Source organism: Promicromonospora sp. NPDC050880 (genome assembly GCF_044456525.1).
Taxonomy (GTDB): domain Bacteria; phylum Actinomycetota; class Actinomycetes; order Actinomycetales; family Cellulomonadaceae; genus Promicromonospora.
Genome location: NZ_JBITFV010000008.1, coordinates 75,746 through 132,765 on the forward strand (window position 1 = coordinate 75,746; position 57,020 = coordinate 132,765).

General features: G+C 73.1%; 48 protein-coding genes and 1 pseudogene (1 of these 49 cut by a window edge). 37 read left to right on the forward strand and 12 right to left on the reverse strand.

The features are described 5' to 3' along the window. Positions 1–234 precede the first annotated feature (234 nt). The 4 genes from ACIBBF_RS14975 to ACIBBF_RS14990 all read left to right on the forward strand — a co-directional run bounded on the left by ACIBBF_RS14975 (position 235) and on the right by ACIBBF_RS14990 (position 6,415). Positions 235–1,179, forward strand: a complete 945-nt coding sequence (locus ACIBBF_RS14975) for a TetR/AcrR family transcriptional regulator (RefSeq protein WP_397414578.1) — start codon at positions 235–237, stop codon at positions 1,177–1,179. Further along, positions 1,179–2,939: an ABC transporter ATP-binding protein gene (locus ACIBBF_RS14980; protein WP_397414580.1), complete on the forward strand. Its 1,761-nt coding sequence runs from the start codon at positions 1,179–1,181 to the stop codon at positions 2,937–2,939. The genes ACIBBF_RS14975 and ACIBBF_RS14980 overlap by 1 nt, the downstream gene beginning before the upstream one ends. Positions 2,940–3,006: 67 nt before the next feature. Next, entirely contained in the window at positions 3,007–5,037 is a 2,031-nt protein-coding gene (locus ACIBBF_RS14985) for an ABC transporter ATP-binding protein (protein ID WP_397414582.1), read from the forward strand. Between the two features lie 100 nt (positions 5,038–5,137). Further along, positions 5,138–6,415: an endo-1,4-beta-xylanase gene (locus tag ACIBBF_RS14990; RefSeq protein ID WP_397414584.1), complete on the forward strand. Its 1,278-nt coding sequence runs from the start codon at positions 5,138–5,140 to the stop codon at positions 6,413–6,415. A 90-nt stretch (positions 6,416–6,505) separates the two neighbouring features. On the opposite strand, the gene ACIBBF_RS14995 is transcribed toward ACIBBF_RS14990, so the two are convergent. After that, a complete protein-coding gene (locus tag ACIBBF_RS14995) occupies positions 6,506–7,273 on the reverse strand; it encodes an SDR family oxidoreductase (protein ID WP_397414586.1) in 768 nt (255 codons plus the stop codon). 101 nt (positions 7,274–7,374) lie between these two features. Between ACIBBF_RS14995 and ACIBBF_RS15000 the strand changes: the two genes are divergently transcribed. The 3 genes from ACIBBF_RS15000 to ACIBBF_RS15010 all read left to right on the forward strand — a co-directional run bounded on the left by ACIBBF_RS15000 (position 7,375) and on the right by ACIBBF_RS15010 (position 9,462). Next, positions 7,375–8,208, forward strand: coding sequence for a helix-turn-helix transcriptional regulator (locus tag ACIBBF_RS15000; protein ID WP_397414588.1), 834 nt, complete (start codon positions 7,375–7,377; stop codon positions 8,206–8,208). Positions 8,209–8,467: 259 nt separating this feature from the next. Continuing rightward, entirely contained in the window at positions 8,468–9,034 is a 567-nt protein-coding gene (locus ACIBBF_RS15005; RefSeq protein WP_397414591.1) for a hypothetical protein, read from the forward strand. Positions 9,035–9,066: 32 nt separating this feature from the next. Continuing rightward, positions 9,067–9,462 carry a YchJ family protein gene (locus ACIBBF_RS15010; RefSeq protein ID WP_397414593.1) on the forward strand — a complete coding sequence of 132 codons (396 nt, stop codon included), beginning with the start codon at positions 9,067–9,069 and terminating at the stop codon, positions 9,460–9,462. A gap of 6 nt (positions 9,463–9,468) precedes the next feature. On the opposite strand, the gene ACIBBF_RS15015 is transcribed toward ACIBBF_RS15010, so the two are convergent. After that, on the reverse strand, positions 9,469–10,080 hold the full coding sequence (locus tag ACIBBF_RS15015; RefSeq protein ID WP_397414595.1) for a DNA-binding response regulator: 612 nt from the start codon (positions 10,078–10,080) through the stop codon (positions 9,469–9,471). Beyond that, positions 10,077–11,246 (reverse strand): sensor histidine kinase, encoded by a 1,170-nt coding sequence (locus tag ACIBBF_RS15020; protein ID WP_397414597.1) that lies wholly within the window; start codon positions 11,244–11,246, stop codon positions 10,077–10,079. Before ACIBBF_RS15020 ends, ACIBBF_RS15015 begins: the two co-directional genes overlap by 4 nt. Positions 11,247–11,310: 64 nt before the next feature. Here ACIBBF_RS15020 and ACIBBF_RS15025 point away from each other — a divergent pair, with 64 nt between their 5' ends. Both ACIBBF_RS15025 and ACIBBF_RS15030 read left to right on the forward strand, forming a co-directional pair. Then, positions 11,311–12,369 (forward strand): hypothetical protein, encoded by a 1,059-nt coding sequence (locus ACIBBF_RS15025; protein WP_397414599.1) that lies wholly within the window; start codon positions 11,311–11,313, stop codon positions 12,367–12,369. 101 nt (positions 12,370–12,470) lie between these two features. Beyond that, entirely contained in the window at positions 12,471–15,359 is a 2,889-nt protein-coding gene (locus tag ACIBBF_RS15030) for a hypothetical protein (RefSeq protein ID WP_397414601.1), read from the forward strand. 110 nt (positions 15,360–15,469) lie between these two features. Here the strand turns inward: ACIBBF_RS15030 and ACIBBF_RS15035 are convergent, their stop codons facing one another. Continuing rightward, positions 15,470–16,099: a sigma-70 family RNA polymerase sigma factor gene (locus tag ACIBBF_RS15035; RefSeq protein ID WP_397414603.1), complete on the reverse strand. Its 630-nt coding sequence runs from the start codon at positions 16,097–16,099 to the stop codon at positions 15,470–15,472. A 270-nt stretch (positions 16,100–16,369) separates the two neighbouring features. Between ACIBBF_RS15035 and ACIBBF_RS15040 the strand changes: the two genes are divergently transcribed. Then, the gene (locus ACIBBF_RS15040; RefSeq protein ID WP_397414605.1) at positions 16,370–17,194 is read left to right on the forward strand and encodes a TrmH family RNA methyltransferase; all 825 of its coding nucleotides are present in this window, start codon (positions 16,370–16,372) and stop codon (positions 17,192–17,194) included. A gap of 18 nt (positions 17,195–17,212) precedes the next feature. On the opposite strand, the gene ACIBBF_RS15045 is transcribed toward ACIBBF_RS15040, so the two are convergent. Continuing rightward, positions 17,213–18,193 (reverse strand): siderophore-interacting protein, encoded by a 981-nt coding sequence (locus ACIBBF_RS15045; protein ID WP_397414607.1) that lies wholly within the window; start codon positions 18,191–18,193, stop codon positions 17,213–17,215. Positions 18,194–18,467: 274 nt separating this feature from the next. On the opposite strand from ACIBBF_RS15045, the gene ACIBBF_RS15050 reads away from it, so the two are divergent. Next, on the forward strand, positions 18,468–19,289 hold the full coding sequence (locus ACIBBF_RS15050; RefSeq protein WP_397414609.1) for an MHYT domain-containing protein: 822 nt from the start codon (positions 18,468–18,470) through the stop codon (positions 19,287–19,289). A gap of 85 nt (positions 19,290–19,374) precedes the next feature. Here the strand turns inward: ACIBBF_RS15050 and ACIBBF_RS15055 are convergent, their stop codons facing one another. The 3 genes from ACIBBF_RS15055 to ACIBBF_RS15065 form a co-directional block, all read right to left on the reverse strand. Further along, entirely contained in the window at positions 19,375–19,953 is a 579-nt protein-coding gene (locus ACIBBF_RS15055) for a YbaK/EbsC family protein (RefSeq protein WP_397414611.1), read from the reverse strand. Beyond that, a complete protein-coding gene (locus ACIBBF_RS15060; RefSeq protein ID WP_397414613.1) occupies positions 19,950–20,486 on the reverse strand; it encodes a YbhB/YbcL family Raf kinase inhibitor-like protein in 537 nt (178 codons plus the stop codon). Before ACIBBF_RS15060 ends, ACIBBF_RS15055 begins: the two co-directional genes overlap by 4 nt. A 76-nt stretch (positions 20,487–20,562) precedes the next feature. Then, positions 20,563–21,201 carry a QsdR family transcriptional regulator gene (locus tag ACIBBF_RS15065; protein ID WP_397414616.1) on the reverse strand — a complete coding sequence of 213 codons (639 nt, stop codon included), beginning with the start codon at positions 21,199–21,201 and terminating at the stop codon, positions 20,563–20,565. A 150-nt stretch (positions 21,202–21,351) separates the two neighbouring features. Between ACIBBF_RS15065 and ACIBBF_RS15070 the strand changes: the two genes are divergently transcribed. The 7 genes from ACIBBF_RS15070 (at position 21,352) to ACIBBF_RS15100 (ending at position 28,765) form a co-directional block, all read left to right on the forward strand. Beyond that, positions 21,352–22,140, forward strand: a complete 789-nt coding sequence (locus ACIBBF_RS15070) for an SDR family oxidoreductase (RefSeq protein WP_397414618.1) — start codon at positions 21,352–21,354, stop codon at positions 22,138–22,140. A 41-nt stretch (positions 22,141–22,181) separates the two neighbouring features. Next, positions 22,182–22,793: a TetR/AcrR family transcriptional regulator gene (locus ACIBBF_RS15075; protein WP_397414620.1), complete on the forward strand. Its 612-nt coding sequence runs from the start codon at positions 22,182–22,184 to the stop codon at positions 22,791–22,793. A 3-nt stretch (positions 22,794–22,796) separates the two neighbouring features. Continuing rightward, a complete protein-coding gene (locus ACIBBF_RS15080) occupies positions 22,797–23,837 on the forward strand; it encodes an NADPH:quinone oxidoreductase family protein (RefSeq protein WP_397414622.1) in 1,041 nt (346 codons plus the stop codon). After that, the gene (locus tag ACIBBF_RS15085; RefSeq protein ID WP_397414625.1) at positions 23,834–24,592 is read left to right on the forward strand and encodes a glucose 1-dehydrogenase; all 759 of its coding nucleotides are present in this window, start codon (positions 23,834–23,836) and stop codon (positions 24,590–24,592) included. The genes ACIBBF_RS15080 and ACIBBF_RS15085 overlap by 4 nt, the downstream gene beginning before the upstream one ends. Positions 24,593–24,640: 48 nt before the next feature. After that, entirely contained in the window at positions 24,641–25,756 is a 1,116-nt protein-coding gene (locus ACIBBF_RS15090) for a phosphotransferase family protein (protein ID WP_397414627.1), read from the forward strand. Beyond that, positions 25,756–27,012, forward strand: a complete 1,257-nt coding sequence (locus ACIBBF_RS15095; RefSeq protein ID WP_397414629.1) for an acyl-CoA dehydrogenase family protein — start codon at positions 25,756–25,758, stop codon at positions 27,010–27,012. Before ACIBBF_RS15090 ends, ACIBBF_RS15095 begins: the two co-directional genes overlap by 1 nt. 100 nt (positions 27,013–27,112) lie before the next feature. Then, positions 27,113–28,765 carry an AMP-binding protein gene (locus ACIBBF_RS15100; protein WP_397414632.1) on the forward strand — a complete coding sequence of 551 codons (1,653 nt, stop codon included), beginning with the start codon at positions 27,113–27,115 and terminating at the stop codon, positions 28,763–28,765. Between the two features lie 123 nt (positions 28,766–28,888). On the opposite strand, the gene ACIBBF_RS15105 is transcribed toward ACIBBF_RS15100, so the two are convergent. Then, positions 28,889–29,308, reverse strand: a complete 420-nt coding sequence (locus ACIBBF_RS15105; RefSeq protein WP_397414634.1) for an acyl-CoA thioesterase — start codon at positions 29,306–29,308, stop codon at positions 28,889–28,891. Positions 29,309–29,427: 119 nt separating this feature from the next. On the opposite strand from ACIBBF_RS15105, the gene ACIBBF_RS15110 reads away from it, so the two are divergent. From ACIBBF_RS15110 to ACIBBF_RS15175, 14 genes and pseudogenes are all read left to right on the forward strand, one after another. Further along, positions 29,428–30,627 (forward strand): acyl-CoA dehydrogenase family protein, encoded by a 1,200-nt coding sequence (locus ACIBBF_RS15110; RefSeq protein WP_397414637.1) that lies wholly within the window; start codon positions 29,428–29,430, stop codon positions 30,625–30,627. A 43-nt stretch (positions 30,628–30,670) separates the two neighbouring features. After that, a complete protein-coding gene (locus ACIBBF_RS15115) occupies positions 30,671–31,894 on the forward strand; it encodes an acetyl-CoA C-acetyltransferase (protein WP_397414639.1) in 1,224 nt (407 codons plus the stop codon). Then, positions 31,894–32,991, forward strand: a complete 1,098-nt coding sequence (locus ACIBBF_RS15120; protein WP_397414641.1) for an alcohol dehydrogenase catalytic domain-containing protein — start codon at positions 31,894–31,896, stop codon at positions 32,989–32,991. Before ACIBBF_RS15115 ends, ACIBBF_RS15120 begins: the two co-directional genes overlap by 1 nt. Positions 32,992–33,049: 58 nt before the next feature. Continuing rightward, positions 33,050–33,799 carry a 3-oxoacyl-ACP reductase FabG gene (fabG, locus tag ACIBBF_RS15125; protein ID WP_397414643.1) on the forward strand — a complete coding sequence of 250 codons (750 nt, stop codon included), beginning with the start codon at positions 33,050–33,052 and terminating at the stop codon, positions 33,797–33,799. Continuing rightward, positions 33,796–34,308, forward strand: a complete 513-nt coding sequence (locus tag ACIBBF_RS15130; protein WP_397414645.1) for a MaoC family dehydratase — start codon at positions 33,796–33,798, stop codon at positions 34,306–34,308. The genes fabG and ACIBBF_RS15130 overlap by 4 nt, the downstream gene beginning before the upstream one ends. Positions 34,309–34,524: 216 nt before the next feature. Beyond that, complete coding sequence (locus ACIBBF_RS15135) at positions 34,525–35,592, forward strand: hypothetical protein (RefSeq protein ID WP_397414647.1); 1,068 nt, start codon at positions 34,525–34,527, stop codon at positions 35,590–35,592. Continuing rightward, positions 35,589–37,244 (forward strand): DNA polymerase Y family protein, encoded by a 1,656-nt coding sequence (locus ACIBBF_RS15140; RefSeq protein ID WP_397414650.1) that lies wholly within the window; start codon positions 35,589–35,591, stop codon positions 37,242–37,244. The genes ACIBBF_RS15135 and ACIBBF_RS15140 overlap by 4 nt, the downstream gene beginning before the upstream one ends. Beyond that, positions 37,237–40,929 (forward strand): PHP domain-containing protein, encoded by a 3,693-nt coding sequence (locus ACIBBF_RS15145; protein WP_397414653.1) that lies wholly within the window; start codon positions 37,237–37,239, stop codon positions 40,927–40,929. Before ACIBBF_RS15140 ends, ACIBBF_RS15145 begins: the two co-directional genes overlap by 8 nt. 131 nt (positions 40,930–41,060) lie before the next feature. Continuing rightward, positions 41,061–41,189: a hypothetical protein gene (locus ACIBBF_RS15150; RefSeq protein WP_397414655.1), complete on the forward strand. Its 129-nt coding sequence runs from the start codon at positions 41,061–41,063 to the stop codon at positions 41,187–41,189. A gap of 160 nt (positions 41,190–41,349) precedes the next feature. Continuing rightward, a pseudogene (locus ACIBBF_RS15155) lies at positions 41,350–41,658 on the forward strand (SDR family oxidoreductase); the annotation flags it as partial. Positions 41,659–41,878: 220 nt separating this feature from the next. Continuing rightward, entirely contained in the window at positions 41,879–42,124 is a 246-nt protein-coding gene (locus ACIBBF_RS15160) for a hypothetical protein (RefSeq protein ID WP_397414658.1), read from the forward strand. After that, entirely contained in the window at positions 42,124–43,254 is a 1,131-nt protein-coding gene (locus ACIBBF_RS15165) for a sensor histidine kinase (protein ID WP_397414661.1), read from the forward strand. Before ACIBBF_RS15160 ends, ACIBBF_RS15165 begins: the two co-directional genes overlap by 1 nt. Beyond that, the gene (locus ACIBBF_RS15170) at positions 43,247–43,864 is read left to right on the forward strand and encodes a response regulator (RefSeq protein WP_397414663.1); all 618 of its coding nucleotides are present in this window, start codon (positions 43,247–43,249) and stop codon (positions 43,862–43,864) included. The genes ACIBBF_RS15165 and ACIBBF_RS15170 overlap by 8 nt, the downstream gene beginning before the upstream one ends. Before the next feature lie 200 nt (positions 43,865–44,064). Beyond that, positions 44,065–45,036, forward strand: a complete 972-nt coding sequence (locus ACIBBF_RS15175; protein WP_397414665.1) for a lysostaphin resistance A-like protein — start codon at positions 44,065–44,067, stop codon at positions 45,034–45,036. A 464-nt stretch (positions 45,037–45,500) separates the two neighbouring features. On the opposite strand, the gene ACIBBF_RS15180 is transcribed toward ACIBBF_RS15175, so the two are convergent. After that, the gene (locus ACIBBF_RS15180; RefSeq protein ID WP_397414667.1) at positions 45,501–46,625 is read right to left on the reverse strand and encodes a PucR family transcriptional regulator; all 1,125 of its coding nucleotides are present in this window, start codon (positions 46,623–46,625) and stop codon (positions 45,501–45,503) included. Positions 46,626–46,809: 184 nt separating this feature from the next. Between ACIBBF_RS15180 and ACIBBF_RS15185 the strand changes: the two genes are divergently transcribed. The 4 genes from ACIBBF_RS15185 (at position 46,810) to ACIBBF_RS15200 (ending at position 53,080) form a co-directional block, all read left to right on the forward strand. Next, on the forward strand, positions 46,810–48,117 hold the full coding sequence (locus ACIBBF_RS15185) for a cytosine permease (protein ID WP_397414669.1): 1,308 nt from the start codon (positions 46,810–46,812) through the stop codon (positions 48,115–48,117). After that, the gene (locus tag ACIBBF_RS15190; protein WP_397414672.1) at positions 48,114–49,649 is read left to right on the forward strand and encodes an amidohydrolase family protein; all 1,536 of its coding nucleotides are present in this window, start codon (positions 48,114–48,116) and stop codon (positions 49,647–49,649) included. Before ACIBBF_RS15185 ends, ACIBBF_RS15190 begins: the two co-directional genes overlap by 4 nt. 248 nt (positions 49,650–49,897) lie before the next feature. Continuing rightward, positions 49,898–51,490 (forward strand): molybdopterin-dependent oxidoreductase, encoded by a 1,593-nt coding sequence (locus ACIBBF_RS15195; RefSeq protein ID WP_397414674.1) that lies wholly within the window; start codon positions 49,898–49,900, stop codon positions 51,488–51,490. Positions 51,491–51,682: 192 nt separating this feature from the next. Beyond that, complete coding sequence (locus ACIBBF_RS15200; protein WP_397414676.1) at positions 51,683–53,080, forward strand: threonine/serine exporter ThrE family protein; 1,398 nt, start codon at positions 51,683–51,685, stop codon at positions 53,078–53,080. Between the two features lie 69 nt (positions 53,081–53,149). On the opposite strand, the gene ACIBBF_RS15205 is transcribed toward ACIBBF_RS15200, so the two are convergent. Together ACIBBF_RS15205 and ACIBBF_RS15210 are read right to left on the reverse strand one after the other, a co-directional pair. Next, on the reverse strand, positions 53,150–55,663 hold the full coding sequence (locus ACIBBF_RS15205; protein WP_397414678.1) for a protein kinase: 2,514 nt from the start codon (positions 55,661–55,663) through the stop codon (positions 53,150–53,152). Positions 55,664–56,001: 338 nt separating this feature from the next. Then, a complete protein-coding gene (locus tag ACIBBF_RS15210) occupies positions 56,002–56,466 on the reverse strand; it encodes an HtaA domain-containing protein (RefSeq protein WP_397414680.1) in 465 nt (154 codons plus the stop codon). A 158-nt stretch (positions 56,467–56,624) separates the two neighbouring features. On the opposite strand from ACIBBF_RS15210, the gene ACIBBF_RS15215 reads away from it, so the two are divergent. After that, positions 56,625–57,020, forward strand: the 5' end (the start) of a protein-coding gene (locus ACIBBF_RS15215; RefSeq protein ID WP_397414682.1) for a glycerophosphodiester phosphodiesterase family protein. The gene runs 714 nt beyond the window's last position; the window shows 396 of its 1,110 coding nt (coding positions 1–396); its start codon is at positions 56,625–56,627; the stop codon falls past the right edge of the window.

Sequence of the window (57,020 nt, forward strand, 5' to 3'; positions counted from 1 at the left end):
GCGCGGCCCCCCCCCCCCCGGGGGGGGGCGGCGCCCCCCCCCCCCCCGCGGGGGGGGGGGGGCCGCCGGGGCCCCAACCCCCACGACCTCGCAGTCGTTTCCAGAGCCCCTGGTGCCACGTGCCGCAGGGGCTCTCGGCGTGTCTGATCTGCTCAGAGCCGAACCAGTTGCGGAGTGAGTGCTCACTCATTTACTGTTCCTGCTATGCAGAACGCGCGCCCTCGGGCATCCCGCATGTCTCCCGACGACCGCAAGGCGGCCATCGTCGACGCGGTGCTGCCGCTGGTCGCCGAGCGGGGGCACGACGTCACCTCCCGCGAGCTGGCGCAGGCTGCCGGGGTCGCGGAGGGCACGCTGTTCCGGGCGTTCGGCGACAAGACGGCGCTGGTGGGTGCCGTCGCGATCGAGGGCCTGTCCCGGGCGGGCAAGCCCGAGGAGACTCTCGCCGAGCTCACCGGCATCGATCTGGGGCTACCCCTCGAGCGGCGCCTGGAGCTCGTCATCGAGCTCGGCCGCCATCGCGTGGCGGAGGTGCTGCGGTGGATGTCCGTCCTGCGCAGCATGGCACCGACGCCCGGGGCGCCGCCGGGCCCGCCGGGGCCCCCGGCCGGTGCGGCGGTGACGCCGGGTGTACCGGGCTCGACGGACGGCCCGCCGTTCATCCCGGGCGCGGTGCCGGGCCGGCCGCTCGCCCCCGGCGTGCCGGGCTCGGACGACGGGCCGCCGATCGTGCCGGGTCCGCCGCCGGGTCGGCCTGTGCCGCCGGGCTCTCCGCCCGACCGGCCCGGCGCGCCGGGGCCGCCGTACACGGGTGCCGGCACCGCCGCCGACCAGCACGAGCGGATGCTCAGCTACCGCAAGACGCTGCTGGAACAGCGCACCCGGCAGCGGGCGGCTACCGTCGAGGGCATCACCGCCGTCCTCGCCCCGGACGCGCACCGCCTGCGGGTCCCCGTCGAGGTGGCGGTCTCGCTGATCGAGTCGGCCATCGCCGGCGCACACCTGCGGATCGACCACCTGCAGCCGGCGGTGCCGGCCGACGTCCTGGCCGACGCCCTCGTCAACGGGCTCGCCGGCCCCGCGAAAAAGTCTGGCCCGCGCTCCGTGGACGGTGCAGCCTCCACTGCGGGACCGGATGCACCAGGTTCTCCAACCCCCAGCCCTGAAGGGAACTCTTGATGCTAGTCACGCTCGCCCGGAGATATCTGGGCCCGTACCGCTGGGCGGTGGTCGCGGTGCTCGTGCTGCAGCTGGTGCAGACGCTCGCGGCCCTGTACCTGCCCAGCCTCAACGCGGACATCATCGACCAGGGTGTCGTGCTCGGCGACATCGGCCACATCTGGAGCACCGGCGGCTGGATGCTGCTGGTGTCGCTGGGCCAGGTGGCCGCCTCGGTGGTCGCCGTCTACTTTGGTGCGCAGGTGGCCACGGCGTTCGGTCGTGACCTGCGGCGCGACCTGTTCCACACCGTGCAGACCTACTCCGCGCGGGAGATGGCCAAGTTCGGTGCGCCCACGCTCATCACGCGCGGCACCAACGACGTGCAGCAGGTGCAGATGACGGTGCTCATGACGTTCACCATCATGGTGATGGCGCCGATCATGCTGGTGGGCGGCGTGATCCTGGCGCTGTCCGAGGACGTCACGATGTCGGGGCTCCTGCTGGTCATCGTGCCGGTTCTGGCGGCCACGGCCGGCGTCATCGTGTGGCGCATGGTGCCGCACTTCCGCCGCATGCAGAAGCGCATCGACGCCATCAACAGCGTGCTGCGCGAGCAGATCACCGGCCTGCGGGTGGTGCGTGCGTTCGTGCGCGAGCGCCGCGAGACCGAGCGGTTCGGCGTGGTGAACGAGGAGCTGTTCGACACCTCGCTGCGCGCGGGCCGGCTCATGGCGCTGACGTTCCCGGTGGTCATGCTCATCATGAACATGTCCTCGGTGGCGGTGCTGTGGTTCGGTGCGCACGAGATCGAGGCCGGGGGCATGCAGATCGGCTCCCTGACGGCGTTCCTCAGCTACCTCATGTACATCCTCATGGCCGTGATGATGTCCACGATGATCTTCATGATGATCCCGCGCGCCGCCGTCGCGGCGGACCGGATCGGGGAGGTGCTGGAGACCAGCTCGTCCGTGGTCGACCCGGACGCCCCCGTCGCGCTCTTCCCCACGGAGGACGACGACGCCCTGCCCGCCCCGCGCGGTCAGGTCACCTTCGAGAACGTCGAGTTCCGGTACCCGGGCGCCGAGGAGCCGGTGCTGCACGACCTGTCCTTCACCGCGGAGCCGGGCCGGACCACGGCGATCATCGGTTCGACGGGGTCCGGCAAGTCGACCCTGCTGAACCTGGTACCGCGCCTGTTCGACGCGACGGACGGCGCCGTGCGGGTCGACGGCATCGACGTGCGCGACGTGACCCAGCGCGACCTGGGCTCGCTCATGGGGCTGGTGCCGCAGAAGGCGTTCCTGTTCAGCGGCACGGTGGCGGACAACCTGCGGTACGGCAAGCCGGACGCCACCGAGGAGGAGATGTGGGCCGCGCTGGAGGTGGCGCAGGCGCGCGACTTCATCGAGGCCCTGCCGGACGGGCTGGAGTCGGTCGTGGCGCAGGGCGGTGCCACCTTCTCAGGCGGGCAGCGGCAGCGCCTCGCCATCGCGCGGGCGGTGATCCGCCAGCCGCGGATCTATCTGTTCGACGACAGCTTCTCCGCGCTCGACTACGCGACCGACGCCCGGCTGCGCGCCGCGCTGCGGCCGCAGACCCGCGAGGCGACGGTGATCGTCGTCGCGCAGCGCGTGGCGACCATCCGGGACGCCGAGCAGATCCTGGTGCTCGACCACGGCCGCATCGTCGGCCGGGGCACGCACGCGGAGCTGCTGGCCGAGAACGAGACGTACCAGGAGATCGTGACGTCCCAGATGAGCTTGGAGGAGGCCGCATGATCAACGATGGCGAAGCCCTGATCGTGCGGGCCGACCGGGTGTCTTGCAAGGTAGAGGAGGAGGCGGCGTGAGCGCGGAAGAGAAGCCGCAGGGCGGCACCACCACGGCCGCTCCGGCGGCACCCGGGCGTGGTCCCGCCGGCGGGCGCGGCCCGGGTGGCGGCGGCCCGATGGGCATGGGGATGGGCATGCCCGTCCAGAAGCCGATGAACTTCAAGGGGTCGCTGCGCCGGTTCGCCGGGGCGCTGCGCCCGGAGCGCCTGAACATCGTGGTGCTCATGATCCTGGGTATCGGGTCGGTGGCGCTGACCGTGCTGGGGCCCAAGCTGCTGGGTAACGCGACGAACGTGATCTTCGCGGGTGTCGTGGGGGCGCAGCTTCCCGCGAACCAGACGGTCGAGCAGGCGGAGGCCGGGCTGCGCGCCGCGGGCCAGGACCAGATGGCCGACCTGCTCACGGGCGTGGTCGGCGTCGTCCCTGGCCAGGGCATCGACTTCACCCTCTTGATGCAGACGCTCGGCTGGGTCGTCGCCGCCTACCTCGGGGCCTTCCTGTTCGGCTGGCTCCAGGCCCGGATCACCACCGGCGTCGTGCAGCGGACCATGCGGACGCTGCGTGACCAGGTCGAGGCCAAGCTGCACCGCATCCCGCTGTCCTACGTGGACAAGCAGCAGCGCGGCGAGATCCTGTCGCGCGTCACCAACGACATCGACAACGTGGCGCAGACGACCACGCAGACGCTCGCGCAGCTCGTGACCGCCGTGCTGACGGTGATCGGCGTGCTGTTCATGATGTTCTGGATCTCGCCGATCCTCGCCCTGGTCGCGCTGGTGACGGTGCCGCTGTCGGTGATCCTGACGGCGCAGATCGCCAAGCGCAGCCAGCCGCAGTTCGTGGAGCAGTGGGCGGCCACCGGGCGGCTGAACGCGCACATCGAGGAGTCGTTCACGGGTCACGCGCTGGTGAAGGTGTACGGGCACCAGGAGAGCACCGCCGAGGCGTTCGCCAAGGAGAACGGTGCGCTGTACACCTCCAGCTTCAAGGCGCAGTTCATCTCGGGCACCATCCAGCCCGCGATGGGGTTCCTCGCGAACCTGAACTACGTGATCGTGGCGGTCATCGGTGGCCTGCGGGTCGCGTCGGGCACCCTGTCGCTGGGTGACGTGCAGGCGTTCATCCAGTACTCGCGCCAGTTCACGCAGCCGCTCACGCAGGTGGCCTCGATGATGAACCTGCTCCAGTCCGGCGTGGCCTCGGCGGAGCGGGTGTTCGACCTGCTGGACGCGCCGGAGCAGTCGGCGGACCCGGCCGAGTCGCAGAAGGTCGAGCCGGTGCGCGGCCGGGTCGCGTTCGAGGACGTCCAGTTCTCGTACACGCCCGACCAGCCGCTCATCACCGGGCTCAACCTGGTGGCCGAGCCGGGGCAGACCATCGCCATCGTCGGCCCCACGGGCGCCGGCAAGACGACGCTGGTCAACCTGCTCATGCGGTTCTACGAGGTGGACGGGGGCCGCATCACGCTCGACGGCGTCGACACGCGCGACATGTCGCGCGACGACCTGCGCTCGTCGATCGGGATGGTGCTCCAGGACACCTGGCTGTTCAAGGGCACCATCGAGGAGAACCTCCGGTACGGCGTGCCCGACGGCGCCTCGGTCGACGAGGACAAGTTCCTCGCCGCCACGCAGGCCACCCACGTGGACCCGTTCGTGCGGACGCTGCCCGACGGGTACGACACCGTCGTGGACGAGGAGGGCTCGTCGGTGTCGGCGGGCGAGAAGCAGCTCCTCACCCTCGCCCGCGCGTTCCTGGCCGATCCGGCGATCCTCGTGCTCGACGAGGCGACGTCGTCGGTGGACACCCGCACCGAGGTGCTGGTGCAGGAGGCGATGAACCGGTTGCGCAAGGACCGCACGTCGTTCGTCATCGCGCACCGGCTGTCCACGATCCGCGACGCCGACGTGATCCTGGTGATGGAGCACGGTGACATCGTGGAGCAGGGTTCGCACGACGACCTGCTCGCCGCGAACGGCGCCTACGCACGGCTGTACGCGAGCCAGTTCGCGGCCCCGGTGGTGGAGGAACCGGCGGCCACGTAGGCGGGTGGCGCAGTCGTGGTGACCATGCGGTCGCTGCCAGGACGAGCCCCGTCCTGGCAGCGACCGCTTGGTCGTTGGCGGCTGGCACTAGGGTCGCCGCGTGAGCTCTCTCTTCAGCGCGCCCGACGGCGGGCGCACCCCCGACCCGGCCCTGGCGCACCGGCGCGCCGACGTCACGGTGACCCTGCACGGGCCGGACGGCGCCCCGCTGGCCCATCACGACGTCGTCGTGCGGCAGACGCGGCACGCGTTCCTGTTCGGCTGCATCGGGTTCGACCTGGTGGACCTGGCGAACGGCACCTCACCGGACCTGGAGTACGACGGCCGCCTGGCCGACGCCTGGTTCGACGTCTTCAACCAGACCACCCTCCCGTTCTACTGGGGCACGTTCGAGCCCGAGCGCGGGGCGCCCCGGACCGAGCAGCTGCTCCGCGCGGCCCGGTGGTTCGCGGCGCGGGGCGTCGTCGTCAAGGGGCACCCGCTGGTGTGGCACACGGTGCAGCCGGACTGGCTGCTCGGGCTGCCCGACGCCGAGGTCGAGCGGCTCCAGCGGGAGCGCATCCGGCGCGACGTCGCGGCGTTCCGCGGTGTGATCGACACCTGGGACGCGATCAACGAGGTGGTGATCATGCCCGTGTTCACAGCGCAGGAGAACGCGATCACGCCGCTCGCGCGCCGCCGGGGGCGCGTCGAGATGATCCGGATGGCGTTCGAGGAGGCCCGCGCGGAGAACCCGGGGGCGACCCTGCTGCTCAACGACTTCGACATGTCGACGGCGTACGAGTGCCTGATCGAGGCCGTGCTGGAGGCCGGGATCCGGATCGACCGGCTCGGGCTGCAGAGCCACATGCACCAGGGCTACTGGGGCGAGGAGAAGACCCTGGAGATCCTCGACCGGTTCGCCCGGTACAACATCCCGATCCACCTCACCGAGACGACGCTGCTCTCGGGCGACGTCATGCCCGCGCACGTCGAGGACCTCAACGACTGGCAGGTCGAGTCCTGGCCCTCGACGCCCGAGGGGGAGGAGCGGCAGGCCGACGAGGTCGAGCGGCACCACCGCACGCTGCTGTCCCACCCGGCGGTCGAGGCGACCACCTACTGGGGGCTGTCCGACCGGGGGATGTGGCTCAACGCGCCCGGCGGCCTGCTGCGTGCCGACGGTTCGCCCAAGCCGGCCTTCGCGCGGCTGCGCGAGCTGGTCAAGGGGGAGTGGTGGCTTGCGCCCACCACGCTGCGCACCGACGCCGAGGGCCGGATCCGCGTCGAGGGCTTTCTCGGCGACTACGAGGTGGAGGCACCGGACGCCGGCACGACACCCCTCACGCTGGCGACCCCGGGCCTGTCCGCGGCGGCCGTCACCCTGCCGCCGCGCTGACGTCGGCGTCCGCCACCGTCGAGACCTGGTGGTGCCGAGACCTGATGGTGCGCGGCCAGATCTCGGCGCCACCACCGGGTCTCGACGGGTTCAGGCGGAGGCCGCCGCGTGCGGGTCCGTCGCGTTCAGCGCCGAGACGACCTCGTCGTAGTCGCCGCGGACCTCGCCGTAGCGGAGGAACTTGACCCGCTCGACCTGGATCTCGTGCGCGTCCGGGTGCGCCTCCAGGAGCGCGGTCGTCTCGTCGATGTACTCGTCCAGCGGCATGGCGTGCGGGTTGGTCTCCTGCCCCGGCATGAGCTCGGTCTGGACCGACGGCGGCACCAGCTCCACCACGGACACGCTGGTCCCGGCGAGCTGGAGCCGCAGCGACTCCGACAGCATGTGCACCGCCGCCTTGGTCGCGTTGTACGTCGGGGTCACGCGCAGCGGGGCGTGCGCCAGGCCCGAGGACACGGTCAGGATGGTCGCGTCGGGGCGGCTCTGCAGGTGCTCGGTGAACGCGGCGATCAGCCGGATCGGGCCCAGCAGGTTGGTGACGACCGTGGCCTCGGCATCCGCGAGGAAGCCGGGGGTGCGCCAGTCCTCCGCGCGCATGATGCCGGCCATCGGCACCAGCACGTTGACGTCGGGGAACCGCTCGATCACCTCGGCCGACGCCGCCGCGATCGACGCGGCGTCCGTCGTGTCGATCCGCACGGTGGCGAAGCCGTGCTCGGCGGCCAGGGCGTCCAGGGCCGAGGCGCTGCGGCCGCCGACGATCACGGTGTTGCCCCGGTCCCGCAGCCGGACGGCGAGAGCCAGCCCGATACCGCGCGTGCCGCCGGGGACGAAGATGGTGTTTCCGGTGATGTTCATGCCACCACCGTGCTCCGGCCCGCCCGGCGGCGGGAGAGACCCGGTGAACCAGGGACCGGCGGTCCCTGGTTCGTGCGGCCCGCCTGGCGCACGATAGGCACATGAACCGCCCCGCCCTCGCCGACTTCCTCCGCCGTCGCCGGGAGGCCCTGCGCCCGTCCGACGTCGGCCTGGTGCCCGGGCCGCGCCGTCGTGCACCCGGGCTGCGCCGCGAGGAGGTCGCGGCCCTGACCGGGATGTCCGTGGACTACTACGCGCGGCTGGAGCAGCAGCGCGGGCCGCAGCCGTCCGAGCAGATGCTCGCCGCGCTGGCCCGTGCCCTGCGCCTGACCGCCGAGGAGCGCGACTACATGTTCCGGCTCGCCGGTCACGGAGTGCCCCGGCGCGTGCCGCTCGAGTCCCACGTGGCACCCCCGCTGCTGCGTGTCCTGGACCGGCTGGAGGACTCGCCGGCCCTGATCCTGTCCGGCCTGGGCGAGGTGCTGGTGCAGAACCGGCTCGCGGAGGCGGTCTTCGGCGAGCCGCCCGCGAGCGGCCTGGCCCGGGCCTCGGCGTACCGGTGGTTCATGGAACCGGAGTCCCGGAACGTGTACGCGCCCGAGCACCACGAGCAGCAGGGGCGCAGCCAGGTCTCCTCCCTGCGGGCGGCGCACGCCGCCGCGGGTCCGGGCTCGTTCGCCGACGAGGTGCTGCAGGCGCTCCTGCGGGAGAGCGAGGAGTTCGTCCGCATCTGGGAGCGGCACGAGGTGGCGCGCCGGTTCGAGGACCACAAGACGCTGGTGCACCCCGAGCTCGGCCGGATCGACGTGGACTGCCAGGCGCTGTTCACCGAGGACCAGTCGCAGGCGCTCCTCGTGCTGACCCCGGCGCCGGGCACCGAGGCGGAGGAGAAGCTGCGGCTGCTGGCGGTGCTGGGGCACGAGACGTTCGCGTGATCGACCGGGCGCGCCGTATGGACTGCTACGAGTGGGGCGTCTCGCAGAGCGTGCACCGCATCTCTAGGGGAGAATGGAATTGCCCCGGCGCGGCCACCGTCAAGCGGTGTCGTCCGGGGCTTACATTCGTGACGCTAGCAGATCGGCCGTACCGGTGCCACAGTTCAGCCTCCTCGAGGATCCGGCGCTCCCACCCCTGCTCGGAAGCGGGCGCCACCACGTCTATCTGACGCGAGCCGGTGGAAGCCACGTGGGTGCAATGCGCCTCTACACCTGGAACATCGCGGTCTCCGGAGCGCTGTGGGGTGGGTTCCATGTTCTCGAGATCGGTCTTCGAAATGCGCTGCATGCGCAGATGTCCGCGTCGACAGGACGGGAGGACTGGTGGAACTCGATCAGTCTCCACACGCTCGAACGTCGGAAGATCGACGCAGCCGTTCGGTCCGTCGATCGCGAGAAGGGTGCGCGAGCCACGCCAGGGCATGTGGTTGCAGAACTCACGTTCGGATTCTGGGTGGCACTGCTTGCGAACCGCTATCACCAGCGTCTCTGGGTTACGACGATCGAGGCGGCTTTTCCGCATCTCCGCGGAACTCGGCGTGCGCTTCATACGAAGCTCGAACGTCTCCGCATGCTGCGGAACAGGGTCGCGCATCATGAACCTGTCTTTGCGCGGGACATCTCTGCCGACCATGCCCTGATCCTCGAGGTGCTCGACAGCATCGACCCCACCATGAAGCGCTGGGTGCGCGAGTATTCGCGCGTCCCGCATCTTCTCGAGTGCCGCGACGACATGGTCGACGGCCACTGGCCCATGACGTTCTGACGTCCGGTGCGCCGGGGTGCGAGGATCGTCCCGTGCACGACGACGACCGCTGCCCCTGCCTCTCCGGCGACACCTACGGCGCCTGCTGCGGGCGCTACCACTCCGGTGCCGCGACCGCCCCGACCGCCGAGGCGTTGATGCGTTCCCGCTACTCCGCCTTCGCGGTGGGGGACGAGGCCTACCTGCTGGCCACCTGGGCACCCGGGACCCGGCCGGACAGCGCCGGGCTGGGGGCCGAGGAGTGGCGCCGCCTCGACGTCCACCGCACGGAGCGGGGCGGTCCCTTCGACACGGCCGGCGTGGTCGAGTTCACCGCCCACTACCGCGACCCGGCCACCGGCACCCGGGGCCGCCTGCACGAGACCAGCCGCTTCGTCCGCACCGGCGGGCGCTGGTTCTACGTCGACGGTGCACGCGAGGCCCGCTGAGACCGCTCAGATCCAGCCCTCCTCCCACGCGCGGTGGGCGGCCGCGTGCCGGGTCGCGACGCCCAGCTTGGCCATCGCGGAGGACAGGTAGTTGCGCACCGTGCCGGGCGCGAGGTGTACCGCGGCCGCGATCTCGGAGACCTGAGCCCCGGCGCGGGCCGCACGCAGCACCTCCAGCTCGCGGTCCGTCAGCGGGCACTCGTTCTCGGTGAGCGCGGACGCCGCGATCTCCGGGTCCACGTACCGGTGCCCGGCGGCGACGTCGCGCACGATCTGTGCGAGGCGTGCCGCGGGCGTGGACTTGGGCACGAACCCGCTCACCCCGGCGGCCAGCGCCCGGCGCAGGACGGCGGGGCGGGCGTGCCGCGTGACGACGACGATGCGCGGCGGCGTGCCGTCGGCGGCTGCCAGGATCTGCCCGGCCGCGTGCAGACCGTCCGTGGGCGGCATCTCCAGGTCCAGCACGGCGACGTCGGGCCGGTGCCGGGCGGCGAGGCGCACGGCGTCCGTCGTGGTGGCGGCCTCGGCCACGACCTGCAGGTCGTCCTCCAGGTCGAGCAGGGCGCCCAGGGCCCCGCGCAGGAGCTCCTCGTCGTCGGCGAGCAGGAGGCGGATCATGCGCTCACCGTCGCGGTGACCACGAACCGGCCGTCCTCGCCCGCCCAGGACAGCCGCCCGCCCACCGCGGCGAGACGTTCCGCGAGCGAGACGAGGCCCGTGCCGTCGCCTGCGGACGGCCCGCCGGGCGACGCGCCGTCGTTGTCGATGACGAGGCGCGCCCCGGCGTCCTCGGGGAGCAGGACGAACGCCGCGCGCGTGGCGCGGCTGTGCCGCAGCAGGTTGGTCGTGGCCTCACGCACCACCAGGCCGAGCAGCCCGCGCGGAGCCTCGGGCAGGGCGGCCGCGAGGTCGGCGTCGACGTCGGTCCGGACCGTCACGCCCGCGGCGGTCAGCACCCTGGACGCGTTGCTGATCTCGGCCGACAGCGTGGTGCGCCGGTAGCCCTGGACCAGGGCGCGGGTCTCGCGCAGGGCGTCCCCGGCGAGCTGCTGGACCTCGCGCATCTGCTCGGCGGCCCGGGCCGGGTCGGCCTCGGCGAGCCGTGCGGCCAGCTCGCTCTTCAGGGCGATGACCTGGAGGTGGTGGCCCTGGATGTCGTGCAGGTCGGCGGCGAACCGGAGGCGCTCGTCGGCCACGGCGAGCCGGCCGGCCATGCGCCGGGCGTCGTCGAGCCGGGCCGCGACCTGCCAGCCACGCAGCATGCCGAGCATCGCCGGGCCGAACGCCACCACCATCAGCGCGGGCATCCACGCGGCGTGCCCCACGTGCGGCTCGCCCGCGGCCAGGGCCGTGGCCACACCGACCGCCGGCAGCACGACCAGCGCCGCGGCCAGCGCCTGCCACGCCCGCCGCGGCGGCAGGAACATCACCAGGACGGCGATCGTCGCGGCCGGCGCGATCGACCAGATGCCGAAGTTCCCGGCCGCGAGCGGCACCGCGCCGGCGAGCACCGCGGCGCCGCACGCGGTCACCAGCCAGCCGGCCGACGCCGGCTCGTCCCGCATGCGCCGGCCGAGCAGCACGGCGCACGCCACGATCGTGGCCGCCGTCGCCAGGCCGGTGACGGCGCGCAGGCCCGGGTGGACGCCGGGATCGAGCACCCAGTCGCCGACGGCGAAGCCGAGCACGCACGCCACGGTGCCCGCCAGCGCCCACCAGACGTTGCGGCGGAAACCGGCGAGCCCGCCGGCGCCGTCGTCCGCGGGTGCGCTGACCGTGCTCATGGCGCCATCCTGCCAGCGCCCGTGCCCGGCCGGGGCGGCGGCGCGGGTCTTGATGACATCTGTCATGCGAGGTCGTGACAGATGCCCGTCCGCGGGTGCCGTCCGGCACTACTGGGCGCCCGCGGGACCGGACAGCGTGGAGACCGGCGCGGCGAACGACGCCGCCCCGGACGACGAGGAGACGACGATGACGCAGACGACGACCCGGCAGACGGACCGGACGACGATCGCGCCCGTGCCCGGCACGGTGCACGGGGGACCCCCGGCGCGGACCCACGCCGGACCGCACGGCACGCACCACGGTGCGCGACCCGCCACCCGGACGCGCAGGACCCTGCGGTTCCTCGCGCACCTGGCCGAGATGGTCGTGGTCATGGTGCTCGGGATGATGCTGCTCGCCCCGGCCTGGGACGTGGCGGGAGCGGCCCTGGGCGTCGCGGCCCTGCTCGCCCGGCCCGACGTCGCCGCGGTGGTGATGGTGGCGGACATGGTGGTGGCGATGACCGTGTGGATGCGGGTCCGGCGGCACGGCTGGGCGGCGGTCGGGGAGATGAACGCGGCGATGGCGGCGCCGTTCGCGGTGCTGCTGGTGCTGTTCTGGACCGGCGTCGTCGGCGCGGGCGGCCTGATGCTCTGGGGCCACGTGCTGATGGTGCCGGCGATGGCGGCGGCGATGCTGCTGCGGCCGGCCGAGTACACCGAGCACGTGCACGGCGTCGACCTCGCGTGGCTCGCCCGGCGGTGGCCGGTGCTCCTGGCGCTGCTGCTGCTCGCGGGCACGGTCGCGGGCGGCGCGGGTGACGTGCCGGCCTGGCTCGTCGCGGCGATGGCGCTCGTGTACCCCGTCGTGGGCGTCCTGCGGAACCGGGTCCGCGGCCGGTCGATGGTGGTGCTCCAGGCGGCGGGGCTCGCGGTGTTCGCGGGCGTCAGCCTGCTGGCCGGCGCGCTCGCGGGACAGGACGCCGGGGCCTGGGTGCTCGCGGCCGGGCTCGTGGGGCACGGCGTCTGGGACGTCCTGCACCACCGGGCCGGCGCCGTGGTGTGGCGCTGGTACGCCGAGGCCTGCGTGGTCTACGACGTGCTCCTGGCGGCGGCCGTGCTGGCGACGACGTTCGGTTCCTGACGGCGTCACGGCCCGGGTGTGTGCGGGATTCCCGCAGGATGCGGGCGGCGCGCGCGTGGCGGCACGCGTGGCGCCGTTCGTCCGCTCTACGTTGGTGCGCTATGGACAGCGCGCCGCCCGGCACTCCGACCAGCCCCGGACCCGACCCCCGACGTGACCCCGGACGTGACCCCGAGGAACGCCCGGCACCTGCTCCCGGTGCCTCCGGGGCGACCGTCCTCGAGCTGCGCATCCACGGCATCGCGAACGCCGTACCGCACAGCTCGCTCGACCTGCCGCGCGGCGAGGTCACCCAGTCCGACGGCGACAGCCTCGGCAGCTTCTGGACGCCGCGGCCCGAGGCCGAGGCCCGCGACAAGGCGCTCCCGCCGGGGCACGTGCACGCGATCCGCCCGGACGTGCGCCGCGAGGCCTACTCCTGGGGTGCGATGGCGCGCCTCGGCGGGCTCCCGTTCGGCGGCGTGCTGGGCCTGGTGGGAACCGTCGCGGTGCGGCTCATGTGGGCCGCGATGGTCCCGTTCGGCCTGGCGAACGCGGGGTACTGGGCGCGGCGCATCCCGGCGCCGGACACCGGCTCCGGCGCTGCCGGCGGCACGGCGGCCACGCCACCCGCCGACGCCGGCCGTCCGCCGTCGGGCAGGCTGGTCCCCGAGGCGACCGCCGCGCTGACGCGGCTCTTCGCGCTCGGGCTCACCCTCCTGTTCGTGTCGGCGGTGGCCACCGTCGCGCTGTCCGTGGTCGGCACGCGCTGCATGGGCCTGGCGACGCCGGGCCCCGACTCGGTGGTCCCCGTCTGCGCCCGCATCCCGGACGTCCTGTACGGGCTGGCGCGGATGGACGTCGGCGACCGCCTCGCCCTGCTGTCGCTCGTCCCGGTGCTCCTGGTCGCGGTGCTGGTGCTGGTGGCCCACGGCGGGCAGGTCCGGTTCGAGTCGAAGTTCTCGGTGATGCGCGCCGGGGGAGTCGTCCCGCCGTCCGGCCCGCCGCTGCACCGGGCCGGCTTCTGGTCGCAGCGCACCGGCTCCGGCCTGCTCTGGGCGCACCTGGGCGCGGCGCTCGCGCTCACCGGCCAGTTCCTCACCTGGACCCGGTACGCCGACGTCGGCCTGCCGATGCCCGGTCTGCCCGTGGCCGCCCTGGTCGTGATCCTAGGGGCGTGCGCGCTGGTGGCCCTGCGCACCGACGACGACGGGGTCCAGGCGCACGCACCCCGCTGGAAGGGGCGGGCCGCCCTCGCGGTGTTCGCGGCCGGCCTGCTCGTCTGGGTGCTGGCCTGCTGGGCGGCCTTCGCCGGGCCGCAGCCGGCGCGCATGCCCGCCCTGATCGGCGTGGACCTCGTGCCCGCGCTGCTGGGCGTCGGCCTGTTCGGCATCGCGGCCACCGGCCTGGCCTGGCGCACGGCGCGCCACGTCCGCGCCGTCGCCGCGTGGACCCTGGTCCCGGTCGTGGCCACCCTCTGCGTGGCGGTGGTGCTGGTCACCGAGCCGGGCGCCCCGCTGCGGCACCTTCTCGTGGGCCTCGCCATGCTCGCCGTGCTGAGCCCGGCCGTCGTGGTCCTGGTCGCGATGCTCCTGCGCCGCCGCGTCCACGAGGGCTGGAACGGCGCAGGCCCGGGCGTCTTCCTGCTCGTGTCGGCGGCGGCCGCCGCCGTGTACTCCAGCCTGCTGGTGCTCGGTGTGCAGTGGTTCCTGCGCACCGGCGAGCCCGCCGCGCCCGAGCCGCTCGGGGAGGGCCTGGTCGGTGTGGTCCGCCGGGTGCCCGACCCCGACCTCGTCCGGGTGCCGCCCGTCTACACCGAGTTCGGCACCGCGTCCGTGGTGATCGCGCTCGTGTTCCTGGTGCTGCTGGTCGTGGCGCTCGCCGGACCGTACGTGATGGACGTGCTGCGCTCGCGGCCCCTGTGGATCCCCGCCGCGCCGCGCACGTCCGGGCCGCCGTACGGCCCGGCGGCGCCCGCCTGGCGCGCCGTGGCCGACGCCCCCGACCCCGACGGCGGCCCCAGCCCCGTGCTGGAGCGCGTGCTGCGCGGCCGGCAGGTCGCGGCCATGTCGCACCGGGCGGAGCTCGCCGTGGGCGCGCTGGCGGCGGCCGCCTACGTGGCGGCCGTCGTGGCGCACATCCCGCTGATCGCCCAGCACGACGACACGGGCAGCGTCCAGATCCCGCTCTGGCTGTCCGGCCTGGCGGTGCCGGCCCTGGGGGTGCTCGCCGCGACGCTGGTGGTCAGCGCGATGGCGGGCGCCGCGGGCGGCGGACCGTCCCGTCCCTGGGGCCTGCTGTGGGACCTGCTGTGCTTCCTGCCCCGCAGCGCGCACCCGTTCGGACCGCCGAGCTACGCCGAGCGGGTCGTGCCCGAGGTGCGCTCGCGCGTCGACGCCTGGCTCGCGGGTGCCGACCTCACCGACGACGCCGAGCGCGCCCGCGTGGCCCCGACGCGGCGCGTGGTGCTGTCGGCGCACTCGATGGGCGCCGTGCTGGCCGCGGCGGTCGTGCTGATCCGTGCGGGCAACCCGGTGCCGGGTCTCGTGGACGGCCGGATCGGCCTGCTCACCTACGGCACGCAGCTGCGCCCCTTCTTCGGCCGGTTCTTCCCGGACCTCCTGGGTCCGACGACGACCGGCACGCCGCCGTGCACCGGTCCGGCCTGGTCGGCGGACCCGTGGGGCGGTCAGGTACTGGGTTCCGGACCCGGGGCGGACCCGGCGGCGCCGTTGACGCCGGGACGCCCCGAGCCCGGCTCGGGGGAACAGGTCACGCTGATGTCCCTGCTGACCTGCGGTGCGAAGCCCGCGTGGGTGAACCTGTGGCGGCGCACCGACTTCCTGGGCTTCCCGGTGGTGGGGTACGGGGAGAACGAGACGGACCGCGGGGCCGAGGAGATGGACCGGTCGGCCTATCTCTTCGCCGTGGCCGCCCATTCGGGCTACCAGTCGTCGTGGGCGTACCACGAGGCGCTGGACGAGGTGATCTCTCGGCTGAGTCGGAGGTGAAGCGCAGGGTGAGGGCCGAGGCACGAGGCACTCGCCCGGAGCGGAACCGCAGACTCAGGCGACACGGGCATGGCTGACGCCGGCTGGGCCGTCGGGAGCCCAGCCGGCGGTCACGCGGCCAGCGGTGCGGGGGTGACGACGTCGCGCAGGCGGGCCAGCGCCCGCTCGAGGATCTGCGCCACGTGCTCCTTGGTCACACCGAGGCGGCGGCCGATCTCGTCGAGGGTGCGCGTGGTGCCGTCCAGGAGCCCGAAGCGCATCTCCAGCACACGGGCCTCGACGCTGTCGAGGTGGGCGACGGCCTGCCGGATGCGGCGGCGCAGCATGGTCTGCTCGGGGGTGGGGCCGGCCTGGCTCGCGGGAGAGGCCTGCTCGGCCGCGGCGACCGCGCGGACGATCGAGCGGCGTACCCAGCGGTGGGCGTAGGCGGCGAACGTGCCGTGCGCGGGGTCGTAGGAGTCGGCGGCGCGGACCAGGCCGACGTTGCCCTCCTGGACCAGGTCCATGAACGGCATGCGGCCCGAGTACGAGCTCGCGATCGCCGGTACGAGGCGGAGGTGGGCGAGGACGAGACGCTCCTTTGCGTATTGCCCGTCCTTGACCCGCGCTTCGAGCTGTGTGCGGAGGCTGGGGGAGACCGCGGTGGACTCGAGGGTGCGTGCGGCGTCGGCGCCGGCGACCGCCCGCTCGAGGAGGGACTCGAGCTGCGCCTCGTCCAGCGACGGCGTGCGCTCGATCATCGCAGCGTAGGACGGAGGTAGCGCGGGATGCGGAACGGTGTCCTTGCTGCGGCGTGCGCGGGACGACCGGGGAGTCCGGGTAGTTCTCATCGCAACTCTCCTCTTGAGTGAGACGAACTTTCCTTGCCCGGAGCATATGGAATCTTGGGCCGTTGTGGGAAGCCGAGAGGATTTCGCTGTGAGAGATAACGGGACGATAACGGCGTCCCGGTGCGGCGCGCCGTGGAACCCGAGTTCCAGGACGGGCCCCGGTGCAGGGAGAATGAGCCGGTGACCACCCCCGACGTCGTCCACGTGGACGACCCCGCCGACGAGCGGCTCGCCGACTACAACCGCCTCACGGACGTCGTCCTGCGCTCCCGGCACGAGCCGGCCAAGGGCCTGTACATCGCGGAGAGCTCGACGGTGATCCGTCGGGCGGTGGCCGCCGGCCACCGGCCCCGCTCCTACCTCATGGCGCCGAAGTGGCTGGACTCGATGGCCGACGTGATCGCTCCCGGTGTGCCCGTCTACGTCGCGGAGGAGCCCGTGCTGAAGGAGATCACGGGCTTCCACCTGCACCGTGGCGCGCTGGCCGCGATGCACCGGCCGACGCTGCCGGACGTGCGGGACCTGCTGGCGGGGGCACGGCGGGTGGTGATCCTGGAGGACATCGTGGACCACACGAACGTCGGCGCGGCCATGCGCGCCTGCGCGGCGCTCGGCGTGGACGCGGTGCTGTTCACCCCGAGCTGCGCGGACCCCCTCTACCGCCGCGCGGTGCGCGTCTCCATGGGCACCGTGTTCCAGGTGCCCTGGACGCGGATCGACCCGTGGCCGGGCGGGATCGACGTGCTGCACGAGCACGGCTTCACCGTGGCCGCCCTGGCCCTCGAGGACGACTCCGTCTCGCTGGACGACCTGGTGGCGGACCCGCCCGCGAAGCTGGCCATGGTGCTCGGCACCGAGGGGGACGGGCTGAAGCCCAGCACGATCGCCGGCTGCGACCTGACGGTCCGGATCCCGATGTCCGGGGGAGTGGACTCGCTGAACGTGGCCTCCGCGGTGGCGGTGGCCGCCTGGGCGACGCGGGTACCGGGCCACGCCGCCGAGTAGGCGGCGCGGCGCGCGGGGTCAGTTCTCGGCGCGGCCCTTGCGCCAGTAGCCCATGAACGCGACCGACTTGCGGTCCACCTGGCACTCGTTGACCAGGTAGCGGCGCAGCGACTTGATGACGCCCGCCTCGCCGGCGAGCCACGCGTACAGCACGGTCTCCTGCACCAGGGGCTGGCCGGTGCCGTCGACGGGCACCTCCCAGAGGATCCCGGCGTCGATGTCGACGTCGTCCGCCTCGCCCGAGAGGTCGAGCCCGGCGGCGGTGAGGGCCGGCGTCGTGTCGGACGCCGACGGGCGCACGCCCATCGCGAGCAGGCGGTCGGCGGCGTCCTGCACGGCCGGGACCAGCACGTCGCCGTGCTCCTGTCCGTCGCGGGCCAGCCAGTGCACGCGCACGCCCTCGGGCGCGGCGAGGTCCCAGCCGTCCTCGGGGTGCGGCACCTCCAGGAAGACCTCGCCCACGGCGTCGGCGGGCAGGGACTCGCAGATGGCGGCGATGGCGGGCACGGCGGTCTCGTCGCCGGCCAGGAGCAGCGCGTGGCTGGTCGACGGCGGGGCGAACTCGACGCCGCCGTGGATGCCGTCGTACTCGGCGTTGGGGCCCATGATGACCAGCGGGTCACCGGCGGTCGCGTTCAGCGCCCAGCGCGAGGCGGGGCCGGTGTCACCGTGCATCACGACGTCGACGTCGACCTCGCGCAGGTTCTGCCGCACCGTGCGCACCGTGTAGGTGCGCATCGGGTTGCGCTCCTCGTCCGGGAGCGAGCGCCAGGCGGCGTACCAGTCGGGGTCGTCGCGGCGCAGGCCGTCCCAGCCGCCCCGCGGCGACGGGAGCAGGAGCTTGATGCGCTGGTCGCGGCCGTTGTCCGCGAACTTGTCGAGGTCCTGGCCCCGGAAGGTGATCCGGACGAAGGACGGGCACAGGCGCGTCACACGCGCGACCTCGACGTCGAACATGCGCGAGGGCCTGGTGTCGAGCCCCCCGGTCTTGGTGGTCACGACGGTGAGCCTAACCTAAGTTCGCCACCCCTTCGCAACGGTTCGAGAATGCGACACGGGTCACATCCCCGGTCGGCGCGCGAGCGCACGTCGAGCGCCGGAAGATCACCCGCTCGCGCGGGAAGTTCACCCAGTACAAAGGGTGCATTGCGTCATATTCGGCCTATTTACTGTGCATGGTCTCTGCCCGGGTGACGTTCCGGCAGGTCCTCAGACGCCGGGACGGCTCCGTCCGGCGCGCTCTGCCTTGTCCCCACTCGCTGGAGAGCCCCACATGATCGACCACTTCGCGCTGGGCTGGGTCACACCGGTCCTGTCGTTCCTGCTGTCGTGCGCCGGGTGCGCCGTCGGTCTGACCTGCACGGCCCGTGCCCGGGTCTCCCGGGGTGCCGCCAGCACGGGCTGGCTCGCCCTCGGTGCCGTCTCCATCGGCGGCACGGGCATCTGGGTCATGCACTTCGTCGCGATGCTCGGGTTCCACATCCGCGGTACCGAGACCCGGTTCGACGTGCCCCTGACGATCGCCAGCGGCGTGCTGGCCGTCGCCGTCGTGGGGCTCGGCCTGTTCATCGTCCGCGCGGCGGGCGTCGGCATCGGCGCGCTCCTCGCGGGCGGCACCGTCACCGGCCTGGGGATCTCCGCCATGCACTACCTCGGCATGCGCGCCCTGCACGTCGGCGTCGAGGTCACCTACGACCTCGTGACCGTCGCCGTGTCGGTGCTGGTCGGCATCGTCGCGGCCACCGCAGGGCTCTGGCTGTCGGCCAAGGTGCACACGATGGCCGCGGGCATCGGGGCCACGCTCATCATGGGGATCGCGGTGTCCGGCATGCACTACACGGGCATGGCGGCCATGCGCGCCGAGGTGGTCCGGGGCGGCATGGTCGTGGCCGACGGCGGCGTGTCCGTGTCCGCGCTGCTCGGGCCGCTCATCATCGGCGTCACCATCAGCACGATCCTGCTGCTCCTGGTGATCGGCGTCGCGCCCAGCGCCTCGGAGCTGGAGGCGCAGGAGAAGTTCAAGGGCTGGCAGGACCGGCAGGAGCAGCTCCGGCGCGAGGTGACCGACCCGCGCCGCCGGTCGCTGCTGCGGTGACGCCCCGCCCGTTGACACCGTGCTGCCCCGGGTGGCGTCCCAGGGCAGCACGCCGGGCGTGCGGGGGTCTGCCGGCTCCGTGCGGTCAGCGCAGCACGCCCAGGTCCTCGGTCACCTCCACGCCGGGCATGGCGCACAGCAGCGGCCCCGGCATGAGGAGCTTGGACCGGCGCACGCCCGAGCCCATCAGGGCCATGGTGCCGTCCTGCGCGAAGCGTGCGTCGACGAGCACGCGGTAGCTCCCGGGCAGGCCGACGGGCGTGATGCCGCCGTACTCCATGCCGGAGTCGGCCACGGCGCGGTCCGTCGGCAGGAACGACGCCTTGCGCACGTCCAGCAGCTTGCGCACGCGCTTGTTGACGTCGGCGAACGTGCTGGCCGGCACCACGCACGCCGCGATCCGCTCCTCCTCGCCGCGCTTGCCGGCCACGAGCACGCAGTTGGCCGACGCCTCCGGCGGCAGGTCGTGCAGCTCGTTGAGGGTGGCCGTGTCGGCGTGCTCGGGGTCGATCTCCGTGACGGCGACCTGGCCCGCGACGCGCGGGTCGGCGGCGGCCCAGGCGGTCAGCGCCGCGCGCACAGGGTCGGCGAGCAGCTCCGGGTGGTCGAGCGCGGGCGCCCAGGCGAGGTCGCCCAGGGTGGGCAGGGTGGCGTGCCGGCTCATCGGCTGTACGTCGCCGTCAGCGTGGCGCGGCCCAGCAGGTGGAAGTACACGTTGAACGCCACCTGCGCGTTGCTGTTGTCCGGGCCCAGGCCCAGCTCGCCGGGTGCGACGTCCAGGGCGTGCACGGCGAAGATGTACCGGTGCGGGTGGTCCCCGGGCGGCGGGCCGGCCCCCTCGAAACCGGGCGTGTGACCGTCGCTGTGCGTGTGGAACGCGCCCGCGGGCAGGCCCGAGCCGTCGGGTGCGCCGGCGCCGGTGGGCAGCGACGTCACGTCCGCCGGGAGGTCCACGACCGTCCAGTGCTGGTAGCCCATCGGCGTCGGGGCGTCCGGGTCGTAGCAGGTGACCACGAACGACCGGGTGCCCTCGGGGAACCCGCTCCACTCCAGCGCGGGCGAGACGTTCTGGTCGTGCGCCGCGTGCGCGTCCGGCATGCGCTCGCCGTCGGTGAGGTCGGCGCTCGTCAGCGTGAAGGTCGCGGGTGCGGGCAAGAGTGTGTACGGGTCCGGGGGATAGGGGCGAGTGAAGTCCATGCCCTCACTCTGCCGAATCCCCTGCTCACCTGCCAACGACACCTCACCCACCGGCCGCGGGCCTGCTGAACCGGTCTCAGGAGGTCTGGGCCACCCGCAGGAGGTGGCGGAACGCCGTGCGGGCGCGGGCCGGGCTCGGTTCGTCGCCGGTGATGAGGTCTGCGTAGGTCAGGGACTCCGACACGCGTACCAGCAGGTAGGCCAGCTCCTCGGGCGTGATGGTGCCGTCGAACGGCGCCTCGCCCAGGTCGCGCACCACGAGCCACTCGACCGTGGCGACGAAGCGCCGCTGGATGGGGCTGTCGGCGGTGGTGAGCAGGCGCAGGGAGCGGGCCGGCTCGCGGCGCAGGAAGGCGCGGAAGTAGTCCGCCTCGATGAGGTCTCGGGCGAACGTGGTCAGCAGGTCCGCGAGCCGTTCCGCACCGGTGAGGTGCTCGGTGGCGCGGTCGGCCTGCACGAGCGTGGGCACCGCGAGCGACCACAGCACCTCGCTCAGCAGCGCGTCCCGGTTGCCGACCCAGCGGAACACCGACGTGCGGTCGACGCCGAGGCGCGCGGCCAGCGGGGCCATGTCGATGCGATAGCCCTCGATGAAGGTGTCGCGGGCGATGTCGAGCACCCGCTGCGCCTCGGGGCGCGTGCCCAGGCGGGCCGACAACCGGCTCGGCGCGGCGTCCAGCCCGACGGTCGCGACGCTCGGCGTCGTTGTCGTCATCCACTCATCCAACCGCGACGGAGGGGGCCGTGCAACAAAATGCAGAACGATGCATTCGGGACACTCGACCTGATGCGTCGCACTCTATCGCCGGGCGCGGGGGCATGCTACGGTCCTCGCACAAACCGACCGGCCGGTATGGAGGGCGCTGTGGCAGACGACGACGTCGCCGAGGACGGCACGTTCAGGGGCAGGTTCGACGGCAGGGTCGTGCTCGTCACGGGCGCGAGCCGTGGGATCGGCCTCGCGGTCGCCCGCCGTGTGGTGGCCGAGGGCGGCCGCGTGGTGATCACCGGCCGGACCGCCGGCGCCCTGGCGGAGGCGGTGACCGGGCTCGGCGCGGACCGCGCGCTCGGCGTGCCCGGCAAGGCGGACGACGCCGCCCACCGCGCCGACGTCGTCGCGCGGACCACCGAACGCTTCGGGCGGTTGGACCACCTCGTGAACAACGCCGGGATCAACCCCGCCTGGGGGCCGCTGGCCGGCCTGGACGCGGGTGTGGCCCGCAAGATCCTGGAGGTGAACGTGATCGCCGCGCTGGAGTGGACGCGCGCGGCGGTCGCGGCGGCCGGGCCTGCGGGCGGGCTCCGCTCCGTGGTCAACATGGCGTCGCTCGCGGGGACGGTGTCGGCGCCGAACATCGGCTTCTACGGTGTCTCGAAGGCCGCCCTGGTCAACCTGACGGTCCAGCTCGCCGACGAGCTCGCCCCCGCGACCCGGGTCAACGCGCTCGCACCGGCGGTGGTCCGGACCCGGCTGGCGCGCGCCCTGTACGAGGGTCGCGAGGAGGAGGCCGCCCGCGGCTACCCGCTGGGCCGGCTCGGCGAGCCCGACGACGTGGCCGGCCCTGCCGCCTTCCTCCTGTCCGACGACGCCGCGTGGATCACGGGCCAGACCCTCCTGGTCGACGGCGGCGCGAGCGTGCGGGCGGCCTGGTGAGCCGCGCGGCCGTGGCGGCGGGGACGGTGAAGGATGTGGCCATGCGCACCACGAACGTCCGCGAGCAGGTGCTGCGGGCCGCCCTCGACCTCTTCTCCAGCCAGGGGTACGCCACCACCAGCGTGCAGCAGGTGGTCGCCGCCGCCGGCGTCACCAAAGGCGCGATGTACCACTACTTCACCTCCAAGGACGACCTGCTCTTCGCGATCTACGAGCGGATGCTGTCGCTGCAGAAGGCGCGCCTCGACCAGCTCGTGGCGGCGGGCGCCGAGCGGGGCGACGGCGTCGAGCAGGTGCTGCGGGCCGTGTGCGAGGACGTGGTGACCACCTCGATCGAGCTGATGGCCGAGGGCACCGTGTTCACCCGCAGCCAGCACATGCTCGCGCCCGAGCGCCAGGCGGAGGTCAAGCGCAGGCGCCGGGCCTACCACGACGACTTCGCCGCGCTCCTCGAGCGCGGCATCCAGGAAGGGGTGTTCCGCGACGACGTGCCCACCGCGGTGCTCATCGCGCACTTCTTCTCCGACGTGCACTACCTGCCCCAGTGGTACTCGCTGACGGGCCCCGAGACCACCGCCGAGGTCGCGGCGCAGCTCACCGAGATGTTCCTGCGCAGCATCCGCACCGGCGACGCGAGCACACGGAAGGAATGACGCGTGAACCCACCCACGGCGACGAAGGCGTGGCGCGTGGTCTCCCACGGGGAGCCCGAGCAGGTGATGGAGCTGCACGACCTCCCGGTGCCGGAACCCGGCCCGGGCGAGGTGCTGGTGCGGGTCCGGGCGGTCGCGGTGAACTTTCCCGACGTGCTGCTGGCCCGCGGCGAGTACCAGGAGCGGCCCGAGCTGCCGTTCGTCCCCGGCATCGAGCTGTGCGGCGACGTCGTCGCGCTCGGCCCCGGCGTGGCCGAGGGGGAGCGCGTGCGGGTGGGCGACCGCGTGGTCGGCTCGAAGATCGGGGTGCTGGCGCAGTACGCGACGGTGCCGGTGCAGGCGGTGCACCCGGCGCCGTCGGCGCTGGACGACGCGCAGGCTGCCGCGCTGACGATCGCGTACCAGACGGCGTGGTTCGGGCTGCACCGGCGGGCCGGGCTGCGGGCGGGCGAGACGCTGCTGGTGCACGCCGCCGCGGGCGGCGTGGGCACGGCCGTGTGCCAGCTCGGCAAGGCCGCCGGAGCACGCGTGGTCGGGGTGGTGGGCAGCGACCGGAAGGTGGCGGCGGCCCGCGCCGCGGGCGCGGACGAGGTGTTCCTACGCGACGACGACTGGGTGGGTGCGCTGCGCCGCCCGGGCGTGGACGTGGTGTTCGACCCGGTGGGCGGCGACTCGTTCGAGCGCTCCACGCGCTGCCTGGCGTTCGAGGGCCGGCTCGTGGTGGTCGGGTTCGCCAGCGGGCGGACGCCGACGGTCCGGCCCGACCTCGTGCTGGTGAAGAACTACGCGGTGCTCGGCCTGCACTGGGCCCTCTACCAGCAGCGTCGCCCCGACCTGGTGGACGCGGCGCACGCCGAGCTGGAGCGGCTCGCCGCCGACGGCGTGCTGCGGCCGGTGCTGGGCGACGTGGTCGGGTTCGACCAGGCGCCCGCCGCCGTGGCGAGGCTCGCGGGCGGCGCGACGACGGGGCGGCTCGTGATCAGGGTGGCCGACGACGCCGTGGTCGGCGCCGGCGCCGGCGCGGACGAGGGGGCGGGCGCATGACCGGCGAGCAGGCGGCGCGCCTGCACGACCTGAGCGGCCGCGTGGCCCTGGTGACCGGCGCGGCCCGGGGGATCGGCGCGGCGTACGTGCGGACCCTGTACGACGCCGGGGCGCACGTCGTGATCACCGACGTGCTGGAGGCCGAGGGCCGGGCGCTGGCCGACGGGCTGGGGGAGCGGGCCCGGTTCGCGCACCTGGACGTCACCGACGAGGACGCCTGGGAACGCGTCGTGGGCAAGATGGTCGACGAGCTCGGCGGCGTGGACGTGCTGGTCAACAACGCGGGCATCGCGAACGCCGCCCCGATCGAGCACTTCACGCTCGCCAAGTGGAACACCGTCATGGCGGTCAACGCCACGGGCGTGTTCCTGGGCTGCCGGGCCGTGGTGCCCGCGATGAAGGCCGCCGGGCGCGGCTCGATCATCAACGTCTCCTCGGTCGAGGGGCTGCGCGGCAGCCGCAGCCTGCACGGGTACACCGCCTCGAAGTTCGCGGTGCGGGGTCTGACCAAGTCGCTCGCCGTCGAGCTCGGCCCCGCCGGGATCCGGGTCAACTCGGTGCACCCCGGCCTGGTGCTGACCGAGATGAGCACGCGGATCGACCCGGAGGCGCTGATCATCCCGCTCGGCCGCCCGGGCGTGCCCGCCGACCTGGCCGGGACGGTCCTCTTCCTCGCGAGCGAGGCGTCGGCCTGGATCACCGGCCAGGAGATCGTGGTCGACGGCGGCATGACCAGCGGGATCCCGCACCGGTAGACCCGCCCGGCTCCACCCAGCACGCCGAGGTGCCACGAGAGGGGAACCATGACGCACGAACTTCCCGGCCTGGACGTCGCCGGCCTGGCCGCCTGGCTGGCCCGGGAGCACCCGGAGCTCGCCGGGCCGGACTCCGGCTCGGGCTCCGGGGAGGCTCCGGGCCTGACCGCTACCCTGATCACCGGCGGGCGCAGCAACCTCACCTACCGGGTGGACGGCGTCGCCCGCCCGCTGGTGCTGCGGCGCCCGCCGCTGGGGCACGTGCTGTCCAGCGCGCACGACATGCGCCGCGAGCACCGCGTCATCACCGCCCTGGCGGGGACGATCCCGGTGCCGCCCACCGTGGCGGTGGTGGACGACACCGGCCCGGGAGAGGTGACGGGCACCGTGTTCTTCGTCATGGAGCACGTCGACGGCGCCGTCCTGGCCCGGCCCGAGGACAACGCGGCCTGGACCCCCGCGGGCCTGCGCGCGCTGTCCGTCGAGCTGGCCGAGGTGCTGGCCGACCTGCACGCCACCGACCCCGCGGCCGTCGGGCTGGCCGACTTCGGCCGGCCCGCCGGGTACCTGGCCCGCCAGCTCACGACCTGGCGGCGTCAGTACGACGCCTCCCGGTCGCGGCCACAGCCGCTCCTGGACACCCTCCAGGAGCGGCTGGGCGCCACGGTGCCCGACGACGGGGCGCGCACCGGGATCGTGCACGGCGACTACCGGCTCGACAACCTGCTGGTGTCCGGACCGCCCGACGCGCCGCACGTCGCGGCGGTGCTGGACTGGGAGATGGCCACGCTCGGGGACCCGCTCGTGGACCTCGGCATGCTCGGCATGTACTGGGACATCCACGAGCTGACGCGGGCGGTGGGCGTGGTCGGCGTCGCCGGGGCGATCGTGCCGGGTGCGGGCTACCCGGACTTCGCCGAGGTCGTCGACGCGTACGCCGCCCGCGCCGGCACCACCGTGCCGGACCTCGCCTGGTACCGCGCGTTCGCCTGCTACAAGCTCGCGGTCATCCTCGAGGGGATCCACTACCGGTACACCGGCGGCCAGACCGTCGGTGCCGGGTTCGACATGATCGGCGCGCTCGTCGAGCCGCTGGCGGGCGAGGGGCTGGCCCGGCTCGGCGCCTCGCCCGGCGACGGCGCCGGCACGACCGGAGGAGCCTGATGGACCTCGCACCCGACGCGACCACGCGGGAGATCACCGCCCGGGTCCGCGACTTCCTGGTGGACGAGGTGCTGCCGGCCGAGCCCGTGCTCGGCGCGCAGGTCGCGGCCACGCCCGAGGACTGGTCGTTCCGGCCCGTCGTCCGGCAGCTCCAGGCCACCGCCCGGGAGCGGGGGCTGTGGAACCTGTTCCTGCCGCCGGGCGGTCCGGCGGGCGCACACGGCGGCGGCCTGACCACCCTGCAGTACGCCCCCGTGGCCGAGCTGACCGGGTACAGCCCGCGGCTCGCGCCCGTCGCCATGAACTGCGCAGCGCCCGACACCGGCAACATGGAGCTGCTCGCGCACTTCGCCACGCCCGAGCAGCGCGAACGCTGGCTCGACCCGCTGCTCGACGGCGCCCAGCGGTCCGCGTTCTGCATGACCGAGCCCGCCGTCGCGTCGTCGGACGCCACCAACATCGCCACGCGGATCGTGCGCGACGGCGACGAGTACGTGATCACCGGCCGCAAGTGGTTCGCCACCGGCGCCATGAACCCGGACTGCGGGCTGCTGGTGGTCATGGGCAAGACCGACCCGGACGCGCCCCGGCACCGGCAGCAGTCCATGGTGCTCGTACCCCGTGAGACCCCCGGCGTCACCGTGCTGCGCGGCCTGACCGTGCTGGGCTACGACGACCGCGACCACGGCGGCCACGCCGAGATCGTGTTCGACGACGTCCGCGTCCCCGCGTCCGCCCTGCTCGGCGGCCAGGGCGAGGGGTTCGCCATGGCTCAGGCGCGCCTCGGCCCCGGCCGGATCCACCACTGCATGCGGGCGCTCGGCACGGCCGAGCGTGCCCTCGACCTGGTGCGCGAGCGCGCCGCCGAGCGGGTCGCGTTCGGCGGTCCGCTCGCCGACCAGGGCGTGGTCCGCGAGTGGGCGGCCGCCGCACGCATCGAGATCGAAGCCCTGCGCCTGCTCGTGCTCAAGACCGCCTGGCTCATGGACACCGTCGGCAACAAGGCCGCCATGACCGAGATCCAGGCCATCAAGATCGCCGTGCCCCGCGCCGTCGGGCAGATCCTGGACCGCGCCGTCCAGGTGTTCGGCGCCGCCGGCGTGTCCGGCGACCACCCCCTGGCCGAGCTGCTCGCCGGCGTGCGCACCCTGCGCCTGGCCGACGGGCCCGACGAGGTGCACCTCGCCTCCCTCGGCCGGGCCGAGCTGCGCCGTACGCCCTACCTTGCGCGGCCGGCGGGCGGTCCGGCCACCTGATCCTCGCCCCGGTCCGCTGCTCGGTCCCTCAGCCCGTCCCCTCACCCGGCCCCTTGTTCAGCCCGTCGCCCCGTTCGTCGACCGTCGAAGGAGACCTCAGATGACGCACGCACCCGACACCCTGCCGCCCGCCGCGCCGGATCCCGCCGTCGACGGGCCCGGGTACGGCACCCTGTCCATCGCGAGCATGCTGGCCGAGGCCGCCCGCCGGTACCCCGACCGCACCGCCCTCTACTTCCTGGGGCAGGCCACCACCTACGGCGACCTCTGGGACCAGACCCGGGCCTACGCCGGGGCGCTCGCGGCCCGGGGCATCGGGCCGGGCTCGCGCGTGGCGATGATCGTGCCGAACGTGCCCGACTTCGCACGCGTCTACTACGCCACGCTCGCGCTCGGCGCCGTCGTCGTACCCGTGCACCTGCTGTTCCGCGCCGACGAGATCGAGTTCGTCCTGCGGGACGCCGGGGCCGACGTCGTCGTGGTCGCCGCCCCGATGCTCGCAGAGGCCGCGCCGGCGGCCGCCCGGGCCGGGGTGCCGCTGCTGACCGTGCTGCTGCCGTCCGACGCCGCCGGCCTCGCCGAGCGGGGCACCCCGGTGGCGCGGCTGGAGGACGAGGCCGCCGCGGCGACCCCGATCGAGCGGCACGCGGGCGTGAACCCCCTGGCGGCGGCCACGATCCTGTACACGAGCGGCACCACGGGCACCCCCAAGGGCGCCGTCGGCTCGCACCTGGCGATGGTCGAGCAGGTGCACTGCTCGCTGATCGACTCGTTCGACCTGCGGCCCGACGACGTCGTGTACGGCGGCCTGCCGTTCTTCCACTCGTTCGGGCAGATGGCGGTGCTGAACATGGCGTTCCGGCGCGGCGCGTCGATCGTGCTGCTGCCGAGGTTCGACCCGGACGAGGCCCTGGAGCTGCTGGTGGCGCACGGCGCGACCGTGTTCACCGCCGTCCCCACCAACTTCGCGGGCATGGTCGAGGCGGCCCGGCGCACGGCGGCCCGGCCCCCGCTGCGGTTCGCCGTCTCGGGCGGCGCAGCCCTGCCGGTGGCGCTGCTGGAGGCGTTCGAGCAGGAGTTCGGTGCACAGGTGCACGAGGGGTACGGGCTCACCGAGACGTCGCCGTCGTGCACCTTCAACGTGACGTCCGAGCCCATCCGCCCCGGCACCGTGGGGCGGCCCATGTGGGGCGTCGACGTGGCGGTGGCCGTGGCCGAGGTGGAGGACCGGGTCGAGCTGCTGCCGGTCCCGGCGCGGGGTTCGGCGCCCGGGGAGCAGAGCGACCTGGGCGAGATCGTGGTGCGCGGGCACAACCTGATGAAGGGGTACCTGGGGCGGCCCGACGCGTCGGCGGCCGCCGTCGTGGACGGCTGGTTCCGTACGGGCGACCTGGGCACCGTGGACGTCGACGGCATCGTGACGATCGTGGACCGCAAGAAGGACATGATCATCCGCAGCGGCTACAACGTGTATCCCACGGAGGTCGAGGCGGTGCTGGCCCGCTACCCGGGCGTCGCGCTGGCCGCGGTGTTCGGCGTGCCCGACGCGACGCGCGGGCAGGAGGTGCACGCGGCCGTGGTGCCGTCCGACGGCGTGGCGGTGGACCCGGACGCCGTCGTCGCCTACATGCGCGAGCACGTGGCGGCGTACAAGTACCCGCGGGTGGTGCACGTGTCCGCCGACCTGCCGCTGGGCCCGAGCGGCAAGGTGCTCAAGCGCGAGCTCACGGCCCGGTACTCGGCGCAGGGCTGACGCCCGATGCGTCAGAGGTGCGCTTCTACCCAGTCATCAGGCCCAGGAACGGTGGTTTTCTGGGCACGATGGCTGGGTAGAAGCGCACATCGTGCGCCCCCGAGCCCACCTCCTGGACCGGGTTCAGGCCGGGGGCAGGCCCGGGTGGCGCTCCACCGCCGTGCGGATCACGTCGGGCACGGGGACCGGCCGCCGTGCCACCTGGTCCACGAAGACGTGCGTGAAGGCGCCCGTCGCGTACGCCGCGCTCCGGTCGGGGGCGCCCGCGCGCAGGATCGCCAGGTCCCAGGTGAGCGAGGTGCGCCCGAGGCGCCCGACGGCGACGTCGACCTCCAGCTCGTCCGGGAACGACGCCGGGGCCAGGAACTCGCACGAGGACGCCCGGGCGAGCCCGATCACGTCGCCCGCGGGGTCCAGGCCGGCGTGCCTGATGAGCCAGGTGTTCACCGCGGTGTCCATGGCCTCGTAGTAGACGGTGTTGTTCATGTGCCCGTACTGGTCGTTGTCGTTCCAGCGCAGGGGAAAGGGGTGCCGGTAACCCATGGAGGCATCTCCTTCGAGGTCGGGGTCCGTCGCAGCGTAGCCCCGCACCGGAGGGGGTGTGCAACGTATTCGCAGATGATGCATACTGGACATGCAGATCGACGACGATCGGAGGACCGATGACGCTCTCACCCGAACCGCCCGGCGGCACCCTGCTGGAGGCGGACTTCTACGCGTTCCAGGACCTGCTCACCCCCGCGGAGCAGAAGAAGGCCCTGGCCGTCCGCGAGTTCATGGAGCGCGAGGTGCGCCCCATCGCGGACGACTACTGGGAGCGCGCCGAGTGCCCCGTGCACCTGTTCAAGCCCTATGCCCAGCTCGGCACCATCGGGTCGGGCTGGGCCGAGACGCAGGGGGAGGAGACCTCGGCCGTGTTCCGTGGCTGGGTCGGCATGGAGACGGCGCGCGTCGACTCCTCGTTCTGCACCTTCATCGGTGTCTCGGGCGGCCTGGCGATGACCTCGATCGGCGTCGGGGGCAGTGCCGAGCAGCGCCAGAAGTGGCTGCCGCCCATGGCGGCCGGCGACCTGATCGGCGCGTTCGGGCTCACCGAGCCCCTGGCCGGCTCCGACACCGCCAAGGGCCTGCGCACCACGGCCACCCGCACGGGCGACACCTGGGTGCTCAACGGTGCCAAGCGCTGGATCGGCAACGCCACGTTCGCCGACGTCGTGGTCGTCTGGGCCAAGGACACCGCCGACGACCAGGTCAAGGGCTTCCTGGTGCGCCAGGGCACGCCCGGCTTCACGGCGACCAAGATCGAGCGCAAGCAGTCGCTGCGCATCGTGCAGAACGCCGACATCGTGCTCGAGGACGTCCGCGTGGACGAGGCCGACCGGCTGCAGGGCATCGACAGCTTCCGTGACGTCGCCAAGGTGCTCCGCATCACGCGCGACGGCGTGTCCTGGCAGGCGCTGGGCACCATGATCGGCGCCTACGAGGCCGCCGTGGCCTACACGAGGCAGCGCGAGCAGTTCGGCAACCCGATCGCGAGCTACCAGCTCATTCAGGACAAGCTCGCCACGGCGTACGCGAACGTCACGGCGAGCTTCGCCATGTGCGTGCGCGTGGCCCAGCTCCAGGACCTCGGCACCCAGAAGGACGCCCACGCCGCGATGGCCAAGGCGTTCGTCACCACCCGCATGCGCGAGACCGTCGCGCTGTGCCGGGAGGCGTGCGGCGGCAACGGGATCACACTGGATCACGGCGTCGCCCGGTTCTTCGCCGACGCCGAGGCCGTCTACACGTTCGAGGGCACCAAGGACATGAACCAGCTCATCGTGGGCCGGGCGATCACCGGACACGCGGCGTTCGTCTGAGGGCACCGCCCACCGACCTGGCTCATCGGCTCAAGGAGGAGTTATGACCGAGGCGTACATCGTCGCCACCGCGCGCTCGCCCATCGGGCGCGCCCACAAGGGGTCGCTCAAGGACGTCCGCCCCGACGACCTCGCGGCGCAGATGGTGCGGGCCGCCGTCGACCAGGTGCCGGGTCTGGACCCGGCGCGCATCGACGACCTGCTGCTGGGCTGCGGCCTGCCCGGGGGCAAGCAGGGCATGAACCTGGCCCGCATCGTCGCCGTGCTGTGCGGCTGGGACATGGTGCCCGGCGCGACCGTCACGCGGTACTGCAGCTCCAGCCTGCAGACCACCCGCATGGCCTTCCACGCCATCAAGGCGGGGGAGGGCGACGTGTTCGTCTCGGCGGGCGTGGAGTCGGTGAGCTCGTTCGCCACCGGGTCGAGCGACTACATCCCGGGCGTGGACCTGCACAACCCGGTCTTCGCCGACGCCCTGGCCCGCACCGAGAAGCGCGCCGGGGCCGGCACCGGGCTGTGGACCGACCCGCGGCTGGAGGGCGCGCTGCCCGACGCGTACATCGCCATGGGCCAGACGGCGGAGAACGTCGCGGCCCTGCGCGACGTCACGCGCGCCGAGCAGGACGAGTTCGCCGCCCGCAGCCAGCAGCGCGCCCAGGCCGCCATCGCGTCCGGCTTCTGGGCCCGGGACATCACGCCCGTCACCCTGCCCGACGGCACGGTCCTGGCCGCCGACGACGGCCCGCGCCCCGGCACGACCGTCGAGACGCTGGCGACGCTGGAGCCGGTGTTCCGTCCGGACGGTACCGTCACCGCGGGCAACGCCTGCCCCCTGAACGACGGCGCCGCCGCGGTGGTGATCGTCTCCGGCCGCGTGGTGGACGAGCTCGGCCTGACCCCGCTGGCCCGCATCGTGTCCACCGGCGTGAGCGGGCTGTCCCCGGAGATCATGGGGCTCGGCCCGGTCGAGGCCAGCCGGCAGGCGCTGCGGCGCGCCGGGCTCACCGTCGACGACATGGACCTCGTGGAGATCAACGAGGCGTTCGCCGCGCAGGTCATCCCCTCGGCGCGCGAGCTCGGCGTCGAGCCTGAGCGGCTGAACGTCAACGGCGGCGCCATCGCCGTGGGGCACCCGTTCGGCATGACCGGCGCGCGCATCACCTCCACCCTGATCAACGCGCTCGCGGACACCGGGGGCCAGTACGGCCTGGAGACGATGTGCGTGGGCGGCGGCCAGGGCATGGCGATGGTGCTGGAGAAGCTCTGATGCGGATCACCGGCGCGGTGCTGGAGCGCTGCGGCGCGCCCGCGCCCTACACGGAGTCCCGGCCGGTCACGGTCGGGCCGCTGGAGCTGGACCCGCCGGGCGAGCGCGAGGTGCTGGTGCGGATCGAGGCCGCAGGGCTGTGCCACTCCGACCTGTCGGTCGTGGACGGCAACCGCGCCCGGCCCGTGCCGATGCTGCTCGGCCACGAGGCCGCCGGGATCGTGGAGGCGACCGGCCCGGGAGCGCGCCTCGCCGTCGGGCAGCGGGTGGTCATGACGTTCCTGCCGCGCTGCGGGCAGTGCGCGCAGTGCGCCACCGACGGTCGGCTGCCGTGCGGCGTCGGCTCGGCGGCCAACTCCGCCGGGACGCTCGTCGGTGGTGGGAGGCGGTTGTCCCGGGAGGGGCAGGAGGTGCACCACCACCTCGGGGTGAGCGCGTTCGCGACGCACGCCGTGGTCTCGGAGACCTCCGTGGTGCCCGTGGACGACGACGTCCCGCCCGACGTCGCCGCCCTGCTGGGCTGCGCGGTGCTGACCGGCGGCGGCGCCGTCGTGAACGCCGGGCGGCCCGCGCCGGGCGACCGGGTCGCCGTCGTCGGGCTGGGCGGCGTCGGCATGGCGGCGCTCCTGGTCGCGGTCGCGCTGGGGCACGAGGTCGTGGGCATCGACGCCGTGCCCGCCAAGCTCGACCTGGCGCGCGAGCTCGGCGCGAGCCTCGCCGTCGGGCCGCAGGAGGCCGTTGACCAGGGGCTGCGTGCGCCCGTCGTGATCGAGGCCGCGGGATCGGCCCGCGCCTTCGAGACCGCCTACGCGCTGACGGCCCCGGGCGGCACCACCGTCACGGTCGGCCTGCCCCACCCCGACGCCCGGGCGAGCGTCTCGCCGCTCAGCCTGACCGCCGAGGCCCACACCGTGGTGGGGTCCTACCTCGGCTCGGCCGTGCCGGGCCGCGACATCCCGCGCTACGTGGAGCTGTGGCGGGCCGGCCGGCTGCCGCTGGACCGCCTGGTCTCCGACCGCATCACCCTGGACGACCTGCCCGCCGCGCTCGACCGCCTCGCCTCCGGCGCGGCGTTGCGGCAGCTCGTGATGTCCTGATCCTGACGCGTCGCACAACGACGTCCACCGAAGTTCACGCAACGAGAGGAAACCCCTGATGACTCGTACCGCCATCGTCACCGGAGCGGCCCGCGGCATCGGCGCCGCCACGGCCCGCCGGCTCGCGCAGGACGGCTTCGCCGTCGCCGTCCTGGATCTCCTGGAGGACCAGGCCAAGGGCACCGCGGAGGCCATCGTGGCCGACGGCGGCCGCGCGCTCGCGGTGGGCGCCGACGTCGCCGACGAGCAGTCGGTGGCCGACGCCGTGGCCCGCGTCGCCGCCGAGCTGGGCGCCCCCACCGTGCTGGTGAACAACGCCGGCATCCTGCGCGACAACCTGCTGTTCAAGATGTCCGTGGGCGACTGGGACGCCGTGCTGGGCGTGCACCTGCGCGGCGCGTTCCTGATGGCCCGGGCCGTGCAGGCGCACATGGTGGAGGCCAGGTACGGCCGCATCGTCAACCTGTCCTCGACCTCCGCACTCGGTAACCGCGGCCAGGCCAACTACTCGGCCGCCAAGGCGGGCATGCAGGGCTTCACCAAGACCCTGGCGATCGAGCTCGGCAAGTTCGGCGTCACCGCCAACGTCGTGGCGCCCGGCGTGATCGAGACCGACATGATCCGCGAGACCGCCGAGCGCATCGGGGTGTCCCTCGGTGACTACCTGAGCGTGGCCGCCAAGGACGTGCCCGTGGGGCGCGTGGGTCAGCCCGAGGACATCGCGAATGCCGTGTCGTTCTTCTGCTCCGAGCAGTCCGGGTTCGTCTCGGGCCAGGTGCTGTACGTGGCAGGCGGGCCGAAGGCGTGAGCGAGGCCGGGGCCGGTGCCGTGGCGGGCGGCGCGGAGGCCGGCGCGGGCGGCGTCATCGTCGTCGCCTCGCCGGACGCGCTCGCGGACGCCGTGGGCCGGACCGCCACGGGCGAGTGGTTCGAGGTCACGCAGGAGCGCATCGCCGCGTTCGCCGACGCGACCGAGGACCACCAGTGGATCCACCTCGACGCCGAGCGGGCCGCCGCCGGGCCGTTCGGCTCCACGATCGCGCACGGGTACCTCACGCTGTCGCTGCTGCCGCACCTGGCGTCCTCGCTCGTGCAGGTGGGTGGCGTCGCCATGGTGATGAACTACGGCATGGACCGGCTGCGGTTCCTCAGCCCGGTGCCCGCGGGGTCGCGGGTGCGGGCCGTCACCGAGATCCTCTCGGTCGAGCCGGCGGCCGCCGGCGTGCGGCTCGCCTCCAAGGTCACCGTGGAGATCGAGGGTGCGGAGAAGCCGGCGCTGGTCGCGCACACGCTGTCGCTCTACGTGCCGGAGACCTGACCGGCGCGGAGCCGTGTTGCTGTGAGTAGACGTTGTCTACTCACAGCAACACCCACCCGGGGCAGTGACCTCCCCGGCATGCCTCCGCCGCAGTGTTGTGGCCTGGATGGTTTGACAGCGCGCACCGGGCGCTGTGTACTGGTGTTCTATCGAACATGCGTTCGTAGAGTGCTCCACCACCGGTCTCCTGCCGGCAGGCACCATCGCTGGAGGGACATGACCGTCGTAACCATCTCCTCGAGGACCAGCCCCGACGCCCGGGAAGCCGACGCCGCCGCCACGAAGCACGCACAGGCGCTCGCGGCACTGCGGCACGCCGAGGCACGGACCGGCGTGCGCAGGCAGGCCACACCTGCCCGGGCCGGCCAGGCGCCGCCGGCCGAGCGCCCGCACGAGCCGTCCCACGAGCCGTCCCAGTCGCCCCACGGGCCCTCCCGGGGGCAGGTCCGGGCGCTACGGGGCGGGCTCCTCACCGAGCCGGTGCCGGGACCGGTGCCGGTGCCGGGACCCGCGGCTGCCGAGGCGCGCCCTGCGGAGCCCGCGCCGTCGTCGCACGGCCGGGTGGGGCATCCGGACGAGCGGGCGCGCGTGCTGCCCGTGCACCCGCACCTCGCGGACCTCCTGCCCGACGGCGGTCTGCGGGCCGGTACCACCGTGGCGGTCCGGGGGTCTACGTCGTTGCTGCTGACGCTGCTGGCCGAGGCCTCCCGCGACGGGGCGTGGACGGTGCTGGTGGGGTACCCGGCCGCCGGGATGGCCGCCGCGGCCGACGCCGGGTGCGACCTGGGGCGCACCCTGATGGTGCCGCTGCCGGCCGGGTCGGGCGTGGACGCGCCCGCGGTGCTGGCCGCGCTGATCGACGGCATGGACGTGGTGGTGGTCGGCCCTGAGGTGACCCTGCTGGACCGGGACCGCCGTCGGCTGGCGGCCCGCGCCCGCGACCGGGGCACCGTCCTGCTCTCCTCCGCTCCCGCGCTGAGTGCTGGATCTTCGCCCTCTCGAACCGGTTTGACAGGGCGAAGATCCAGCACTCAACGTGCAGGGTGGGTGGGGGCGGACGTGGTGCTGGAGGTCGTCGGCGGGGAGTGGGGCGGGATCGATCATGGGGTGGGGTGGCTGCGGCGGCGGACTCTCCGGGTGCGGCGCACCGGGCGGGGGAGCGCGGCGCGGCCGCTGCACCTGGACGTCGAGGTCCCGGTCTGCCGGGCGGCCGGGGGTACGGAACCCGTCGGGGCGCGGGACGAGGGTGTCGGGGGCCGGCCGTCGCTGGAGCTGGTGGGATGACCACCGGCGACGGGACCGCCACCCGCACGGCGGCCCTCTGGGTGCCCGACTGGCCCGTCGTCGCGGCCCTGGTCGTCGCCGGGCTGGGGCCCGAGACGCCGGCGGCCGTCACGGGCGGCCCCGGCGGGCGGATCGTCGCGGTGTCCGCGCCTGCCCGCAGCGCCGGGGTGCGCCGCGGCATGCGCCGGCGCGAGGCCCAGGGACGCTGCCCCGACCTGCAGCTCTGGGTCGCGGACGACGCCCGCGACGCCCGCGAGTTCGAACCCGTCGCCGTGGCTGCGGAGACCGTGGTCTCCGGGCTGGAGATCGCCCGCCCGGGGCTGCTCCTGCTGCCGTCGGGCGGCGCGGCCCGGTACCACGGCTCGGAGCACGACCTGGCGCGCGAACTGACCGAGCAGGTCGCCGTCCGCACCGGCCACGAGTGCCAGGTCGGGGTGGCCGACGGCTTCCTGGCCGCGGTGCTGGCGGCCCGGGACGACGCCGTCGTGCCGCCGGGGGAGTCGCGGGACTACCTCGCGCCCCGGCCCGCCGCGACCCTCGTGCACGCCCGGCCCGCCGACCGTTCCCTGACCGAGCTGGTCGATCTGTGGCGCCGGCTCGGCGTGCGGACGCTCGCCGATCTCGCCGCCCTGCCGGACGCCGCCGTCGCCGCCCGGTTCGGCGACCTCGGCGTCTGGGCGCAGCGGCTCGCCCGCGGGCAGGACGTGCGCCCGCCTGCCCGGCGCCGGCTCGTCGAGGACCTCACCGTCACCGAGGAGCTGGACCCGCCGGCGCACCGGGTCGACGTCGCGACGTTCGCCGCCCGCCGCCTGGCCGAGCGCCTGCACGACGACCTGCACCGGCGCGGCCTGGCGTGCGGCCGGCTGCGGATCACGGCGCGCGCCGTCGACCCGGTCACGGGCGAGGTCCGCACCCTGGAACGGCTGTGGCGCGCCGACGACACGCTCGGCGGGCTGTCGGCCGCCCGGATCACCGACCGGGTGCGGTGGCAGCTCGAGGGCTGGCTCACGGCGTCGTCCCTGCGGCAGGGCGAGGCGCCTGCCCCGATCGCGGGCCTGAGCCTGGCTGCCGAGGAGGTGACCCCCGCCGGGGCGCTGCAGCCGCGCCTGTGGGGACCCGGCGCGGGCGAGGACCTGCGCGCCCGCCGCGCCGTCGAGCGCGTCCAGGCGCTGCTCGGCGGCGATGCCGTGCTCACCGTGCGGCTCCAGGGCGGGCGTGACCCGCGCGACCGTGTCCAGCTCGTGCCCCACGGCGAGCACGTGCCGCCCGAGCGCGCGCCCGACCGGCCCTGGCCCGGGGCCCTGCCACCGCCGGCGCCGTCCGTGGTGCTGCCCGAACCCGTCCCCGCACGGGTGCTCGACGCCGAGGGACGGCCGGTGGTGGTCGACGTGCGGCTGGCGGTCAGCGGGGACCCGGCGCGCGTCGTCGTGCCCGGGGACGGTGCCGGCGGCGGGGTGGCAGGCGAGGCGGGAAGCGGCCTCGACGTCGTGGTCGTCGACTGGGCCGGGCCGTGGCCCGTCGCCGAGCGGTGGTGGACGCCCCGGGGCAGACGCCGCGTGTTCCTGCAGGTGACGACCGATCTGCCCGGGGACGTGGGCCTGCTGCTGTCGTCGTCGGCGGGGGAATGGTCGCTGGAGGCGCTCTATGACTGAGGGCGTGCCGTACGCCGAGCTGCACGCGCACTCCGCGTTCAGCTTTCTCGACGGCGCCTCCCACCCCGAGGAGCTCGCCGCGGAGGGCGCGCGCCTCGGGCTGGAGGCGCTCGCGGTCACCGACCACGACGGGCTGTACGGGGTGGTGCGGTTCTCGGAGGCTGCGAAGAAGGTGGGGCTCAGGACGGTGTTCGGGGCGGAGCTGCACCTGCCGGTCCCGGCGGGTTCCGGCGGCGCCCCCGTGCTCGACCCGCCCACCGGGATCCCCGACCCGCGCGCCACGCACCTGCTCGTGCTGGCGCGTGGGGACCAGGGGTACCGCAACCTGTCGAGCGCGATCGGCACGGCGCACCTCGACGCGGGCGTCAAGGGGGCCGCGAACTACACGCTCGAGGCGCTGGGCGAGGCGTCGGGCGGCGAGTGGCTGGTCCTGACGGGCTGCCGCAAGGGCGCCGTCCGCCGGGCCCTGACGCCCTCGTCGAGTGCTGGATATTCGTCCTCTCACAACGTTTCGGCAGGGCGAATGTCCAGCACTCAGCTGGCGGGGAACCGGGCCGACCGGTTCGACGCCGGGCGGCGGGAGATCGAGCGGCTGATCGACGCCTTCGGGCGGGACAACGTCGCCGTCGAGATCACCGCCACGGGCGACCCCCGGGACGCCGACCTGCACGACGCGCTCGCCCTGCTGGCCGCCGACGCCCGCCTGCCGCTGGTCGCCACCACCGCCGCGCACTACGCGCGCCCCCGGGACGCCGACCTGGCGGGAGCCCTGGCCGCCGTCCGTGCCCGGTCGAGCCTGGACGACCTGGACGGCTGGCTGCCCGGCGCACCTACCGCCCACCTGCGCAGCGGCGCCGAGATGGCCCGCCTGCACCGCCGGTACCCGCAGGCCGTGGCGACGGCGGCCGCGCTCGGGGCGGAGTGCGCGTTCGACCTGGACCTCATCGCGCCGAACCTGCCGCCCTACGACGTACCGCCTGGGTACAACGAGGCGTCCTGGCTGAGCGAGCTCGCCCACCGGGGAGCGGAGGGGCGGTACGGTCCCCGGACGGGCAACCCGAAGGCGTGGAAGCAGATCGAGTACGAGCTGGACATCATCATCCGCCTGGGTTTTCCCGGGTACTTCCTCGTGGTCTATGACATCGTGGAGTTCTGCCGCACCCACGGGATCCTCGCGCAGGGCCGGGGCAGCGCCGCGAACTCGGCGGTCTGCTACGCCCTGGGCATCACCGCGGTGGACGCGGTGAAGTACGGCCTGCTGTTCGAGCGGTTCCTCGCCGAGGCGCGCAACGGCCCGCCGGACATCGACGTCGACATCGAGTCGGTGCGCCGCGAGGAGGTGATCCAGCACGTCTACGAGAAGTTCGGGCGTACGCACGCGGCGCAGGTCGCGAACGTCATCTCCTACCGGCCGCGCTCGGCGGTGCGCGACGCCGCCCGCGCGCTCGGCTACGACATCGGGCAGCAGGACGCGTGGTCCAAGAGCATCGAGCGCTGGGGGTCGCTGAAGCCGCCGTCGGCCCCGGCGCCGTCGGGCGGCACGATGCCCGACGAGGCCGGCAGGGGCGGCGGGACAGGCACCGGTGGCACCGCGGCGTCGGCAGCGCCGCGGAACAAGACCGCCGCCAAGGATGCCCGCGTCGCAGCGCTGTGGGGCCCGCGGGAACCGCGCCCGCACGCCGGGCACCGGGACGGGGGCCGGCCTGGCCCGGGGCGTACGAACGTGGGCGCTCCCGGCGTCTTCGTCGACGTGCTCGCCGAGGAGCCGCGTGCCGCCGGCGAGCCCCGGCCGGCCCGCGCCGACGACACCCACGACGTGGTGCCGTTCCGCACGCCGCCGACGGCCGCGGAGGAGGGGGAGATCCCCGACGACGTGCTCGACCTGGCCGACCGGATGCTGCGCCTGCCCCGGCACCTCGGCATCCACTCGGGCGGCATGGTCATGTGCGACCGGCCGGTGATCGAGGTGGTCCCCGTGGAGTGGGCCCGCATGGAGGGCCGCACCGTGCTGCAGTGGGACAAGGAGGACTGCGCCGACGCGGGACTGGTGAAGTTCGACCTGCTGGGCCTGGGCATGCTGACCGCGATCCGGTACGCGTTCGAGTTCGTCGAGGAGCACACGGGCGAGGTGCTCACGCTGCACGGGCTGCCGCAGGACGACGAGCTCGTCTACGACCTGCTGTGCGCCGCCGACACCGTGGGCGTGTTCCAGGTGGAGTCCCGCGCCCAGATGGCGACGCTGCCGCGCCTGCGGCCCCGGACGTTCTACGACATCGTCGTGGAGGTCGCGCTCATCCGGCCCGGACCCATCCAGGGCGGGTCGGTGCACCCCTACATCGAGCGGCGGCGAGAGCGGCAGAAGGTGGAGTACCTGCACCCCCTGCTGGAGAACTCCCTGGGTCGCACCCTGGGCGTGCCGCTGTTCCAGGAACAGCTCATGCAGATGGCGATCGACGTGGCCGGGTTCTCCCCGAAGGAGTCCGACCAGCTGCGGCGGGCCATGGGGTCCAAGCGGTCCCAGGAACGCATGGAGGCACTGCGCGAACGGCTCTACGCGGGGATGACCGAGAACAAGATCCCGTCCGAGGTGCAGGAGGAGATCTTCGAGAAGCTCAGAGCCTTCGCCGACTTCGGGTTCCCCGAGTCGCACGCCTACTCCTTCGCGCACCTCGTCTACGTGAGCTCGTCGCTCAAGGTGCACCACACCGCCGCGTTCTACGCGGGACTGCTCGCGGCCCAGCCCATGGGGTTCTACTCGCCGCAGTCCCTGGCCGCCGACGCGCGCCGGCACGGGGTGCGCGTGCTGCGGCCCTCGGTGGTGAGCTCCCGTGTGCTCGCCTGCGTGGAACGTTTGACCGACGGCGCCGGCGACGGCGACGGCGACAGCCAGGCCGGGCCACCGGCGGAGTCGGTCCCGTCCGCCGTGCGGCTCGTCCGGGCCGACCCGGCGCTCGCCGTCCGCATGGGCCTGGAGTCGATTCGCGGCATCGGCAAGGACAAGGCGGAGGAGATCGTCGCGGCGCGCGCCGAGCGGCCGTTCGCCTCGCTCCGGGACCTGGTGCGCCGGGTCGAGCTGTCCACGGCGCAGCTCGAGGCGCTCGCCACGGCCGGGGCGCTGGAGGCGCTCGGCGTCGACCGCCGGGCGGGCCTGTGGGCCGCGGGCGCGCTGGGCCAGGAGGGGCCGACGACGCTGCCCGGCGTCAGCGTCGGCGTCGACGCCCCGACCCTGCCCGGGATGAGCGAGGTGGAGCTGGCGCAGGCCGACGCCTGGGCCACCGGCGTCACCCCCGACTCCTACCCGACGCAGCACGTGCGCCCGGGGCTGGAGGCCGCGGGCGTGCTCACCGTGGCGCAGGCGCTGGCGACCGAGTCGGGTCGCCGGGTCGCCGTCGGCGGGGTGGTGACGCACCGGCAGCGGCCGGGCACGGCCGGGGGAGTGACGTTCCTGTCCCTGGAGGACGAGACGGGGCTGCTCAACGTGATCTGCACCGTCGGGCTGTGGCAGCGGTTCCGGAGGGTGGCGCGGTCGGCGCAGGCCATGGTGATCAGGGGGCGGATCGAGGCGCAGGACCCGGAGGACGACGGCGCCCCGCTGCCGGAGGGTGGCCGCGCCGTCAACCTCCTGGCGGAGCATCTTGCGCCGCTGACGATGGCGGTTGCGGGGCGGTCGCGGGACTTTCGGTAGGTGTGGAGCCAACTCGAACGCTGAGGCGCGAGAAATCGCATACGCACCCGAGAGCACTGCGGGTGTCGCCGGCCGCCCGGCGCCGAGTGTGATCCGAGATCTGGACCGGCGCCTCCGTCAGCGTGGGCGAGGTGTACGCGAGCCTCGCGCGCGACATCACCGACGGCACCCACCACACCCCCGGCTTCGCGCACGCCGCCCACAACAGCCGCCTGGTCGCCCGGGTCGAGCAGGCCGCACGCGCCGGCGTCCGGCAGTAGTCACAACCAGGACCGGGCCGGGCAACTTGACCGAGCTCAGTGCAGCCGACATCGACACCCTCCTGCACCTGAACATCCGCGGCACCGTGCTCACGACCCGGGCCGCCATCCCGCACCTCGGCTCCGGCGGACGGGTCATCACCATGGCTCCACACACGGCGACCGCGTCCCATTCCCCGGCGTCACGCTGTACGCGCTGACCAAGTCCGCCCACCACTCCTTCACCCGGGGCCTCGCCCGCGACCTCGGGCCGGCCGGCGTCACCGTCAACCTGGTGCAGCGCGGCGCCATCGACACCGCGCTCAACCCCGCCGACGGCGAGTCCGCCAACTACCTGCGCAGCCTGGTCCCGCTCGGGCGCTATGGGACGCCGGAGGAGGTCGCGGGCGTGGTCGCCTTCCTGACCGGCCCCCGGGCAGCCTTCATGACCAGGTCGGTCCTCACGATCGACGGCGGCATGAACGCGTGACGGTCCGCTATCGGGAGCTCCAGTTCCAGGGGCGGCGAGATCAGGCGGGGAGCACCGCGGCCGCCCGGTGCTCCCCGCCTGCGCTCCCGTGGCGCGCCACCAGCAATCGTCGAACGCGCTGGTCCCGGCCAGGGAACTCCCGCCTACGTGACGTGCGCCACGAAGAGGTGTGACATTTCGTCACTACCCCGCGCGACCGGCGGACAGGACGCTGATGGCTATGAAGTTCGTCGACCTCGTACTGAGCTTGATCATCGTGCTCTCGGCGACCGTGGTCATTGCCTACGTCTCGCTGTACTACGGCGATTTCGGACTGCTGAAAACACTCCCGGATGATGTCTCAGACTTCTTCATCACCAACAACGCCCTACAGCATCTGGCACTCGGTCTCCTGATAGCGGCCGTTGCGGCGAAGTTCCCTACCGGCCGCGCGATCAGACGGCACGACACGCACAATCGAACCTGATGATCGAAACCATGTGCAAACAAGAGACACCAACCATCGGTCACATGCGGCGGCTCGCGATGCTGACGGCAGTCGCCACCATCGCACCGTTGTGCGTCTTGGGCGTCGCCCTTACTGCGAACACCTGGCTGGAAGGACTGATCATCTCGGCCTGCTTCCTGCTCACACTGGGCTCGGTGCGCGAGTGGAGTCTGGACGAGTATCCGCGCCATTCGATCTTGGCACTCGGTGTCACAGGGGCGTCATGGGCAGTCGGCGCGTTCACCGTCGCCAGCCCCCTCGGCTTCGTCCCGCTATCCCTCGCCTGCGCACTCATGGTCGCGCGAACAAGACGACGGGCGCTGTGGGTCTTCATCTCAGCGCTCAGCGTTGCGGGCATCGGCGCCACAGTGTTCGTGCTGCATCCGGTGACGCTCGAGCTCGCCGCTGCGTACGTCGCCACGCCGCTGGTCGGCACTTTTTTCGTGGCCGGCGTGATCCTTGTGAGCGAGCAGGCGTGGTTGGTCGCTCGCCGGCTCGAACTCGCCAAAGACACGGAGGCCCAGTTCGCCGTGGCGCGCGAGCGCATTCGCTTCGCGGGCGACTTGCATGATATCCAGGGCCACTCGCTGCACATCATCAAGTTCAAAGCTGAGCTGGCGCACAGCCTGGTTCACAGCGAGCCCGAACGAGCCGAGGAAGAACTGAACGAGATCAGGCGACTAGCCAGAGAGACAATCGCTGAAACCCGATCCCTCACGTACGCGCGTCATGAGCTGAATTTGGCAACGGAGATCGAGAACGCGAAACGACTGTGCGAGGCTGCAGGCATCTCAGTTGGTGCACGCAGCGACCTCGATCCTGGTGCCGTGGCACATCCGCTGCTTGCTCAGGTACTTCGCGAGGCCACTACAAACCTCCTTCGGCATGCACGTCCGACCACGGTCCGGATTGAAGCATCGACGACAGCCGTAGCGGTCACGAACGACGGGGTGCTCGACAGCAGCTCGACACCGCTGCGCGGGCTCGCCCGCCTTCGCGAGCGCCTCGAGGCGGCGGGCGGAACACTGCGCATCGCGCGAGAGAGCAACACTTTCGAAGTGAGAGCACAGCTGGTTCCGGGTGGAGGCAAGGAACTAGGGCATGACTGAAAGCCGCCCGATACGGATCGTTCTGGCCGACGACGAACATCTTCTGCGCACCGCACTGGCCGCTCTCCTACCCCTGCACGGAACGATCGAGGTCGCGGCCCAGGCCACGGACGGCGCTGAGGCCGTGGCACTGACGCTCGCGCACCGACCAGATGTCCTGGTCATCGACCTCGAGATGCCCGGAACGGACGGCCTCGCGGCGACTGTCGACATACGGAAGCAGATACCTGAGCAACGCGTCCTGATGCTCACCCGACATGCGCGCCCTGGCGTCCTGCGTCGTGCACTCAAGCTCGGCGTGACGGGCTTCATGAGCAAGAATGCCGAGGCGCACGACATAGCCGAGGTCGTTCGACAGGTACACGCGGGACGGCGTTGGATCGCACACGAGGTGCTGGAAGCGTCGGTCGTCGACGATTCGCCTCTGACGGATCGCGAGCTCGATGTACTTCGTGAGACGTTCGAGGGCTACTCGGTCAAGGACATCGCGCGGAAGCTCTACCTCGCACCGGGCACGGTTCGAAACTATCTCTCGAGCGCGATGCAGAAGAGCGGGACCTCTAATCGTCATCACGCGGCGCGTGTTGCTCGAGACCGCGGCTGGCTCTGAGAGATTCAAGCTGTCCGTTCCAGGATTCAAGGATCCGGCATGACATTTGTCATCTCTTCGGATGATCCTCGGCACTGCCAGCAATTGTCTGCCCCATCGATGCTGGGAATGTCAGAGTCGCAGGGTGACAGAGCTCGCCGTCGTATCGGCGAAGAGCCCCGTCAGCGACCACCTTCCAGATGAACAGGACAGTAATGCCGATGGACAACTCCCGAATCGACGCCGGCGACGGCGTGCTCGCCGCGCGGCGAGAAGGCGAATCGCGCGCGAATGCCGTTCCACCCGGAGTCGAGTATCACCGCGTCCTAGCCGGAGACGAGCGACGGATCGGACGCGGCATCCTTGCGATCGTGCTCCTCGTCGGTGGCATGTGGGCGGCAATCTTGGGGTTCTCCGTGCTGGCGCACTGGCTGGACGGAGTGATCGGGACGCCGGACACTGCGCCCGGCCGCGGACCCCTCACGCCAGCACTGCATGCCTTCGGGCTGGTCGGCAACGCAGTGCTGCTGCCGTGGGCCATGGTCATCCAGCGCTGGTTGTATGGAGTGCCGGGCGCGTCGCTGCACTCCGTCTTCTCCCGCTTTCGGTTCGATCTGCTGACACGTGCGTTGCTGATCATCGCCCCCGCTTTCGTCGTCCTCAACGTGGTCAGCAACTACGTCCTGCCTTCCGAGTCGACCGTCTGGGTTCAGAACGACCTTCTGTGGATCTTGGCGGCCACCCTTGTTCTCATGCCGCTGCAGGCAGCTGGCGAAGAGTACGGGCTGCGCGGTCTAGTGTTCCGCGTGGCCGCCAGCTGGGGCCGGGGCCCGCGTGTGTCGTTGTTTCTTGGCATCGCGGTCTCCGCCGCGGTCTTCGCCGCCTTCCACCTGGCGGGAGACCCGTGGCTCTACATCTGGTACTTCGTGCTCGCTGTCTCCACGGCCCTCATCACATGGCGCTCCGGAGGCATCGAGATCGCAGTGGCCATCCACGTTGCCTTCAACACCCTCAGCTTCGTCTTTGCGATCGCCCTGAGTACCGACCTGGGCGCGGGCATCGACCGCTCTACAGCGAATGCGGCTAACGGCATCGCCTTGATCGGTCCCGCGCTGGTGGTGATCGCCACCGCGATCGTGGTGTGGATTCGCACCCGCGCAACCGGCCCGGCCAGAACGCCGCTCACCAGCTAGGGTGCGGTGCATCTGCGTGGATCTCGCCAGTGGTGTCCCGCGCGCGAGATCCACGCGGTCATTTGATCGTCAGGCGGTGCTACGCAGGCGGCGTGCCGTGCACCCACGAGCTGTGGCGCGACCCGACCAAAGAGCGAGACTGATCCCGACCGGTGACTGTGGTCGCTGACCGTCATCACCATGAACACCACCCGGCATTGCCGGATCGGGTGTCTGTGCCAAGGAGGTACTGGCTTGGGGCGTCACCGCGGTAGTCCGTGCCCCGATGTGTGATGTTCACCCGGTTATCCCTCCCGGATCGGTAGCCCGCTCGCGTGCCCTCGTCCACTTGTCATGGTCCGCGTGGAGGTACACGCCGCAGAGGAGATCCTTGTCTCGCCCTGGGTGGTGGAGGCTCGGAACTGACGCGAAGAAAGCCCGTGCGGCAGCGACTGAGCTTCCGTGACGGGCCGATCCGGTGGCGTTCACGAGCGAGGCCTGGACGGTTGTTCGTGACCAAGGATAGGAGCGTGGCCGGAATCGGCGATCTGCAGTGCTATCCGCCCTGCTGCCTCGCGCACCCGTAGGCCCGTGAGCTCGTCGATCCGGTCCAGCCGCTTGCGCACGGTGTTCGGGTGCAGGAACAGCGCCTCCGCCGTCCGGGCCACGGATCCGTCGGTAGCCACGAACGTGCGGGCCGTCGCCAGCAGACTGTCCGACCGGCGCTGGTCGTGCTCCATGATCGGCCGTAGTACATGGTCCAGGAACGGCGTGACCTGCTCGTGCGTCAACCGCCCCAGCAACCCGTCCAGCGTGGCGAGGTCCGCCGCTCCGGCGGACCGCCCACGCCGGGACGCGACGTCGAACGCGGCGACGGCCTCCGCGAGCACGCGGCGTACTTCCTGCCGGGGGGCGGGCCCGCCGTAACCGAGTACCAGTGCACCATCGACCGCTTCGACGAGGCCGCTGACGACGCTCGCGGGGCCGAGCACGATCGTCCGGTCCCTGACGTAGCCGACCCGGTGCGGACCGGCTACCTCCGGCAGGCGCTCACGTGCCGCCCAGCATGCCGCCGCGAACTCGATGCCGGGCCGGTCGAGCTCGACGAACCGCTCGAACAGCACGAGCGGGTCCGCGAGTCCTCGTCGGACGGCGTCGAACAGGTGGCCGGCTTCCAGACGGTCCTGGGCGAGCACCCACAGCCGGGTCTGCTCCTGGGCGAGACGCTCGGTGAAGGTGAGGAAGGGGACTGTCCGGGGAACGCTCAGGACCGGCAGGCCCGCCGCGTTCGCACGGTGGACGAGGGCAGGTGGCGGCGCGGTGGTGACGACGTCGATGCCGTAGCCGATCGCCACCGCATCGGCCGCGACGAGAGAGTCGACGAAGTGCGCGCAGTCTGCCGGGGTGCGCAGCTCGAGGCCGGTGGTCAGCACGATCTCGCGGCCGCGCAGGAACGGCTCCGGGTCGATGAGCTCGGTCGCCTGCGCCCACCGGACGTGGCGATCCATGCCGACGGCGTCTCCGACGAGGTCGAGCGGGACGTCGGCCCACCCGAGCATGTCGCGGACCTGGACCTGGAGCGGTGCTGCCACCGACATGGCTGTGCTCACGCGTCTCACCGTAGGGACGCCCGATGTCCCTCGTGTTACGGCCAGGTGTGCGTCCTGACACCGGTCGGCGCACCGCGGTGTGCGGCCGCCCACCGTTCCGCGCGAGATCTTGGCGCCGGCGCCGGCCACCCTTCTACTCGGTGCACGGGCAAGCTCGCCCGGACACCCAGGAGAGGGCACCGCAATGACCGCCACAGAGCCACCGCAGAACGACGTGGCCGCGCCACCGGGCGCTGTCGACCCCGACTACCCCCTCGAACGGGTCCCGGCCGGGAGCCGGCGCGGTCCCGCCGCGGTGGCGATCGTGATGGCGGGCTTCTGCTTCTTCACTCCGACGATGGTCACCGGCGGGCAGGTCACCGCCGCCTTCGGCTTCTCCGCGTACCTCGCGGCCGCGGCCATCGCCTCGCTCGTGCTGGCCCTCTACGTCGCCACGCTCGGCCTGATCTCGGCACGCACCGGCCTGTCGACCGTCCTGACCGCCAGGCTCGTGCTCGGCAGGGCCGGCGGCAAGTGGGCCTCTGTCCTGCTCGGCGGCACGCAGGTCGGCTGGTACGGGATCACCATCGCGGTCCTCGGTGACCTCTTCGGCACCGCCTTGGGGTGGGAGACGACGTGGCCGGTGGTCGTCGCCGGTGGTGTCCTGATGGCCGTGACGGCCTACAAGGGATTCCGTGGGATCGAGCTGCTGTCCTGGGTCTCGGTGCCCTTGATGCTCGTGCTCTGCGTGTGGATCACGCTGCGCTCGTTCGAGGAGGCGGGCGGCTGGGCGTCGCTGCTCGCCGTCGAAGGCGACGGATCCCTCTCGGCCGCGACCGCGATGACGATGCTCATCGCCACCTTCATCTCCGGCGGAACCCAGGTGGGCAACTGGGCGCGGTTCTCGACGCCGAAGATCCGGACGTTCTGGCTACTTCTCGTCGGTGTCGGCCTCATCCAGGGCGCGATGCTCTTCTTCGGCGGGGTGGGCACGGCGGCCTTCGGCATCGCGGACTTCGCGGAGCTCCTGCTCTCCATGGGCCTGATCGGCGTGGGCCTGTTCCTCGTCGTGGCCAACCTCTGGACCACCAACGACAACACGGCGTACGCCTACGGCGTAGCCGGGGCCGAACTCTTCGACAAGGACGACAAACGGCCCTTCGTGATCGGCGGCACCGTCGTCGGCATCATCCTGGCAGTCAGCGGACTCGGCGACGCGATCGGCGGCTTCCTCACCCTGCTGGGCACGCTCGTCCCGCCGCTCGGCGGCGTCATGATCGGCACGTTCTTCCTCGTGTGGAAGGGGCGTGACCCGGGTACGGTCCTGGACGCCGCGCCACTGGTCGTCTGGCCCGGTGTCATCGCCTACCTGCTCGGCGTCGCCACCGCGTTCAGCACCAACGCCCTGGCGATCGGTATCCCTCCGCTGCAGGGCATCCTGGTCGCCGCGGTCGCGGCCCCCGTGTGCTCCGCGGCGGCGCGCGTCGTCACCGACCGGGCGGAGACCCAGTGAACGCCACCGTCATCAAGGCTGCCACCGTCATCACCATGGATGCCGTGACCGGGAGCAGCCCGGTCACCCGGTCTATTCGGATCGAGGACGGCGCCATCACCCAGGTCGCGCCGGCTGTCGACGTGCGCGACGGCGACGAGGTGATCGACGGCACCGACCGTCTCGTCGTGCCGGGCTTCGTCAACGCGCACACCCACTCGTGGGAGTACCTCTACAAAGGCCGGTACGACAACCTGCCGCTCGAGCTGTGGATGCTGTACTCCTACCCGATCCTGGGCGGCAGAGCGCTCAGCCCCGAGCTCGTCGGTCTGCGCAGTCGGCTGTTCGCCATGGAGTCGCTCAAGAACGGGGTGACCACCCTCGTCGACGACGTGCTGGAGACACCGACGCAGGACCGGGCGCAGCTCGCCGCGGTCTTCGACGCCTACGACGAGGTCGGGATCCGCGCGAACATCTCGGGACATGTCATCAACCGGCCCTTCGTCGACACGCTCCCGTTCGCGTCCGACCTGTTGCCCGCGGACCTGGTCGCCCAGGTGCGCGCCCAGCCCGTGCTGACCGCGCAGGAGTACCTCGACTACTCCCGTGCCGCGATCCGGGACCAGCACGGCCGGGCGGGCGGGCGGCTCCGGTACATGCTGGCGCCGTCCGGTCCGCAGCGGTGCACCGACGACCTGCTCGCCGGCGCCACGGTGCTGGGCCTGGAGCACGGCCTCGAGGTGCACATCCATGTGCTCGAGACCCGGGTGCAGGCCGTCACGGGTCAGGACCTGTACGGCACCACCCTCGTGCAGCACCTCGCCGACATAGGTGCCCTGTCGTCCGGTACCACGTTCGCCCACGGGATCTGGGTCACCGACCACGACATCGAGCTGATGGCCTCCGCCGGGGTCAGCGTCTCCCACAACCCGATCTCGAACCTGAAGCTCGGCTCCGGGCTGGCCCCGTGGCGTCGTTATCACGACGCCGGCGTGCCCGTGGGCCTCGGCTCGGACGGGTGCTCGTCGTCGGACACCCCCCGGCTGCACGAGGTGGTCAAGATGGCGGCGCTCCTGCACAAGGCCGGAGGGCCGGACCACACGACCTGGTCAACCGTGGACGAAGCCCTGCGCGCCGCGACGATCGGGGGTGCACGGACGGCATCGCTGCACAAGGTGACCGGATCGATCGAGGTCGGCAAGCGGGCCGACCTCAACGTCTACGACCTGGGCACGCTCGCGTTCACACCGCGCTCCCGGGTCGACAACCAGCTCGTCTACTCCGAGAACGGGTCATCTCTGGAGTACGTCCTGGTCGACGGCCGGATCGTCGTCGATCACGGTCGGCTGACCACGGTCGACGAGCACGCCGCCATCGCCGAGCTCCGCGAGCGGATGCCGGCGGTCGCCCAGTGGCAGGACAAGCTGGACCTGCTCAACGACGGGTTCGCCGGCGTGTTCGACGAGGTGCACCGGCGGTGCGCGGCCGTGGACGTGGGGGTCGAACGCTGGACGGCCCAGGAGCGGGGGCGGGTGGCTCTCCGCCTGGGCTGAGCCGCGCCAGGAGAGCGTCGGGGACTGCTGCACGGACAGGTGACAGGGCGCCCCGACCCATCCTGATGGACCACTGCTCCGAACCCTCTGGGACATGCTCAGGCGGCAGCTTGCCGCCGGCCCCAAGGAGGATCGGTCATGCGTACGTCAAATATCGCGCTCTCCGTTGCCACGGCGGCCCTGGTGGGCCCGCCGTCGGTAGCCGCGCCGGCCGGCGCGGCGGAGATCGACGAGCTCACGCTCAGCTCATGACACAGGCAACCGAGAGCCCCGCGGCACCTTCGGCCGGACGCCCTCCGGGCGGCGTGGGCTGGGCCGCCCTCGCAGGCGTGCTTGCCGGTGGCGCCGGGCTGGCCGTCGCGGAGCTCGTCGCCGCGGTCGTCGCACCCGGTGCCAGCACGCTGTTCGCAGGCGGCGCCGCCGTCGTCGACGCCGTGCCCCCATGGCTCAAGGACCTTGCCGTGGAGTGGTTCGGCACCAACGACAAGGCCGTGCTGCTCGCCTCGATGGGCCTGGTGCTGGCCCTGGGGGCGGCGCTCGCGGGCTGGCTGGAGCTGCGCCGCCCGCCGGTGGGCGCGGTGCTGATGGGCGTCGTCGGCGTCGTCGGCGTCGTGGTCGCGGTGCTGCGCCCGAGCGCGACGCCGCTGTGGGCACTGCCCAGCGCCGTCGGCCTGGGTGCCGCGGTGCTCTTGCTGCGTGCCGCGGTGGCGAGGCTACGGCCTGCGCCGAGAGGTAGCGGGACCTCGGCGGGCGAGACTCCGGGCGGCGCCATGAACCGGCGTGGCTTCCTGACCGTGTCGGGCATCACCGTCGGTGTCGCGGTGCTCGCGCTGGCCGGCTCGCGGGTGCTGTCGATGGGCTCGACGGCGATCAGCGCCGTGCGGGAGAGGCTCCGCCTGCCCGTTGCGCGTACGCCGGCGCCGCCGGTGCCCGCCGGGGCCGACCTGAAGCTCGACGACCTGGCGTCGTACGTCACCCCGAACGCGGACTTCTACCGCATCGACACCGCGCTGATCGTGCCGCAGCTGAGCCCGCAGGACTGGTCGCTGGAGGTGCGTGGTCTGGTGGACGAGCCGTTCACGCTCACCTGGGACGAGCTCATGGAGCTGCCGATGGAGGAGCACTACGTCACTCTCTCGTGCGTGAGCAACGCCGTGGGCGGGGACCTGGTCGGCAACGCCCTCTGGCTCGGCTACCCGGTCCGCGCGCTCCTGGAGCGGGCCAGGCCTCAGGCCGGCGCCGACATGGTGCTCTCGCGCAGCGACGACGGGTTCAGTGCCGGCACGCCGCTGGACGTGCTCCAGGACCCGGACCGCGAGTGCCTGCTCGCGATCGGCATGAACGGCGAGCCGCTGCCCGAGGAGCACGGCTTTCCCGCGCGGCTGGTGGTGCCCGGGCTGTACGGGTACGTCTCGGCCACCAAGTGGGTGACGTCGCTGGAGGTGACCACCTTCGAGGCCGACGAGGGCTACTGGACCCCGCGCGGCTGGTCTGCACGGGGGCCGATCAAGATCGCGTCGCGCATCGACGTGCCGCGCCTGTCCGCGCCTGTGCCTGCGGGTGCCGTGACCGTGGCCGGCGTGGCCTGGGCGCAGCACACCGGCATCAGCACGGTGGAGGTCCGTGCCGACGGCGGCGACTGGGTCACCGCCGAGCTCGCCGAGACGGTAGGCCCCGACACGTGGCGTCAGTGGCACGTGTCGATCGATCTGGACGCCGGTTACCACTCCCTGACGGTGCGCGCCACGGACTCGGACGGACAGGTCCAGACCGAGACCAAGGCGCCGCCGGCTCCCGACGGTGCGTCGGGCTGGCAGACCGTCTCGATCACCGTGGACTGACCCGAGGGGCGTGAATCGGCCCGACCATCACCATGCCGGACAGGAAGGGCGAGATCACACCATCAACAGGGGGACTGCTCCATGAACGGGTGACGGCGGACGCGCGGGGTCGAGTCTGGTCGACGGCTGGCCCGCCGCACGGCCCGCCCAGGCCGGATGCCGGTGACAGCGCCCCTCAGCACAATGGGCTGCATGCCCCAGCCAGCCCGTCGAAGCCTGTACGCGTCGGTGCGCCGAGCCCTGCACACCGATCCCTCCGAGGCCCCGGACACCGAGGTCCATCCCGCCGTCGACGACACGAGGGTGATCCGGGCCCTGGACCTGGCGATGCGGATCGGCGAGTCGATGTTCGCGGTCGGGGCGTCCGCGCACGAGGTGACGCTCGCCATCACGCGCGTCACCGGCGCGTACGGGCTCCGGGGCGTGCACGTGGACGTCACCTACACGTCGATCACGCTCTCGTACCAGCCCAGCGGTGACGGCTGGCCGCACACCCTGCTGCGGGTCGTGCGCGTGGCGGCGCCCGACCACACCAAGCTGCAGCGCATGCAGGCGCTCCTGGTCGCCGTCGACGACGGGATGGACCTCGACGAGGCCCGGACCGCGTTCCGGGCCATCCGGCGGGTGCCGTTCCGGTACCGGCAGCCGGTCGTCGTGGTGGCTCGGGCGCTGCTCGCCGTGGGCGCGAGCCTCCTGTCCGGCGGATCGGCGGTGCTGGTGGGGCTCACGTTCGTCGCGGCGCTCGCAGCTGCGGCGACCCAGTCCGGGCTGGCCCGGCTGCGCGTGCCGTCCTTCTTCAGCCAGATCGCGGGCGCCTTCGTCACCACGGTGGTGGCGGTGGTCGTGTCCGCCCTCGCCGCCGCGGACGTCGCGCCCTTCGCCGGGGTGCAGCCCGCCATCATCGTGGCGTCCGGGATCGTGCTGATGCTGTCCGGGCTCACCGTGGTGGGTGCGGCCCAGGACGCGATCGACGGGTTCGCGCTCACCGCGGCGGGCCGCATCCTCGATCTCACGCTGCAGACGCTCGGTCTGGTGGTGGGCATCCTCGCCGGGCTGGAGCTCGGCAGCGTGCTCGGGTTCCGGATGACCCTGCCGGACGGCCCGCCGCCGCTCGGCCCGCTGCCGAACCAGGTGGCCGGAGCGGTCATCATCGCGGTCGCGGTGGCGCTGTTCAACGGCGCGGGCGCACGCATCGTCGCGGTCAGCGCCGTGCTCGGCACGGTCACGGCACTCAGTCACGCGATGGTGCTGACGTCCGACCTGCACGAGGCCGCCGCGAGCGGCATCGCGGCGGCGCTCGCCAGCTTCGTGGGCGTCTTCATCGCCCACAACCTGCACGTCCCGTCCGTCGCCGTGACGACGGCGGCCATCGTGCCGCTGGTACCCGGCGGTGCGGTCTTCTACGGGCTGCTCGGCATGGTGCACGCCGACCCGGCGTCGACGGCCGGAGGCGGGGCCGCCTCCCTCGTGCTCGCGGCGTCCGTCGGCATCGGGCTGGCGGCGGGCGCGTCGCTGGGCATCTATCTCGGCACACCCGTGCGCGCCACGCTGGCCGGCGTGGCGCGCTCTCGCGCCCGCGTCCGGCGCTGACGGCTCACCGTCCGTCCGCCGGGCACTGTCCGTCCGCCGGCACTGTCCGTCCGCCGGGCCGGGAGCGCGTCAGAACAGTCGCAGCAGCCCGGTGCTCGTCGCCCACAGCGCCGCGGACACCGCACCCACCACCAGCATCGAGACCACGTAGAACCAGATCCGCATGCGGTGCCCGGCCACCCGCAGCAGGACGGCGACGCCGAACGCCGCGACGGCCAGCGCAGGCGCCGAGAGGTACGGGGTGTCCGCCGTCTGCTGCACGACCAGCACGTAGACGGCCGCGAGGAGGAGCAGCCGCGGGACCCAGCGCAGCAGGGCGCCGAGCAGGCGCACCGGCCATGGCCTGCGACGGGGCGCGGCCGCGGCCTGCGGCGGTCCGCCCGGCCGGGCGGACGCCTGTGGCCGCTGGGCGACGGGCGCCGCGGCCGGCTGGGCCCCCCGCCGCGGGGAGGCCGGCGCCCGGCCCTGAGCCGGCTGCGGTGCAGCCTGGGCTCGGCCCTGCGCCTGCTGCGGGCTGCGCGGCGGACGCGGACCGGAGCTCTCTGGTGGCAGCACCGCGGGCTGGACGACGGCGGGCCGCACCGACGGCGGCTGCCCACCGCGCTGCTGGACGGCGGGCATCGGTCGGGTGGCGCGCATCGTCGACCGGGGGCCGGGCGGCTGCGGCGCGGGGCCGAGGTGCTTGACCGGGCTCTTGCGCGGCTCGTACGACTTCGGCCGGGGCGCCTGCTCGCGGACCACCTGGGTCGCCGCGGCGGGCGGGATGGGCTGGCTGCGGACGGGCGCACGCCGGCTCGCCGGCTCGGGCTGGGGGCTGCGGAACGCGCGCCAGCCGCGGAGCGTGTCCGAGTGGCCGTCGGCGGGTGACGTCACCTGCCAGCGCATCGCCTGCCAGATCCAGTCCTTGATCTCGGCAGGGGTGCGGCCGCCGGCGACCTCCGCGCCGATCTCCGCGATGTGGTCGGCGACCACCTGCTCGGCGGCGCCGTCGAACCCGTCGGCGTGCACCTCCGTCAGGACGCTCATGAGCGCACGGTCGTAGACCAGGGCGTGCCAGGGTTCCGGGGTGCGGGCGGTGGACGCGGGGCCCGGTGCGGCCTCGTCGGGACCCGGCGGGAACATGCGGGTGTGACCCCGGCCGTGCAGCACGTCGGTCGCCGGGAGCGCGGCGACCTCGGCGGCCGTGACGCCGTCGCTGACGAGCTGCGAGGTGAGCAGCAGCGTCGGGTCGGGCGTCGAGTGCGCCAGGCGCGCGCGGACCACGCTCGCGATGTTCTCCAGCGGAGGCCGGTGGTTCGGCTGGTAGCGGGTCATCGCCAGCACCAGGGACTGCAGGTGCCGGTCGATGACGGGCGGCCCGTCGGGGGCGTCCGCGTGCTCGTCCGGGTCCACGAGGTCGGTGGCCACCAGGTCCCGGCCCATGAAGTTCAGGTCCAGCGGCAGCGCGCCCGTGCTCGCGTACACGAGCAGCAGGCCCAGGCTGTACACGTCCGAGCGCGGGTGCACCCGGCGTCCGAACAGCTCCGGGGCCATGTACGCCATGGTCCCGGCGGGCTGTGTGGAGGTCGCGGCGTCGAAGACCTTGGCGATACCGAGGTCGATGAGCACCGCGCGCTCGCCGTCGACCATGATGTTCGCCGGCTTCAGGTCGCGGTGCAGGCAGCGCTGCTCCTGGAGCACGAGCAGCGCGTCGACGACCTGCCGGGCCAGGCGCAGCGCCTCGGGCCCGGACAGCGGACCGTCCTCGCGCACCCGGTCGCGCAGTGTTCTGCCGGGCACGAGCTCCATCGCGAACCACGGCTGCGTGGCGTCCAGTCCGGACTCCACGAAGTGCGGGAAGCCACGGCCGTCCAGGCGCTCCAGGAGCTCCGCCTCCTGGACGAACCGCTCGCGGGCGTCGTCGTGCAGGCCGGTCAGGACCTTGAGGGCGACCTCCGCGCCGTCGTCCGCCTGCGCGCGGTACACGTGCGCGAACCCGCCGTGGCCCAGGGCCTCGCCGAGCGTGAACCGGCCCAGACGCTCGCCGCTGGCGGGGATGCGGCGGACGGGACGCACGGGGAGCCCCGCGGGCCGGGGCGCCAGCGGCGGGGCGGCGGCAGCCTCCGGTCCGACGGCGGGCGCGGGCGGCGCGGGAGCCCGGTCGGCGTTCGGCCGGGTGGGGGCGGCCGCCTCTGGATCGAACTCGGCCTCCGGATCGATCTCCACGCCCGGATCGATCTCCACGTCCGGATCGGGCTCAGCGTCGGACTTGGCGTCGGGCCTGGCCTCGGGCTTGGAATCGGGCGCGGAATCGGGCTCGGCTTCGGCGTGCTCCGAGGCGGGCGCGTCCTGGGTGCCGGCGGGAGCGTGCTCGTCCGCGGCCGGCTCCGGGTTGCCTGTGCCGTCGGCCGGCTCCGGGGCGCTCGCGGCCTCGTCCGCCGGGTGCTCGGCGTCCGCCTCGGGGGCGGCGGCCACGGGTTCGTCGGCGGACCCGGCGTCGTCCCTGCCGCCACCCCAGGCGTCGTGATCGGGTCCGGAGCCGTCTGCCGGCTCGTCCGCGCCCGGCGGCACGGGCACCGGCAGAGCCGCCGGTGGCGCGGGCACCGGCGGCACGATGGCGGACGGCGTTGTCGCCGGTGCCACGGTGGCTGGCGGCCCGGGGACCGGAAGGGTGGTGGCTGGTGGCGCAGGGACCGGCGCGACGGCCGGTTCGGCTGACGGGACGGGACCGGGGCCGACGGCCGCCTGCGCGGCCTCGCCGACGGGTGACGTCATACCGGGCAACCTACCAGCGCACAGGCCCGGACCCGAGGAAAGTCCGCCCTGTCGACGGCAGGAGTTCCGGTCGGTCTGTCCGTCCTGCGAAACACGCCGCCGGGGTCCGGCGTCCTGCCGGGGACCACGCGGCCGCCCCCCCCCGAGGGGGCCGCTGACCTGACGGCTCAGGAGAGGTCGATCGTGACCGGCTCGAACGCGGTGCCCACCGGGTAGTTGCCGCCCCACAGCTTCGCGCCGTCCTCGGTGAGCTCGACCCGCGACCAGGTGAGGCGGGCGCCGTCGGCCGCGCGCTCGGGGGCGCCGGCCAGGCGGAACGCGACGGTGCGCACGTCCGAGTCACGGTCCCGGATGGACATGGTCCAGTCGGGACCGCCGTCAGCGGGTGCCAGGACCTCGATGTCGGCCACCTCGCCCACGAACGAGCCGAAGTGCCCGATGAAGACCACCGATCCCGTGAACGCGAACGACGACGCGTCGGCGGACGGCTCGCCGGTACGCTCCCGGTCGAGCGGGAAGTGGAACGAGGCGCCGGTGCCGCCCACGGCGTCGTCCTGCACGATGCGGCCGCCGGGCGCCCCCATCACGTACATCAGCAGGCTTGCCTTGATCTCCCAGTCCAGATGAGCCACCCGAGAACGGTACCCCTCTCGGACGATTCGTACCGCTTTGCACCCGGCGCGCGGACGGGCGGCGGGGCCGGGCGACGTCGCCGCGCGTTCACGCGGGCGTCGTCCGCGGGACGGCGCGGCGCCACGCCGTCGTCACAGGGCCGCTCCAGGCTCGGGGCATGAGAACCGCCCGTCGCGGCCCCGCCGCACGCACCGCAGCACTCGCCATGACCGTCGTTGTGACCCTCGCCCTGGGCATCGCCCCGGCGTCCGCCGCCGGGCCCGCGAGCGCGGCCGACGCCTCCGGCGCCCACCACCCGCGCGCCTTCGACCTCCAGGCGCACCGGGGCGGCATCGCCCTGACGGTGGAGAACACGCTGCCCGCCTTCGACCGGGCGCTCGCGCTGGGCGTCAGCACGCTCGAGCTGGACGTGCAGATCACGCGCGACGGGTACGCCGTCGTCACGCACGACCGCGACCCGAGCCCGGCCAAGTGCGTGGACACCGCCCCCGCGTTCCCCGGCGACCCGCAGTTCCCGTACGTCCCCGAGCGCACGTACATCAAGGACCTCACG

What these genes read in the sequence shown, in the direction of transcription:
- ACIBBF_RS14975 (WP_397414578.1), top strand. Translation starts at nt 235, where the DNA reads ATGTCTCCCGACGACCGCAAGGCGGCCATCGTCGACGCGGTGCTGCCG.
- ACIBBF_RS14980 (WP_397414580.1), top strand. Translation starts at nt 1,179, where the DNA reads ATGCTAGTCACGCTCGCCCGGAGATATCTGGGCCCGTACCGCTGGGCG.
- ACIBBF_RS14995 (WP_397414586.1), bottom strand. Translation starts at nt 7,273, where the DNA reads ATGAACATCACCGGAAACACCATCTTCGTCCCCGGCGGCACGCGCGGT.
- ACIBBF_RS15000 (WP_397414588.1), top strand. Translation starts at nt 7,375, where the DNA reads ATGAACCGCCCCGCCCTCGCCGACTTCCTCCGCCGTCGCCGGGAGGCC.
- ACIBBF_RS15005 (WP_397414591.1), top strand. Translation starts at nt 8,468, where the DNA reads ATGCGCCTCTACACCTGGAACATCGCGGTCTCCGGAGCGCTGTGGGGT.
- ACIBBF_RS15015 (WP_397414595.1), bottom strand. Translation starts at nt 10,080, where the DNA reads ATGATCCGCCTCCTGCTCGCCGACGACGAGGAGCTCCTGCGCGGGGCC.
- ACIBBF_RS15020 (WP_397414597.1), bottom strand. Translation starts at nt 11,246, where the DNA reads ATGAGCACGGTCAGCGCACCCGCGGACGACGGCGCCGGCGGGCTCGCC.
- ACIBBF_RS15025 (WP_397414599.1), top strand. Translation starts at nt 11,311, where the DNA reads ATGCGAGGTCGTGACAGATGCCCGTCCGCGGGTGCCGTCCGGCACTAC.
- ACIBBF_RS15030 (WP_397414601.1), top strand. Translation starts at nt 12,471, where the DNA reads ATGGACAGCGCGCCGCCCGGCACTCCGACCAGCCCCGGACCCGACCCC.
- ACIBBF_RS15035 (WP_397414603.1), bottom strand. Translation starts at nt 16,099, where the DNA reads ATGATCGAGCGCACGCCGTCGCTGGACGAGGCGCAGCTCGAGTCCCTC.
- ACIBBF_RS15050 (WP_397414609.1), top strand. Translation starts at nt 18,468, where the DNA reads ATGATCGACCACTTCGCGCTGGGCTGGGTCACACCGGTCCTGTCGTTC.
- ACIBBF_RS15055 (WP_397414611.1), bottom strand. Translation starts at nt 19,953, where the DNA reads ATGAGCCGGCACGCCACCCTGCCCACCCTGGGCGACCTCGCCTGGGCG.
- ACIBBF_RS15060 (WP_397414613.1), bottom strand. Translation starts at nt 20,486, where the DNA reads ATGGACTTCACTCGCCCCTATCCCCCGGACCCGTACACACTCTTGCCC.
- ACIBBF_RS15065 (WP_397414616.1), bottom strand. Translation starts at nt 21,201, where the DNA reads ATGACGACAACGACGCCGAGCGTCGCGACCGTCGGGCTGGACGCCGCG.
- ACIBBF_RS15075 (WP_397414620.1), top strand. Translation starts at nt 22,182, where the DNA reads ATGCGCACCACGAACGTCCGCGAGCAGGTGCTGCGGGCCGCCCTCGAC.
- ACIBBF_RS15085 (WP_397414625.1), top strand. Translation starts at nt 23,834, where the DNA reads ATGACCGGCGAGCAGGCGGCGCGCCTGCACGACCTGAGCGGCCGCGTG.
- ACIBBF_RS15090 (WP_397414627.1), top strand. Translation starts at nt 24,641, where the DNA reads ATGACGCACGAACTTCCCGGCCTGGACGTCGCCGGCCTGGCCGCCTGG.
- ACIBBF_RS15095 (WP_397414629.1), top strand. Translation starts at nt 25,756, where the DNA reads ATGGACCTCGCACCCGACGCGACCACGCGGGAGATCACCGCCCGGGTC.
- ACIBBF_RS15100 (WP_397414632.1), top strand. Translation starts at nt 27,113, where the DNA reads ATGACGCACGCACCCGACACCCTGCCGCCCGCCGCGCCGGATCCCGCC.
- ACIBBF_RS15105 (WP_397414634.1), bottom strand. Translation starts at nt 29,308, where the DNA reads ATGGGTTACCGGCACCCCTTTCCCCTGCGCTGGAACGACAACGACCAG.
- ACIBBF_RS15110 (WP_397414637.1), top strand. Translation starts at nt 29,428, where the DNA reads ATGACGCTCTCACCCGAACCGCCCGGCGGCACCCTGCTGGAGGCGGAC.
- ACIBBF_RS15115 (WP_397414639.1), top strand. Translation starts at nt 30,671, where the DNA reads ATGACCGAGGCGTACATCGTCGCCACCGCGCGCTCGCCCATCGGGCGC.
- ACIBBF_RS15120 (WP_397414641.1), top strand. Translation starts at nt 31,894, where the DNA reads ATGCGGATCACCGGCGCGGTGCTGGAGCGCTGCGGCGCGCCCGCGCCC.
- fabG (WP_397414643.1), top strand. Translation starts at nt 33,050, where the DNA reads ATGACTCGTACCGCCATCGTCACCGGAGCGGCCCGCGGCATCGGCGCC.
- ACIBBF_RS15135 (WP_397414647.1), top strand. Translation starts at nt 34,525, where the DNA reads ATGACCGTCGTAACCATCTCCTCGAGGACCAGCCCCGACGCCCGGGAA.
- ACIBBF_RS15140 (WP_397414650.1), top strand. Translation starts at nt 35,589, where the DNA reads ATGACCACCGGCGACGGGACCGCCACCCGCACGGCGGCCCTCTGGGTG.
- ACIBBF_RS15145 (WP_397414653.1), top strand. Translation starts at nt 37,237, where the DNA reads ATGACTGAGGGCGTGCCGTACGCCGAGCTGCACGCGCACTCCGCGTTC.
- ACIBBF_RS15160 (WP_397414658.1), top strand. Translation starts at nt 41,879, where the DNA reads ATGAAGTTCGTCGACCTCGTACTGAGCTTGATCATCGTGCTCTCGGCG.
- ACIBBF_RS15165 (WP_397414661.1), top strand. Translation starts at nt 42,124, where the DNA reads ATGATCGAAACCATGTGCAAACAAGAGACACCAACCATCGGTCACATG.
- ACIBBF_RS15170 (WP_397414663.1), top strand. Translation starts at nt 43,247, where the DNA reads ATGACTGAAAGCCGCCCGATACGGATCGTTCTGGCCGACGACGAACAT.
- ACIBBF_RS15175 (WP_397414665.1), top strand. Translation starts at nt 44,065, where the DNA reads ATGGACAACTCCCGAATCGACGCCGGCGACGGCGTGCTCGCCGCGCGG.
- ACIBBF_RS15185 (WP_397414669.1), top strand. Translation starts at nt 46,810, where the DNA reads ATGACCGCCACAGAGCCACCGCAGAACGACGTGGCCGCGCCACCGGGC.
- ACIBBF_RS15195 (WP_397414674.1), top strand. Translation starts at nt 49,898, where the DNA reads ATGACACAGGCAACCGAGAGCCCCGCGGCACCTTCGGCCGGACGCCCT.
- ACIBBF_RS15200 (WP_397414676.1), top strand. Translation starts at nt 51,683, where the DNA reads ATGCCCCAGCCAGCCCGTCGAAGCCTGTACGCGTCGGTGCGCCGAGCC.